General features: G+C 43.6%; 45 protein-coding genes and 3 tRNA genes (1 of these 48 running past the window's edge). 21 read left to right on the top strand and 27 right to left on the bottom strand.

Going from position 1 to position 57,671, the window contains the following annotated elements; genetic code table 11:
• The 7 genes from WKT20_RS05055 to WKT20_RS05025 form a co-directional block, all read right to left on the bottom strand.
• A protein-coding gene (locus WKT20_RS05055) for a rhamnulokinase (protein ID WP_340416968.1) crosses the window boundary here: on the bottom strand, nt 1–1,173 show its 5' portion. The gene continues 171 nt to the left of window position 1, outside the view; only the first 1,173 of its 1,344 coding nucleotides appear in the window; its start codon is at nt 1,171–1,173; the stop codon falls past the left edge of the window.
• Nucleotides 1,170–1,808 carry a class II aldolase/adducin family protein gene (locus tag WKT20_RS05050; protein ID WP_278454476.1) on the bottom strand — a complete coding sequence of 213 codons (639 nt, stop codon included), beginning with the start codon at nt 1,806–1,808 and terminating at the stop codon, nt 1,170–1,172. Before WKT20_RS05050 ends, WKT20_RS05055 begins: the two co-directional genes overlap by 4 nt.
• Nucleotides 1,809–1,880: 72 nt before the next feature.
• Nucleotides 1,881–3,653 (bottom strand): L-fucose isomerase, encoded by a 1,773-nt coding sequence (fucI, locus tag WKT20_RS05045; protein WP_270653800.1) that lies wholly within the window; start codon nt 3,651–3,653, stop codon nt 1,881–1,883.
• Between the two features lie 104 nt (nt 3,654–3,757).
• Nucleotides 3,758–4,744, bottom strand: coding sequence for a GntR family transcriptional regulator (locus tag WKT20_RS05040; RefSeq protein ID WP_340416967.1), 987 nt, complete (start codon nt 4,742–4,744; stop codon nt 3,758–3,760).
• Nucleotides 4,745–4,886: 142 nt separating this feature from the next.
• Nucleotides 4,887–4,959: transfer RNA gene (locus WKT20_RS05035), tRNA-Lys, on the bottom strand.
• 15 nt (nt 4,960–4,974) lie between these two features.
• Nucleotides 4,975–5,046: transfer RNA gene (locus WKT20_RS05030), tRNA-Cys, on the bottom strand.
• 25 nt (nt 5,047–5,071) lie between these two features.
• A tRNA-Cys gene (locus WKT20_RS05025) sits at nt 5,072–5,143 on the bottom strand.
• A 194-nt stretch (nt 5,144–5,337) separates the two neighbouring features.
• Here WKT20_RS05025 and rfbA point away from each other — a divergent pair.
• Both rfbA and rfbC read left to right on the top strand, forming a co-directional pair.
• Nucleotides 5,338–6,231, top strand: a complete 894-nt coding sequence (gene rfbA, locus WKT20_RS05020; RefSeq protein ID WP_040313217.1) for a glucose-1-phosphate thymidylyltransferase RfbA — start codon at nt 5,338–5,340, stop codon at nt 6,229–6,231.
• Between the two features lie 20 nt (nt 6,232–6,251).
• Nucleotides 6,252–6,827, top strand: a complete 576-nt coding sequence (gene rfbC / locus WKT20_RS05015) for a dTDP-4-dehydrorhamnose 3,5-epimerase (RefSeq protein ID WP_117673900.1) — start codon at nt 6,252–6,254, stop codon at nt 6,825–6,827.
• A gap of 65 nt (nt 6,828–6,892) precedes the next feature.
• On the opposite strand, the gene WKT20_RS05010 is transcribed toward rfbC, so the two are convergent.
• A complete protein-coding gene (locus WKT20_RS05010; protein WP_007562864.1) occupies nt 6,893–8,446 on the bottom strand; it encodes a carbon-nitrogen hydrolase family protein in 1,554 nt (517 codons plus the stop codon).
• A gap of 109 nt (nt 8,447–8,555) precedes the next feature.
• Between WKT20_RS05010 and WKT20_RS05005 the strand changes: the two genes are divergently transcribed.
• Together WKT20_RS05005 and WKT20_RS05000 are read left to right on the top strand one after the other, a co-directional pair.
• A complete protein-coding gene (locus WKT20_RS05005; protein WP_340416966.1) occupies nt 8,556–9,731 on the top strand; it encodes a dicarboxylate/amino acid:cation symporter in 1,176 nt (391 codons plus the stop codon).
• Between the two features lie 33 nt (nt 9,732–9,764).
• Nucleotides 9,765–10,199, top strand: a complete 435-nt coding sequence (locus WKT20_RS05000; protein ID WP_340416965.1) for a DUF6078 family protein — start codon at nt 9,765–9,767, stop codon at nt 10,197–10,199.
• 178 nt (nt 10,200–10,377) lie between these two features.
• On the opposite strand, the gene WKT20_RS04995 is transcribed toward WKT20_RS05000, so the two are convergent.
• The 3 genes from WKT20_RS04995 to uvrA are packed head-to-tail and all read right to left on the bottom strand — an operon-like array spanning nt 10,378 to nt 14,509.
• Entirely contained in the window at nt 10,378–11,163 is a 786-nt protein-coding gene (locus WKT20_RS04995; RefSeq protein ID WP_022054680.1) for a DnaJ domain-containing protein, read from the bottom strand.
• 26 nt (nt 11,164–11,189) lie between these two features.
• Nucleotides 11,190–11,672 carry a Cys-tRNA(Pro) deacylase gene (gene ybaK, locus WKT20_RS04990; protein WP_007562878.1) on the bottom strand — a complete coding sequence of 161 codons (483 nt, stop codon included), beginning with the start codon at nt 11,670–11,672 and terminating at the stop codon, nt 11,190–11,192.
• Nucleotides 11,672–14,509, bottom strand: coding sequence for an excinuclease ABC subunit UvrA (gene uvrA, locus WKT20_RS04985; RefSeq protein ID WP_340416964.1), 2,838 nt, complete (start codon nt 14,507–14,509; stop codon nt 11,672–11,674). Before uvrA ends, ybaK begins: the two co-directional genes overlap by 1 nt.
• A gap of 199 nt (nt 14,510–14,708) precedes the next feature.
• Here uvrA and WKT20_RS04980 point away from each other — a divergent pair, with 199 nt between their 5' ends.
• The 5 genes from WKT20_RS04980 to WKT20_RS04960 are packed head-to-tail and all read left to right on the top strand — an operon-like array spanning nt 14,709 to nt 18,921.
• Nucleotides 14,709–16,508, top strand: coding sequence for an amino acid ABC transporter substrate-binding protein (locus WKT20_RS04980; RefSeq protein ID WP_117673887.1), 1,800 nt, complete (start codon nt 14,709–14,711; stop codon nt 16,506–16,508).
• A 1-nt stretch (nt 16,509) separates the two neighbouring features.
• Nucleotides 16,510–17,217 carry a porin family protein gene (locus WKT20_RS04975; RefSeq protein ID WP_178269842.1) on the top strand — a complete coding sequence of 236 codons (708 nt, stop codon included), beginning with the start codon at nt 16,510–16,512 and terminating at the stop codon, nt 17,215–17,217.
• A gap of 5 nt (nt 17,218–17,222) precedes the next feature.
• A complete protein-coding gene (locus WKT20_RS04970) occupies nt 17,223–17,981 on the top strand; it encodes an exodeoxyribonuclease III (RefSeq protein WP_117673889.1) in 759 nt (252 codons plus the stop codon).
• 8 nt (nt 17,982–17,989) lie between these two features.
• Complete coding sequence (locus WKT20_RS04965) at nt 17,990–18,367, top strand: diacylglycerol kinase family protein (protein WP_117701336.1); 378 nt, start codon at nt 17,990–17,992, stop codon at nt 18,365–18,367.
• Nucleotides 18,364–18,921 (top strand): phosphatase PAP2 family protein, encoded by a 558-nt coding sequence (locus WKT20_RS04960; RefSeq protein WP_340416963.1) that lies wholly within the window; start codon nt 18,364–18,366, stop codon nt 18,919–18,921. The genes WKT20_RS04965 and WKT20_RS04960 overlap by 4 nt, the downstream gene beginning before the upstream one ends.
• A 73-nt stretch (nt 18,922–18,994) precedes the next feature.
• On the opposite strand, the gene WKT20_RS04955 is transcribed toward WKT20_RS04960, so the two are convergent.
• Nucleotides 18,995–19,459, bottom strand: a complete 465-nt coding sequence (locus tag WKT20_RS04955) for a MaoC family dehydratase (RefSeq protein WP_007562891.1) — start codon at nt 19,457–19,459, stop codon at nt 18,995–18,997.
• Nucleotides 19,460–19,614: 155 nt separating this feature from the next.
• Nucleotides 19,615–19,821, bottom strand: a complete 207-nt coding sequence (locus WKT20_RS04950) for a hypothetical protein (RefSeq protein ID WP_007562893.1) — start codon at nt 19,819–19,821, stop codon at nt 19,615–19,617.
• A 177-nt stretch (nt 19,822–19,998) separates the two neighbouring features.
• On the opposite strand from WKT20_RS04950, the gene WKT20_RS04945 reads away from it, so the two are divergent.
• A complete protein-coding gene (locus tag WKT20_RS04945; protein ID WP_117701332.1) occupies nt 19,999–20,913 on the top strand; it encodes a cation diffusion facilitator family transporter in 915 nt (304 codons plus the stop codon).
• A 72-nt stretch (nt 20,914–20,985) separates the two neighbouring features.
• Here WKT20_RS04945 and WKT20_RS04940 read toward each other — a convergent pair whose 3' ends face one another.
• From WKT20_RS04940 to WKT20_RS04925, 4 genes are all read right to left on the bottom strand, one after another.
• Nucleotides 20,986–21,189 (bottom strand): winged helix-turn-helix domain-containing protein, encoded by a 204-nt coding sequence (locus WKT20_RS04940; RefSeq protein WP_022053671.1) that lies wholly within the window; start codon nt 21,187–21,189, stop codon nt 20,986–20,988.
• Between the two features lie 132 nt (nt 21,190–21,321).
• Nucleotides 21,322–21,789, bottom strand: coding sequence for a C-GCAxxG-C-C family protein (locus tag WKT20_RS04935; RefSeq protein ID WP_118243070.1), 468 nt, complete (start codon nt 21,787–21,789; stop codon nt 21,322–21,324).
• 14 nt (nt 21,790–21,803) lie between these two features.
• Nucleotides 21,804–22,763 (bottom strand): D-2-hydroxyacid dehydrogenase, encoded by a 960-nt coding sequence (locus WKT20_RS04930; protein ID WP_270653806.1) that lies wholly within the window; start codon nt 22,761–22,763, stop codon nt 21,804–21,806.
• Nucleotides 22,764–22,789: 26 nt separating this feature from the next.
• Nucleotides 22,790–24,064: a replication-associated recombination protein A gene (locus WKT20_RS04925; RefSeq protein ID WP_022053674.1), complete on the bottom strand. Its 1,275-nt coding sequence runs from the start codon at nt 24,062–24,064 to the stop codon at nt 22,790–22,792.
• Nucleotides 24,065–24,521: 457 nt separating this feature from the next.
• On the opposite strand from WKT20_RS04925, the gene WKT20_RS04920 reads away from it, so the two are divergent.
• Nucleotides 24,522–26,261, top strand: coding sequence for a glutamine--tRNA ligase/YqeY domain fusion protein (locus WKT20_RS04920; protein ID WP_340416962.1), 1,740 nt, complete (start codon nt 24,522–24,524; stop codon nt 26,259–26,261).
• Nucleotides 26,262–26,524: 263 nt separating this feature from the next.
• Here WKT20_RS04920 and WKT20_RS04915 read toward each other — a convergent pair whose 3' ends face one another.
• Nucleotides 26,525–27,439, bottom strand: a complete 915-nt coding sequence (locus tag WKT20_RS04915) for a DUF368 domain-containing protein (RefSeq protein WP_117701324.1) — start codon at nt 27,437–27,439, stop codon at nt 26,525–26,527.
• Nucleotides 27,440–27,567: 128 nt separating this feature from the next.
• Between WKT20_RS04915 and tpx the strand changes: the two genes are divergently transcribed.
• Nucleotides 27,568–28,071 carry a thiol peroxidase gene (tpx, locus tag WKT20_RS04910; RefSeq protein WP_118242782.1) on the top strand — a complete coding sequence of 168 codons (504 nt, stop codon included), beginning with the start codon at nt 27,568–27,570 and terminating at the stop codon, nt 28,069–28,071.
• An 88-nt stretch (nt 28,072–28,159) separates the two neighbouring features.
• Here tpx and WKT20_RS04905 read toward each other — a convergent pair whose 3' ends face one another.
• On the bottom strand, nt 28,160–29,224 hold the full coding sequence (locus WKT20_RS04905) for a mannose-1-phosphate guanylyltransferase (RefSeq protein WP_117701322.1): 1,065 nt from the start codon (nt 29,222–29,224) through the stop codon (nt 28,160–28,162).
• 82 nt (nt 29,225–29,306) lie between these two features.
• Here WKT20_RS04905 and thiD point away from each other — a divergent pair, with 82 nt between their 5' ends.
• The 5 genes from thiD to WKT20_RS04880 all read left to right on the top strand — a co-directional run bounded on the left by thiD (nt 29,307) and on the right by WKT20_RS04880 (nt 35,946).
• Complete coding sequence (thiD, locus tag WKT20_RS04900; protein ID WP_340416961.1) at nt 29,307–30,140, top strand: bifunctional hydroxymethylpyrimidine kinase/phosphomethylpyrimidine kinase; 834 nt, start codon at nt 29,307–29,309, stop codon at nt 30,138–30,140.
• 60 nt (nt 30,141–30,200) lie between these two features.
• Nucleotides 30,201–31,088: an ACP S-malonyltransferase gene (fabD, locus tag WKT20_RS04895; RefSeq protein WP_118162880.1), complete on the top strand. Its 888-nt coding sequence runs from the start codon at nt 30,201–30,203 to the stop codon at nt 31,086–31,088.
• Nucleotides 31,089–31,201: 113 nt separating this feature from the next.
• Nucleotides 31,202–32,902 carry an alpha-amylase family glycosyl hydrolase gene (locus WKT20_RS04890; protein WP_340416960.1) on the top strand — a complete coding sequence of 567 codons (1,701 nt, stop codon included), beginning with the start codon at nt 31,202–31,204 and terminating at the stop codon, nt 32,900–32,902.
• Nucleotides 32,903–33,028: 126 nt separating this feature from the next.
• A complete protein-coding gene (locus tag WKT20_RS04885) occupies nt 33,029–34,687 on the top strand; it encodes an AMP-binding protein (protein WP_117701313.1) in 1,659 nt (552 codons plus the stop codon).
• An 11-nt stretch (nt 34,688–34,698) separates the two neighbouring features.
• Nucleotides 34,699–35,946 carry a hypothetical protein gene (locus WKT20_RS04880; RefSeq protein ID WP_117701311.1) on the top strand — a complete coding sequence of 416 codons (1,248 nt, stop codon included), beginning with the start codon at nt 34,699–34,701 and terminating at the stop codon, nt 35,944–35,946.
• A gap of 35 nt (nt 35,947–35,981) precedes the next feature.
• Here WKT20_RS04880 and WKT20_RS04875 read toward each other — a convergent pair whose 3' ends face one another.
• Both WKT20_RS04875 and WKT20_RS04870 read right to left on the bottom strand, forming a co-directional pair.
• Nucleotides 35,982–36,572 carry a Crp/Fnr family transcriptional regulator gene (locus WKT20_RS04875; protein ID WP_117701309.1) on the bottom strand — a complete coding sequence of 197 codons (591 nt, stop codon included), beginning with the start codon at nt 36,570–36,572 and terminating at the stop codon, nt 35,982–35,984.
• A 21-nt stretch (nt 36,573–36,593) separates the two neighbouring features.
• A complete protein-coding gene (locus tag WKT20_RS04870) occupies nt 36,594–37,481 on the bottom strand; it encodes a YitT family protein (RefSeq protein WP_040313286.1) in 888 nt (295 codons plus the stop codon).
• Between the two features lie 157 nt (nt 37,482–37,638).
• Between WKT20_RS04870 and WKT20_RS04865 the strand changes: the two genes are divergently transcribed.
• The 4 genes from WKT20_RS04865 to WKT20_RS04850 all read left to right on the top strand — a co-directional run bounded on the left by WKT20_RS04865 (nt 37,639) and on the right by WKT20_RS04850 (nt 44,957).
• Nucleotides 37,639–38,868 carry an LL-diaminopimelate aminotransferase gene (locus WKT20_RS04865; RefSeq protein WP_117673070.1) on the top strand — a complete coding sequence of 410 codons (1,230 nt, stop codon included), beginning with the start codon at nt 37,639–37,641 and terminating at the stop codon, nt 38,866–38,868.
• Nucleotides 38,869–38,923: 55 nt separating this feature from the next.
• Nucleotides 38,924–41,113: a glutamine synthetase III family protein gene (locus WKT20_RS04860; RefSeq protein WP_340416959.1), complete on the top strand. Its 2,190-nt coding sequence runs from the start codon at nt 38,924–38,926 to the stop codon at nt 41,111–41,113.
• Between the two features lie 161 nt (nt 41,114–41,274).
• Nucleotides 41,275–42,936 carry a putative transporter gene (locus WKT20_RS04855; RefSeq protein ID WP_117701306.1) on the top strand — a complete coding sequence of 554 codons (1,662 nt, stop codon included), beginning with the start codon at nt 41,275–41,277 and terminating at the stop codon, nt 42,934–42,936.
• A gap of 23 nt (nt 42,937–42,959) precedes the next feature.
• The gene (locus WKT20_RS04850; RefSeq protein ID WP_340416958.1) at nt 42,960–44,957 is read left to right on the top strand and encodes a fructose-1,6-bisphosphatase; all 1,998 of its coding nucleotides are present in this window, start codon (nt 42,960–42,962) and stop codon (nt 44,955–44,957) included.
• A gap of 152 nt (nt 44,958–45,109) precedes the next feature.
• Here the strand turns inward: WKT20_RS04850 and WKT20_RS04845 are convergent, their stop codons facing one another.
• The 6 genes from WKT20_RS04845 to WKT20_RS04820 are packed head-to-tail and all read right to left on the bottom strand — an operon-like array spanning nt 45,110 to nt 57,630.
• Complete coding sequence (locus WKT20_RS04845) at nt 45,110–47,188, bottom strand: rhamnogalacturonan lyase family protein (RefSeq protein WP_340416957.1); 2,079 nt, start codon at nt 47,186–47,188, stop codon at nt 45,110–45,112.
• 53 nt (nt 47,189–47,241) lie between these two features.
• The gene (locus WKT20_RS04840; protein ID WP_117701302.1) at nt 47,242–49,005 is read right to left on the bottom strand and encodes a RagB/SusD family nutrient uptake outer membrane protein; all 1,764 of its coding nucleotides are present in this window, start codon (nt 49,003–49,005) and stop codon (nt 47,242–47,244) included.
• Between the two features lie 18 nt (nt 49,006–49,023).
• The gene (locus WKT20_RS04835) at nt 49,024–52,044 is read right to left on the bottom strand and encodes a SusC/RagA family TonB-linked outer membrane protein (RefSeq protein ID WP_278562200.1); all 3,021 of its coding nucleotides are present in this window, start codon (nt 52,042–52,044) and stop codon (nt 49,024–49,026) included.
• Between the two features lie 40 nt (nt 52,045–52,084).
• Entirely contained in the window at nt 52,085–54,073 is a 1,989-nt protein-coding gene (locus tag WKT20_RS04830) for a RagB/SusD family nutrient uptake outer membrane protein (RefSeq protein WP_340416956.1), read from the bottom strand.
• An 18-nt stretch (nt 54,074–54,091) separates the two neighbouring features.
• Nucleotides 54,092–57,250, bottom strand: a complete 3,159-nt coding sequence (locus tag WKT20_RS04825; RefSeq protein WP_340416955.1) for a SusC/RagA family TonB-linked outer membrane protein — start codon at nt 57,248–57,250, stop codon at nt 54,092–54,094.
• A 23-nt stretch (nt 57,251–57,273) separates the two neighbouring features.
• Nucleotides 57,274–57,630 (bottom strand): hypothetical protein, encoded by a 357-nt coding sequence (locus tag WKT20_RS04820; protein ID WP_340416954.1) that lies wholly within the window; start codon nt 57,628–57,630, stop codon nt 57,274–57,276.
• Nucleotides 57,631–57,671 lie beyond the last annotated feature (41 nt).

The raw sequence follows: 57,671 nt of genomic DNA, 5'->3' as shown, positions 1-57,671 counted from the left end.
CATACCCGTTTTATAGCGCAACGCCAATGACCGAAGGACACATTTCACAAATTCTCCCTGCGTGGAAGGTGGTGTTTGCTGATGTGCAATACAATAATTCGTAATCGCCTCAGCCATACTTACCGGACACTGGAAAGCTGTATCGTCCACGTCAATCAAAGCATCGGTTTCTGCCACTTCCGCAGCCGGCAGTAAGGTGGAATAAGCTACATCCTTTCCCTCTTCCTTCCATTCCTGCATCAGTTTCTGAAGTATCCAAAGTCCGGTAATATTCTGTAAAAAACAAATTTTTCCATCCGAGCCTCCTTCATTGGTAAATCCTGCCAGACGGGCTTCTTCCGTCAGAATCGGTTCATCGCTCATTACCCCCAGCAAGGACCAAGTGCCCGAACTCAGGAAAGCCACCTTTTCTCCTTTGGCAGAAAGAGGCACTACACTGGCCGCGCTGGCCGTATCGTGCGAAGCCACAGCAATCACTTCTACCTCGTAATCTACTCCTATCTGTTCCTTGATTACCGGTTTCAAAAAGCCGCGGGAAGTTCCCGGCATAACCACTTCACCGAAAAGATGCTCCGGAAGCCCCAGTTCCCGAATCAACTTGAAATTCCAGGTACGTGCTTTGGCATCCAGCAGTTCCGACGTAGAAGCTATGCTATACTCATTATTAGCCACTCCCGTAAGATAATAGCTGAACAGATCGGGCATGAAAAGCAACTTGTCGGCTACCTTCAACTGCGCATTATCTTCCTTCTTCATGGCATACAACTGAAACAAGGTATTGATGGCCATTACCTGCGTACCAGATTCTGCATAGTGCACCTTTACGTCCACTTTCGAGAAAAACTCTTCAGGCATCCCTTCCGTACGGCTGTCGCGATAACACACCGGATTACCCAACAAATTTCCCTGTTTGTCTATCAGTCCGAAATCCACACCCCACGTATCAATTCCGATACTCTTCAACGTATAGCCTTTTTCTACTGCCATACGGATGCCGGTCTTCATATCCTCAAACAGGGAAAGGAAATCCCAGTATACATGTCCTCCCATCCGTACCTGACGGTTAGGAAATCGGTATATCGTATCCAGCACAAGTTCACCCTCGGAAAGGTAGCCGGCAATCACCCTGCCACTACCTCCTCCAAAGTCAATTGCCAAATATGCTTCTTTCATTTTGTCTTCTTACCTAAAATGTACATTTCAAGGTCGTCAATCTCTTCTTTTGTCAAGGTCTTGTATTTTCCCCCGGAAAGCACAATTATGCGACAAGCCATCTCAAAAAACATGGCTCGCTCAAAAGCCTGATTGAAGTCTTTTCCGCAAACCACCTGTCCGTGCTTCTGAAGCAATACGGAGTTATGGTCTTTCATGGCCGCAATCACGGCTTCGGCCAACTCTTTAGAACCCGGACGGAAATAAGGAATAACCGGAATCTCAGCCCCAACATGGCAAGGAACTTCGGCTGTCACATTAAAATCCTTTGGTGTTTCTTCCATACATGCCACTGCGGTAGCGTATGGAGACTGAAAGTGAAGTACTACATTAACGTCGGGACGCTCTCTCAAAACACCTAAATGGAACACACTTTCCATAGAAGGTTTTACCCCATTGAGTATTTCACCCGTTTCCAAACGGCAAACAGCCACTTTATCTTTTGTCAAAGAAGGCACCCATGAACCTGTACTGGAAACCAGCACTTCATCGCCTACACGCCATGAAAGGTTACCACTACTGCATACCGTCAATCCGGCATCACCTACCCGATGAGCCTGTTTTACAAACTCTTCAATATGTTCGTTATGAATCATGATTTTTTTATTAGTAGAAAATAAAAGCCGGAACAGACGGAGAGTCCGCCAGTTCCGGCAGCGTAAAATTAATTATTTATAGATCGGTCCGTAATTTTGACATGCTCTGTAATCAGCACCTTCTTTATCCATACCGAAAGCATTCCATGCAGCAGGGCGGAAAATCTTATCATCTTCCACATTGTGCATACATACCGGTATACGAAGAATAGAAGCAAGCGTAATCAAATCCTGACCTATATGTCCGTAACTGATGGCACCGTGATTGGCTCCCCAGTTATTCATTACAGAATATACATCCTTGAAGGCTGGTTTATCGCACAAACGAGGTACAAACCAGGTAGTAGGCCATGTACGGTCAGTACGTTCATCAAGCAGCTTGTGGATTTCCGGATCAATTTCTACCGTCCATCCTTCTGCAATCTGGAGCACCGGACCCAGTCCCTTAATCAGATTCAAGCGGCTCATGGTCACAGGCATACCGCCTTTTGACAGGAAGTTAGAAGAGAAACCACCACCACGGAAATAATCCCGGTTAGCAGGATACCATGTAGTAGCTTCCAAACATTTTTCAACCTCAGTTTCTGTAATCTCCCACGACGGTTTCATGGTCGGATTACCTTCTGCATCTGTCTGCTGTCCAGTACCATCCAAAGTAGTAGCTCCAGAGTTAATCAAATGGATAATACCATTCTTTGCCAGTCCGGTCAGCTCCTTACCAGTCACACGTTTCACAGCTTCCGGGCTCCAATAAGTACGTACGTCAGAGAAAATCTGTGCACGATTAGTCAGCAAATGGCCGAAGAGCATAGCTACTCCGTTGCAGGCATCATTTTCAGTAGCCAGTACGTAAGCTTCACGAATACCGTTCCAGTCGAAAGAAGTATTCAGCAAGGCTTCAGAGAAGTCACCGTTCGGGTAGAAGTCCGTCCACTGACGCTGTCCCTGGAAACCAGCCGCAATAGCATTGTGACCAAGTGCTTCTTCCTTGAATCCCATTTCCTTCAACTTCGGATTACCTTTCATCAAATCGCGCATGATAATGGTCATCTTCACAATGAAATCCCAATCAGCTTCTTTTTCCACACGTGTCTTAGTCTTGGCTTCTACATTGAAATCCTTTCCTTCGTTTTTCTTGCAATATTTTTCAGTCCAAGCCATCGCTTTGGCGTATTCTTCCTTATCGTAAATTCCTTCAGTCATACGACGAATGATTTCTGTCAAATCTACAGACTCACAACGCATGCCCAAATATTCCTGGAAGAAATCCGGATTCACAATTGAACCGGCAATACCCATAGACACACTACCCATAGAAAGATAAGACTTGCCTCTCATGGTAGCTACCGCCTGAGCCGCACGGGCAAAACGCAAAATCTTTTCTGCCACATCTGCCGGAATGGTATTATCTTCAATATCCTGTACATCACGTCCGTAAATACCAAATGCCGGCAAACCTTTTTGTGCATGCCCAGCCAGAACAGCAGCCAGGTATACGGCACCCGGTCTTTCCGTACCGTTAAATCCCCATACCGCTTTCGGGTAATACGGATTCATATCCATTGTTTCTGCTCCATAGCACCAGCAAGAAGTGACTGTAATGGTAGCTCCTACGCCTTCACGCTCAAATTTTTCGGCACAAGCTGCGCTTTCAGCTACACGACCGATAGTAGAATCCGCAATGACACATTCTACCGGACTACCATCACCGTTTCTCAAATTAGAAGAAATAAGTTCTGCTACGGCTTTGGCAAGATTCATAGTCTTTTCTTCAAGGCTTTCACGTACGCCACCCTGACGTCCGTCGATAGTGGGACGAATCCCGATTTTCGGATAATTTTTCATGTTTCGATTATTTATAAAGTTAATGCAATTTCTTTTCTTTCTAATTAAATCCATCCATACTGAACTGTGCTGACACTACAATATAATAATATTGAATTTTATACTTACACTGAATTCCGCAGATGTACTTCGGTGGGTAAAAACTCCTGCACCACATCACCCGTAAGAATAAAATGTGCAGCTTTTCGGCCCATTTCCTCCCAATTAATACTGAGAGCGGTAATCCCTTCGTCTATCACCTCGTATGCCGGCGTATCGTTATATGCTATCAGTCCAAAATCGACTCCACATTTCAAACCGTTCAGCCTGCTTCGCTTAATCACATTCACCACATCCGTCTGACGGATGACTACATACACCACCCCTTTTTCTACCTCTTGTATATCTTCCTCGTTCACTACTTCACCTACAAAATGATTATCTGAACAATAAGCTTCAAAACTTTGAACAGAGGTTTGTGGATGTTTAGACTCCTGGGGCAGCTGGAATACAATTTTCCGGTAACGCTCCAGACGAGCAGTCAGCTGAGTCAAGGCTTTATAAAAAGCATCATCAAAATTCTGACAGATATAGGAGTGATTTCCTTTTTCAAACTTACCGAAATCAAGCAGCAAAAGGCGGGAAGAAGGAATCTTATCAAATAAAGGAGAAAACTTCTCATTATCAAAGTTCATCACCACATAATAATTATACCTTCCTATGGCCTCGCATAAAATGGTATTAAAAATATGTTCATTATATTGATGAAACCAGAGATCTACCTTGTATGACACAGAAAGTTTCTTGACAAAACTATTATATAAGATATTCTTGAAAGGAGAATATTCGTCCAGCAATAAAAAAATCTTTTCTTTCCGGTTAGTTACATAATACCCTTTACCGGGAGTAGAATCTATCAGTTTTCGCTCACGCAAATCCGCAAAAGCTTTAAATACGGTATCCCGTGACACATGATAAGTCTTACTCAACGCATTGATGGAAGGCAGACTCGTATCCGTACGGTACTTTCCTACCAAAATATCCTGTTCGATGAGATCCGACAGCTGCTTCACTTTGGTAGACTGTTGCCCGAATTTTATATTCTTTTCCATATCAATACTTTATCTGTGCTGAACTATCCTGACGCAAAGGAAAAGATTTTATACAAGACCGCAAAAGTATTAGCTATGTTTAAGAGCAGATTTTAGGAAAAGACATAAAAAAAGAGACTACCATTGTGGTAATCTCTTTTCGTACACCCTCAGGGATTCGAACCCTGGACCCACTGATTAAGAGTCAGTTGCTCTACCAACTGAGCTAAGAGTGCATTCAAACTTTCTAGAGGTTCCTGGCGGATTCGAACCGCCGTACACGGTTTTGCAGACCGCTGACTAAGCCACTCATCCAAGGAACCAAAAGTTCTCTCTTTCTAATTTGCGAGGTTCCTGGCGGATTCGAACCGCCGTACACGGTTTTGCAGACCGCTGACTAAGCCACTCATCCAAGGAACCAGATGCTCGCTGCACTTGTTTTTCTCAAATGCGTTGCAAAGGTACAACTATTTTTTAAACCTGCAATACCTGAAGACAGGAATTTGTATTTTTCTTTACAAAAACAACTTTTTATCCCCTTTTACCTCCTCTTATCTTTGAGTTCTCACAAAAAACGTCTTTCTTTGCAAGAAACCAATTTAAATACAATAGAAATGAAAGGTATTGTTCTTGCCGGAGGTTCAGGTACCCGCCTTTACCCCATTACAAAAGGAGTTTCCAAACAACTTCTTCCTGTTTTCGACAAACCCATGATTTATTATCCCATATCTGTCCTGATGTTGGCAGGAATACGTGACATCCTGATTATTTCTACTCCCTATGATTTGCCGGGATTCCGCAGACTGTTAGGTGATGGAAGTGATTTCGGAGTACACTTTGAATATGCAGAACAACCTTCACCCGACGGATTGGCACAGGCATTTCTTATTGGAGAAAAATTTATCGGCAATGATGCAGCCTGTCTGGTACTAGGAGATAATATCTTCCATGGCAACAGCTTCACCGTCATGCTGAAAGAAGCAGTACGCATGGCCGAAGAAGAAGGAAAAGCTACCGTATTCGGTTACTGGGTAAGTGACCCGGAACGTTACGGAGTGGCAGAATTCGACAAAGAAGGAAACTGTCTCTCCATTGAAGAGAAGCCACAGCATCCTAAATCAAACTATGCCGTAACGGGACTTTACTTCTATCCTAATAAGGTAGTAGAAGTAGCCAAACAAATCAAACCCTCCGCACGCGGAGAGCTGGAAATCACCACCGTCAACCAGCGTTTCCTGGCCGACGGTGAACTGAAAGTGCAAACTTTAGGCAGAGGATTTGCCTGGCTGGATACCGGTACACACGATTCATTGGCTGAAGCATCCACTTATATCGAAGTTATCGAAAAACGCCAAGGCCTGAAAGTAGCCTGCCTGGAAGGTATTGCCCTGCGACAAGGATGGATTACTCCTGAAAAGATGCGTGAACTGGCTCAGCCGATGCTGAAAAACCAGTACGGCCAATATCTATTGAAGGTAATTGACGAATTGGAAAGAAACAACCAATAAATGATTTTCATCATATAAAAATGGAAGTAATAAAGACAGAGATTGAAGGAGTGGTCATCATTGAACCTCGCCTGTTTAAAGATGAAAGAGGTTACTTTTTTGAATCTTTTTCCCAAAGAGATTTTGATAAACAGGTACGCACCATTCATTTTGTACAAGACAATGAAAGTAAATCCAGCTACGGAGTATTGCGTGGACTGCATTTCCAGAAACCACCCTTTGCACAAAGCAAGCTGGTAAGGGTCATAAAAGGAGCCGTACTGGATGTGGCGGTAGATATACGGAAAGGCTCTCCGACATTCGGACAGCACGTAGCCGTGGAGCTGACAGAAGACAACCACCGCCAGTTTTTCATTCCACGCGGATTTGCTCACGGATTCAGCGTATTGAGCGACGAAGTTATTTTCCAGTACAAATGTGATAACTTCTATGCACCTCAAAGCGAGGGAGCCATTGCCTGGAACGATCCGGCACTGAAAATTGACTGGAGAATTCCGACGGAGAAGGTCATCCTTTCAGAAAAAGACAAACACCATCCTCTATTGGCCGACGCGGAATGGCTGTTTGATTATCATGAAGATTTATACAAAGAGTAAGCATAAAAAAAATCCCCGGGTCGTTCAATGCAACCTGGGGATTTTTATGCCTCTTATTTTACTCTTCAATTATTTTCCAGCGCATTCTTCTTCATACGAAGTTCATACAAGTCGTTACGACGGTCACGCAGATTACGTACGCTTCCGTAAGTATGAAGTGCATTCAGCAAATCCAGGTCAATATCTGAAACCAGAATCATTTCCGTATTCGGAGTAGCTTCCGCACGTTTTCCGTCGGTCGGGAAGGCAAAGTCACAAGGAGTAAAGACTCCCGACTGCGCATATTGGATGTCCATATTATGCACACGAGGAAGGTTACCTACACTTCCGGCAATAACCACAAAACATTCATTTTCGATGGCACGTGCCTGCGCACATACACGTACACGTGAATATCCGTTCTGCGTATCGGTCAGGAACGGAACAAACAGAATTTGCATGCCCTGATCTGCCATCAGACGAGACAGTTCCGGGAATTCCACGTCATAACATATCAACACACCGATTTTAGCACAGTCGGTTTCAAAGGTCTGTACTCTTTTTCCACCACTCAATCCCCAGCTCTTTACTTCATCGGGAGTGACATGAATCTTTTCGTACATCTCGTATGTTCCGTCACGACGGCAAAGGAAACCTACATTATAAAGTCCACCATCTTCCTTCACATAAGGCATACTACCGGTAATGATGTTGATGTTATGCTTAATGGCCAGATTAATGAAACGATCTCTGATTTCTTCCGTGTACTGTGCCAATGCACGGATTGACTGAGCTTCACCCATGTGATTGAATTTTGCCATCAGCGGTGCATTAAAATATTCAGGGAACAGCACGAAATCGCTCTTGTATCCCGATACGGCATCGATAAAAAACTCTACCTGCTCAAACACATCATCCAGCGTCTGATATGAACGCATCTGCCATTGTACCAGTCCGACTCTCACCGTCGTCTTTTTATCCACAAACGAGTCCGTAGGCGGCTGATAATAAATATTATCCCATTGAAGCAAGGTTGCACAGTGCTTTGACTCCTCGTCGTTTGGAAGGTAATTACGCATCACTCTGCGAACATGAAAGTCATTAGAGAGCTGGAAAGTCAGTACCGGGTCATAGATTTCACGCGAACGGACTTTCTCTATATACTCCTTCGGACGCATCTGGTCTGCATATTTGTAATAGTTGGGAATTCGGCCACCAAACATGATAGCTTTCAGGTTCAATTTTTCACACAACTCCTTGCGATACTCATACATACGACGTGCCAAACGTAATCCACGATATTCCGGATGAATAAACACCTCAATACCATACAAAATATTACCTTTCGGATTATGCGTATTGAAAGTTTCATTTCCAGTCACCTTGGCATAGGTATGATCACCTTTCACCATATCATAATCTACAATAATGGAAAGTGCACACCCCACTATCTTATCATCTACAACCGTTACAATCTGTCCTTCGGGAAAAATACTGATTAGTTTCTCAATTTGTTCGTGTGTCCAGAACACATCTTTATCTGCATATACGCGGGTAAACGACTGGGCAAGCTGTGCGTAGTCTTCAATCTGCAAGTTTCGAAGCTCTACTTTGTTAATCTTCTTTTGAGTCGATTCCATAATTTCGTTAAATTATTTTTTCACGGACACAAAAGTAATCATTTCTCCAGGCAGGGTGTATCATTTATTCAGGATTATTATACTATCTTTGCTCCAAAAGGTCAACGATATGAAAAAGATTAAACTAGGCCTCCTGCCACAAATTCTGATTGCCATCGCATTGGGTATTGCCGCCGGAACGGTTTCACCGGAACTTCCCGTACGCGTGTTCGTGACATTCAACGCATTGTTCAGCCAGTTCCTGAATTTTATCATTCCGCTTATCATCGTCGGACTGGTTACCCCCGCCATTGCCGATATTGGGAAAGGTGCCGGGAAAATGCTAGTAGCCACTGTACTTCTGGCTTACGGAGCCACACTGTTCTCCGGTTTTCTTTCATTCGGTGTAGGAGAAATCTTCTTTCCTGACCTTATTACCCGAAATATTCCTTTATCCGAAATCAGTGAGGCCAAAGGTGTTACCCCTTTCTTCACGGTAGCCATTCCGGAACCTCTCAACGTGATGACTGCCCTCGTTATGGCATTTACTGTCGGACTGGGACTGGCACATCTGGATACGAATTACTTGAAAAATGCGTGCAACGACTTCAAGGAAATTATTGTCAAGACCATACAGGCTGTCATACTTCCCCTACTTCCGATTTACATCTTCGGAATCTTCTTCAACATGACTCACTCCGGACAAGTATTCCACGTGCTGGCTGTCTTTGTCAAGATTATCGGAATCATCTTCCTTCTGCATATTTTCCTGCTGATATTCCAATACTGCATTGCCGGAATGTTCGTGGGCAAGAATCCGTTCCGCCTGTTAGCAAGAATGATGCCGGCCTACTTTACGGCATTAGGTACACAGTCATCGGCCGCTACGATTCCCGTTACCCTGAAACAGACTATACAAAACGGAGTGAATGAGGGTATCGCCGGATTTGTCATCCCTCTGTGTGCCACCATCCATCTGTCCGGAAGTACCATGAAGATTGTGGCCTGCGCCCTGGCCTTGATGATGATGCAGGACATTCCCTACGATTTCCAGATGTTCGCCGGATTCATCTTTATGTTAGGAGTGACAATGGTAGCTGCGCCGGGAGTTCCGGGAGGTGCCATCATGGCTTCGCTCGGTATCCTGTCGTCCATGCTGGGATTCGATGAGAATGCACAGGCACTGATGATTGCTCTTTACATTGCCATGGACAGTTTCGGTACTGCTTGCAATGTAACTGGGGATGGCGCATTGGCTCTGCTCATTGACAAATGGTTCGGGAAGTCGAAGACACTCAAAAAATGACATTTAATCAATCAAACATAAAAAAACACGTTTATGAAAAAGAATCTTTACAAAGAGGCTCCGGCCAATTTTTCCGTATGCGCACATACAGATTGTACTTGCGGTTCCACCTGTCTTCGTCAACTGGCTTATCCGGTATTACTGGAACGAGAAGCTTTTCTACATTTAGTCAATCCTACCCGATGCACTAAAGACCATTCATGTCCGTACTATCGTGATGCCGCTCCCGTAACCTACATGCGTGGCTTCACACAAATGAAAAAGCGAATGTATCCCGAACAATACCAGAAGTTCATGAATTTTCTGATTGCACGTTTCGGACGAAATCCTTACTTTGAAAGAAGAAGAGGAGACAGAAAGCTGAACCTCCAAGAACAAGAAATCATTCGCAAGGCCCTGAAACAGGCAGGAGTCACAGAAAATCTAGACTTCGATTTAAAGGAAGAGGGATTCAACTGGTTCGATTAGCCAGTACTTTCTAAGAAGTACTCGAGTACTTTGCTGAAAGTACTGCAGTACTGCCAAGAAAGTACTACAGTACTCCTTAAGTAGTACTCACGGAATATATAGTACTGTATATCAAAACAATAAAAGGAAACACAATAAAGGCCTGCAACATAAAAAACGAAGCAGGCCTTTATGCTATTTATTTCATTCCTCTTGCCTTGAAAATACGCTCCTTGGCATCATTGATGCGTTGTAGCTTTTCTTCGGCAGCTTTCCGGATGTCTTCTCCCAACGTAGCCACACGGTCTGGATGATGTTTCAGTACCAGGTTACGATACGCCTTACGGACTTCCTCATCTGAAGCTGTAGGTTCGATTTCCAGCACCTTGTAGGCATCTTCCAGCGAATCGCCTCTCAGGTTCAACATGGAATCGACTTCCTGCATGGACAACTGCATGGACTGAGCTACTTCCTTTAAGGCATCCACTTCTGCCGCACAAACATTTCCGTCGCTCTGTGCAATCTTCACCAGAAAATCGAGCAACTGCAAACGCTGTTCATACGTCAGATTGGCAGCAATCTGCGCTCCGCACTCCCGAATGGTACGACGAAAGGCAGAAGGGTCATTCTGCTCCATGCGCTTGCGCTGTTCAAACAGATTCAGCAAAATACGCTCTCCTTCACTGACAGAAGCCTCTCCGAAATTCACGCGCAAGAACTGACGCACAAACTCCATTTCACTGTGCATGATGCGTCCGTCGGCACGAATGATATACGAAGCCATGACTAGCATAGAAAACAAAAAACTGTTACGCTGGCCTGTGTACACATCTTCTTGTGCCGTACTTCCATAGCCACCGTCCATTTCCTCTTGTGCTGTCACGCTTTTATCGAACAAAGAACCGATGGCAAATCCTGCCAAGGCTCCAAGAGGTCCCATGGTCATGAAACCCATGATTCCCCCAATCCATTTTCCGTATCCCATAAATTATAAATTCTTTTTCTATCAAGTTAAAATAAAGTACAAACTTCAGCCTGACTCACCTTGATTAAATCAGCCGGAGCCAGTTTCACCTGCAAGCCTCTCACTCCTGCACTTACGTATATATAAGGGAAATCATTGCATGTGTGATGAATATATGTAGGGAAATGCTTCTTCATCCCTATCGGAGAGCATCCTCCACGAATGTATCCCGTCAGCGGAAGCAGTTCTTTCATCGGTATCAGGTCGCATTTCTTGTTGCCTGAAATCTTGGCTGCCAGCTTCAGGTCGATTTCGTGCTCACCGGGAATCACACAGACAAAGTAACCCGACTTATCTCCTTGAAGCACCAACGTCTTGAATACCTGTTCAATGTTCTCTCCTAAAGTAGCGGCTACGTGTACGCAACTTAAATCATTTTCATCTACCTCGTAAGGAACCAGTTCATATTTCACCTTATCCCGGTCCAGCAAACGGGCCGCATTGGTTTTTGCAATCTTGTCTTTTGCCATTATTTTGTTACTCCTTTCAGTTCTTCTTTTAAAAATCCGGATGTATATCCTTTACCCGACTGGGCCACTTCTTCCGGTGTACCGCACACCAGCAACTGTCCTCCGGCCTTTCCGCCTTCCGGTCCCATATCGATAATATAGTCTGCCATCTTAATGACATCCAGGTTGTGCTCTATGACAATGACGGTATTTCCTTTTTCTACCAGACGGTTCAACACGTTCATCAGTACCCGAATGTCTTCAAAATGCAGTCCGGTGGTCGGTTCATCCAAAATATAGATAGTCTTTCCGGTATCCCTTTTAGCCAGTTCAGTAGCCAGTTTCACACGCTGACTCTCTCCTCCCGACAAAGTAGTAGAGGGCTGCCCCAACTTGATGTATCCTAATCCCACCTCCTGCAGCACCTTGATTTTGTTCAGTATCTGCGGCACGTTTTCAAAGAATTCCACTGCCCGGTTGATGGTCATGTCCAGCACATCGGCAATGGATTTACCTTTATAGCGCACTTCCAACGTTTCACGGTTATAACGCTTTCCGTGACAGACCTCACACGGCACCAGCACATCGGGAAGGAAGTTCATTTCAATGGTCTTGTAACCGTTTCCTCCACATGCCTCACAGCGTCCACCCGATACGTTGAAAGAGAAACGACCTGCCTTATAGCCGCGAATCTTGGCTTCCGGAAGACCGACAAACAAGTTACGTATGTCGGAAAAGACTCCGGTATAGGTAGCCGGATTCGAACGCGGGGTTCTTCCTAAGGGCGACTGGTCTACGTTCACCACCTTGTCAATGTATTCCAGCCCTTCAATGCTGTCATACGGCAAAGGATCTTGCTGTGAACGGTAGAAGTGCTGGGAAAGAATCGGTTGCAGGGTATCATTTATCAAAGTAGACTTTCCGCTGCCGGATACTCCGGTCACACAGATAAGTTTTCCCAATGGAAACTCCACATCATCGCCTTTCAGGTTATTTCCACGTGCCCCTTTCAACACGAGAGAATGCCCGTTGCCCTTTCTTCGTTCTGCCGGAACCTCGATACTCATTTTTCCATTCAGATACTGCGATGTCAGGGTGTTGGTCTTTATCATTTCTTCCGGTGTACCGGAGAAAACGACCTCACCACCCAAGCGACCGGCTTTCGGTCCCATATCCACCACGTAATCCGCAGCCAGCATCATGTCCTTGTCATGTTCCACTACGATAACGGTATTTCCCAAATCGCGCAGTTCTTTCAAGGAGTTAATCAACCGGATATTGTCACGCTGATGCAGTCCGATACTGGGTTCATCCAGAATATACAACACATTCACCAGCTGAGAACCAATCTGCGTGGCCAGACGAATACGCTGGCTTTCTCCTCCCGAAAGTGTGACTGATGAACGGTTCAACGACAGATAGTCCAGTCCCACATCCAGCAGGAATTTCAGTCGGGTACGTATTTCTTTCAGGATTTCCGTTGCTATCAGACGTTGCTTGTCTTCCAGAAAGTCTTCCACATGGCACACCCAGTCATACAACTCACTGATGTCCATCGTGGCCAGTTCATAAATATTCTTGTCGTGGATGCGGAAATGCAAGGCTTCCTTGTTCAGACGTGCTCCTTTACAATCGGGACACACATCCGTCTTAGCAAACTGTTCCGCCCATTTCTGTGCGGTGGCAGAAGCTTCCTTTTCCTGCATCATCTGAATGTATTTCACGATGCCCTCGTATAAAATAAAGTAATCGGAAGTGGCATGAATTAGTGTACTCTTGATTTTCAAGCGCTCATCGCATCCATACAGAATCTCATTGATGGCATCTTCCGGCAACTCACTCACCGGTGTCTTCAACGTAGCTTCATAGCGTTCAAGCAACGCTTCCAACTGCCAGAATATCATTACGTTCTTGTATTTCCCTAACGGAGCCACAGCTCCTTCATACACCGAAAGCGAACGCTCCGGAATCACCTTGTCCACATCAATCAAGTTGACATATCCCAGTCCCTTGCAACGCGGGCAGGCCCCCTGCGGAGAGTTGAACGAGAAGTTATGCGGTGCCGGCTCCTTGTAAGAAAGTCCCGTCACCGGACACATCAGGCGTTTGCTGTAGTGACGCACACTTTCCGTCTGTGCATCCAGTATCATCAACAATCCGTCACCCTGCTGCATGGCTGTAGCTACGCTCTGCTTTAAGCGGCTTTCTTCCTTTTCCGTGACCACTATCTTGTCAATCACCACCTCTATGTCATGATTCTTGTAACGGTCCAGCTTCATGCCGTGTACGATTTCCTTCACTTCTCCATCTACACGTACATAGAGATAGCCCTTCTTACGTACCTGCTCGAACAATTCCTTGTAATGTCCTTTACGCGTACGCACCAGAGGTGCCAGGATATAAATGCGTTTTCCTTTATAATCACGGTGTATCAAATCCAGAATCTGTTCTTCGGTATATTTCACCATCTTCTCACCCGAAAGATAGGAATAAGCCGTACCCGCACGGGCAAACAGCAGTCGCAGATAATCATAAATCTCGGTGGTTGTTCCCACGGTAGAACGTGGATTCTTGTTCGTCGTCTTCTGTTCGATGGAAATCACCGGACTCAATCCTGTAATCTTATCCACATCCGGCCGTTCCATCCCTCCCAAAAAGTTACGGGCATAGGCAGAGAAAGTTTCAATATAACGGCGCTGCCCTTCTACAAACAGCGTATCAAATGCCAGAGAAGACTTTCCGCTTCCGCTCAATCCGGTAATCACCGTCAAGCTGTCACGAGGGATTTCCACATCTATATTTTTCAGGTTGTGTACCCGAGCTCCTTGTACACAAATCGTTTCTGTTCCTTCAGTCATACATTATCCATCAATGATATCTTTGCAAAGATAGTGAAAGGCGAGAACAGAGACAAACGGAAAACAAAGTTTTCAGATTTGGCTATGCCGAGCCGCATCCTATCTTCGAGAATCAAAGATAGAGATATTTACTTTTCCATTTTCATTCGACAATGCAATTTTTTTTGTACTTTTGCCACTCAACAAATCCATAATAACCATGAGATTCTTTCAGATAGTTTGCCTTTCGCTGGCTTTGACTTTAGGAAACGCCGGAATAACTACCTTCGCACAGAACGGAAACAATTATTTTCTACATACAGTAAGCAGAGGACAGAGTCTTTACTCCATTGCAAACATGTACCATGTGTCCATTGACGACATTGTACGTTTGAATCCGGGAAGCGACAAGCAAATCCGGGTAGGAGAAGCATTGAAAATTCCCCAGGCAAACTCCTCTTCTTCCAGCAAGAACGGAAGATTCCATACTATACAGGCTGGAGAAACGCTTTACCAGCTGACGGTGAAATACAATATCAGCGCACAGGCTATCTGCGATGCCAACCCTGGTCTGAGTGCCAGCAATTTCCGCGTGGGACAGGTAATCTCAATCCCTACGGAAAGTGTGACGGATCCGGTCACTCCCCTCGCTCCAGCTCAATCTTCCACTCCTTCTACTACCCAGAAAGGATGGAAAGAAATGCATAAAGTGGAACGAAAGGAAACTATCTTCAGCATCTGTCAGGAATATGGCATCACACAAGAAGATTTGCTGGCGCTAAATCCGGAATTGAAAAACGGGAAGCTGAAAAAAGGTATGTTCATCTTTATTCCTTACCCTAAGAGCAGCCAGCCTGCAGCAACACCTACTCCCACAATGGATCAAACACCATCCAATGAAGAACTGTTCAAGCAAAGCAAAACGGCTTCTAAATCTCTGCGAACCATTCAGGCAGCCGTGATGCTTCCGTTTACCGCTTCCGGAAGTATCAAACCTGAAGAGCAGACCCGCATGGTGGAATATTACGAAGGCTTCCTGATTGCCGTAGACAGTTTGAAACGTCAGGGTGTTTCGGTTGATTTATATACCTACGACACGAAAGGCAGCACCAATGTTATTTCAAGCATTCTCAACAAACCGGAAATGAAGAATATGGACATCATCTTCGGACCTGTCCATACTTCAAACATCGAACCGCTGGCAAATTTTGCAGAGCGTAACAAAATACGACTGGTCGTTCCTTTTGCTCCGAAAGTGGACCAGGTGTTCAATAATCCGATGGTCTATCAGATTAACACACCGCAATCTTATTTTTACTCAGAAGCGTATGACCATTTTCTCCGTAAATTCAGTAAGGCCCGCATCATATTTGTCGATCCGGCTAATGGAGACAAGGAAAAAAATGAATTCATCAATGGCCTGAAAAGCGAGTTAAAAGACAACCGTGTAGACTTCAAGCAGATTCAGCTAAGCAGCGAAATCGCTCCGGAAAGAATCATTGCAGCCATGGATACACTGAGGGAAAATATTTTTATTCCGACTTCCGGACGTAGTTCGGCACTGACCCGGATACTTCCTCAGCTGACTAATGTATTACGTTCACATCCGCATTTCGACATGCACCTGTTCGGTTATCCGGAATGGCAAACTTACACACAGGAACATCTGGCCAGCTTCTATGAACTGGATACGTATTTCTATTCATCGTTCTATACCAACAACCTGTTCCCGGAAGCTGTCCGGTTCACCCAAAGCTACCGCCGCTGGTATAGCAAAGACATGGCGAACACTTTCCCCAAATACGGTATGCTGGGATTTGATACGGGATATTTCTTCCTGAAGGGCTTGTCACAACAAGGCAATAAATTCGAAGAAAATCTGGATAAAGTATCTGTTACTCCCATTCAAACCGGATTCAAATTTGAGAGAGTCAACAACTGGGGTGGCTTTATCAACCGGAAAGTATTTTTTGTTCATCTGACCAAGAATTATGAATTGATCAAACTTGATTTTGAATAAAATGAAAAGATACCGACAACTGATTTTTATATGCTGTCTGCTTTGCATGCTGCCCTTGTCGTTGTTTGCCCAATTGCAAGACGAACGGCATAATCTATCCGTGGGAATCAATGGAGGAGTAAACTTAAACTCTGTCAGTTTCACCCCCAGCATCAAGCAGACGAACTTCATTGCACCGGAATTTGGTCTTACAGTCCGTTATATCTCTGAGAAATACTTCAAAATGATTTGTGGTATACAGGGAGAAATCAACTTTTCCCAGCGAGGATGGAAGGAAGTCATTGAAGACGGAAGTAACAATACCTACCACCGTGCCATGAACTACATAGAAGTCCCTCTGCTGGCCCATCTGGCTTTCGGGAAAGACAAAGGAAATGGAGCCCGATTTATCATCAACCTGGGTCCGCAAGTAGGCTTCCTTTTAGGCGAAAAAGAATTTTACAGCGACCCGTCGACCTGGGATACCACCAACCGTCCGCAAGGGACTGATGAACAATACGGAAAATTTGCCGACCGAAAATTTGACTACGGAATCGTAGGAGGAGGAGGTTTGGAAATACGTACAGGTATCGGTCATTTCCTTCTGGAAGCCCGTTATTATTTCGGTCTGAGCGATTTCTACAACAACAGTAAAAAAGATTATTTCTCACGTTCTGCCCATTCTTACATTGGCGGACGTCTGACTTATTTATTTGATTTGAAAAAATAATTTGTATGATTAAACTTATATCCTGGAACGTAAACGGGCTGCGTGCCTGCTGCGACAAAGGTTTCCGAGACATATTTACCCAACTTGATGCTGATTTTTTCTGCCTGCAAGAGACGAAGATGCAGGAAGGACAGCTTGACCTCTCTTTTGAAGGCTATACTTCCTACTGGAATTATGCCGAGAAGAAAGGATATTCCGGTACTGCCATCTTTACCAAGCACCAGCCCCTGCAAGTAACTTACGGTCTGGGAATTGATGAGCACGACCATGAAGGACGTGTCATTACACTGGAGATGGAAAAATTCTTTCTGGTAACAGTCTACACACCGAATTCGCAGGATGGCCTGAAACGTCTGGACTACCGCATGACATGGGATGATGATTTCCGCGCTTACTTGCAGAAGTTAGACCAGAGCAAACCCGTATTGATATGCGGTGACCTGAATGTAGCCCACAAAGAAATTGACCTGAAGAATCCGAAAACCAACCGGATGAATGCGGGCTTTACCGACCAGGAACGCGAAAAATTTCAATTGCTGTTAGATGCCGGATTCATCGATACCTTCCGCTACTTCTATCCCGAGCAAACCAATATCTATTCCTGGTGGTCTTACCGTTTCAAGGCACGTGAGAAGAATGCAGGGTGGCGTATTGACTACTTTTTGGCCTCAGCCAGTCTTGCCGACAAGCTGAAAGAAGCGAAGATTCACACGGAAATATTCGGCTCGGACCATTGCCCCGTGGAAGTGACCGTTGAAATTTAATTTGCCGCATGAAGAACGAAGGATTTACCTTACGAAAGCGTTTACGGAGTTTTAAATTTGCTGGAAACGGTATCCGTCTGCTGATTACACGCGAACACAACGCCTGGATTCATTGTTTCGCCGCAGTATGTGTAACCCTGGCAGGATGGCTAATTGGACTTTCTTCCACTGAATGGATAGCCATTGTATTTGCCATTGGTTCCGTACTGGCTGCAGAAGCAGTCAATTCTTCCATTGAAGCACTGGCCGATTTAGTTTCGCCAGAATACAACGAAGCCATCAAGCGTACAAAGGATCTGGCAGCTGGTGCCGTATTAATTCTGGCTATCAGCGCAGCCACTGTCGGATTAATAATATTCATCCCTAAAATTCTTACCTTGTCATGAAACCTATCATGATTTTGTTGTCAGCACTCTGCCTCAGCGTGTCTTTACAGGCACAACAGCTTGAAATCAGCCAGCCCCGGAAAGCCGTGCGTACTTCCGGTGATGTGGGTGCCGTACTGCTTCCCGTAGCCGGACTAACAGCCATACTTATTGAAAAAGACTGGCAAGGACTGAAACAGGGCGCATTGGCTGGAATTACCACATTAGGAGTTACATACGCATTGAAATATGCGGTTAAAAAAGAACGTCCCGACCACAGCGACAGTCATTCATTTCCGTCCATGCATACCTCTGTATCTTTTACAGCTGCCTCTTTCATCCAGCGACGTTACGGATGGAAATGGGGACTTCCTGCCTATGTGGTCTCCACTTATGTAGGCTGGAGCCGTGTATACGGAAAAAAACATGACTGGTGGGATGTAGCGGCCGGTGCGGCTATCGGAGTCGGAAGCTCCTATCTTTTTACTCGTCCGTTTGCCAAGAAACATGATTTAGCCATCAGTCCCGTAGCCGGTGACGGTTATTGCGGACTCTATACCTCTTTAAAGTTCTGAATAATCCCGGAAGCATGTACGCAGCAAACCATTTCCTGCTGCGTCCACTTCCGAACAGATTCTTTGCTGCGTATTAGTTGAAATAATACAAGAAAGTAGCAATACCTTCCAAAGCTTTCTTCTTCTGGTCTTTAATTTCAATGGAGAATTTGATTTCTGCCTTTGCCACTCCGCGCAGATTTACCAATGAGTGCAAATCTGCAACCAGGCGCACACTCTGACCTGACAATACTGCCTGGCCGAACTTCATCTTGTCCATTCCATAATTCACCATCATCTTCAAGTTGTTCACCTCGATAATCTGATTCCACAGATAAGGCAACAAAGACAAGGTAAGATACCCGTGTACAATTGTACTCTTGTAAGGACTTTCCACTTTTGCACGCTCTGCATCCACATGAATCCACTGGTGATCCAATGTAGCATCTGCGAACTGGTTGATACGTTCCTGTGGGATTTCAAGCCATTCTGATACTCCAATCTGCTGGCCTACCAATTTTTCGAACTCTTCGTACGAGTTAATAATAACTTTCTCCATAATTATCCTTATTCTTTAAAAAGCATAAAATATAGACAAAGATAAGTATATTTTCTTATTTCGGTTCTTTTTCTTATCAAAATAAAGTAGCCTAATCCTCATGATAAATAGCCAAATCCTCAGATTTCGGCTATTTTACTTCTACAACAACGACATTAATACTTTACTAATCGTTTAGGATTTCCATGCCAGGAACAACCCAGACAAAAGACCTCGTTTAAATCAAATCCTTCAAGCGACTCTTCTTCTTTTTTCGGTACGACTTCTCCTTCAGAAGTCACATACACCAACCGACGCTCTCCTGCTTCATTTTTTACATACATCGCTGCAATTTTGCATTGCGGGCATAACATTTTTTTCATGTCCTAGTCCTATACTTTATTAATCTGCACAAAGATACATATTTCCATGAAATACCAACTCTATGCCGTCATTATCCCTATTGATTTATGCAACCAGGTTGTTATTGTTACATAACTGATACAAGAAATTAAAAAAGGAGGTAAATTCGCTACATAATAACAAAAACACTTGCAACTATGTCACATTCTCATTCACACGTGCACAGCCATCATGCCATTGAATCGGTCAGTACTACTCTCATCGTGTGCATCATCCTGAACCTGTTGTTCGTGATTGCCGAAGCGGTCATCGGTTTTTCCTACCATTCCTTAGGGCTGCTCTCCGATGCCGGACATAACCTGAGCGATATTTTCAGTTTATTGCTTTCGCTCTTCGCCATTCGGATGGCTACACGAAAAGGCAATCGCCATTTCACCTATGGCTATAAAAAAAGCACCATACTTGTTTCACTGGCCAATGCCATCATACTTCTCATTGCCGTAGGAGGAATTCTTATTGAAAGCATCTATAAATTATATACCCCCGGCACCGTTTCCGGTGAAGCCATCTCATGGACTGCCGGAGCGGGTATATTAGTGAATGGAACTACTGCCCTGCTACTGATGAGCCGACGGAAAAACGACTTAAATATCAAAGGAGCTTTTCTGCACATGGCCATGGATACACTGGTATCTGTCGGTGTAGTCATCTCGGGTATACTTATCAGCCTGACCCATTATTACGCACTCGATGCGTTCATCGGAATGGGCATAGCCCTCATTATCCTGATTTCTACCTGGAAACTCTTGAAAGAGAGTCTTTATCTTACACTGGATGCCGTGCCTGAACACATCCACCTCGATAAACTGGAGCAGGAAATCAGCCAGACACCGGGAGTGGAAAGCTGGCATCACCTGCACGTATGGGCTGTCAGTACGACTGAAAATGCCGCTACCCTTCACGTGGTAATTACTAGTCTGAACGAAATAGAATGTATCAAACATGCACTTAAACAACTGTTGTCCCAACACGGAATTACCCATTCTACCATTGAATTTGAAACCCTAGGTTCGCAATGTGAAGATGCGGCCAAAGGATGCTATCACTCCTGAACACCACAAAAAGAAAGTGCGCTGACCAGAAAAAATTTCCAACCAGCGCACTTTTCTATTTTTCTATAAGAATTATTTCAACTTCACGAATAACTCTCCATCCACTTCACTTGTCTCAATTTTATCTTCTCTCAACAACCAACCTAAACCCAGGAACAAATCCTTGTCTGCTTTCAATTTAGCTTCTTTCTTAAGCTGTTTCTGAGTTTTGCCTTCTGTTTCATTCAGTGCCTCCCAGATTTGTCCGGCAATGACACCTGCTTTTTCTTTTAACATAGTCTTTTTGCTTTTATAATTATACACCTAAACTTGACGTGCATTAAACTGCGGCAAAATTAACAAAAAACAAGAAAAGACGTGAAGAAAAAAGAGAAAACTTTCATTTTACAACCCAAAAACAGCTTCTTATTACAATTTCCCTTCATTTTCCAAGAAATCGCCCCAAATTCTTGCTGCCGCTTCCACCATTCGTACACACGGACGTTTGGCATAATATTGTGCGGTCCGGGCATCGGGTGTAGCCACAATAGGTTCTTTCTTTGACAAGCCCAACAGTTCACTGCAATGAATAGTACCACATTCTTCCTTAAACTTTTCAGCCAGTTCCTGCACCAATTTATAATTGGCAGCCTTTCCTTCCCTGTCTGCCCCTTCCACTGCACAGCGTTCCAAACCTGCCAGCAAAAACATACCGCAAGCTGCACCGCATATCTCCCGCATGCGACCGATACCTCCCCCAAACGAGGCAGCCATATGCAATGCCTGCTCAAAGGTAAAACCATACATATCGGCATAGGCCCCTACTACCGACTGCGAACAATTATAGCCCTCCTTAAACAGCGCAACAGCTTTCTGTATACGTTCTTCTTTCGTCATGATTTCCTTTCCTTTTAGTTGTTGACTACATTTACAGGTTTACCTTCCAAAAAAGCCTTCAGGTTATTTACGGCCAACTGCATCAGTCGAACACGCGCTTCTTTCGTAGCCCACGCCTGATGTGGTGTGATAAAACAGTTGCGTGCTTTCAATAACGGATTATCTGCACGAGGCGGTTCAGAAGAAAGCACATCCAGTCCCGCAGCAGCAATTTTGCCACTGTTCAGTGCATCCGCCAAATCCTGCTCGTTTACCAAGCCTCCCCGACCGGTATTAATCAAAATAGCAGACGGCTTCATCAATTCCAGCTTACGGGCATCCACCAATTCACGGGTCGTTTCCGTCAACGGGCAATGCAAACTCACGATGTCACACTTGCGGAACAATTCATCCATTGAAGGACACTTATGTACATCAGCAGGAAGTTCCATGGCCGACTTACTGGTATAGACATATACATCCAAGCCAAAACCGACTGCGATACGTGCCGTAGCCCGTCCCGTATTTCCAAAACCGATAATACCTATCTTTTTGCCATCAAGTTCATGCAACGGCGCATCCCAGAAAGAAAAATCAGCCTGACGACTCCATTTTCCGTTACTTACTTCCTGGGCATAGTATCCCACACGCTGCACAATATTCAGAATGTGTGCAAACGCCATCTGAGCCACCGAGCTGGTGCTATAAGCCGGAATATTCGTCACCACAATCCCCTTTCGGGCCGCAGCCGCCACATCCACGACATTATATCCTGTAGCCAGTACGCCTATATATTTCAGTGAAGAAAGCTTTTCAAGCACAGCCTCATCCAGCACTACTTTATTCGTAAACACCACTTCAGCTCCTTCTGCTCTCTTACAGACATCTTTCGGAGCCGTACGTTCATACACGGTCACTTCACCCAACTCTTTCAAAGGTTCCCATGACAAGTCTCCCGGATTCAATGTATATCCGTCTAATATTACAATCTTCATATCTATCTTCTTAAGCTATATTCATATTATTCTTTAAAACGATCACCCCACAGACTCACCATCCGCTCCTTCAGTTTTTGTTCGGAAGGATTATCCTGTGCATGCCAGATACGCTGTGTACGAATCTCTTCCGGAAGGAAATCCTGCTTGACAAAATTTCCCTTGTACGCATGCGCATATTTATAGTCTTTTCCATATCCCAATTGCTTCATGAGTTTGGTAGGTGCATTGCGCAAATGTAGCGGAACCGGAAGGTTTCCCGTCTGCCGTACCAGCTCCAATGCCGAATTGATTCCTTCATAAGCCGAATTGCTTTTCGGACTGGTGGCCAGATACACCGTAGCTTCAGCCAATGGAATACGCCCTTCCGGCCACCCTATTTTCATCACTGCCTCAAAGGCCGCATTGGCCAACAACAGTGCATTCGGATTGGCCAGACCAATATCTTCTGAAGCAGAAATTACCAGACGACGGGCTATAAATGCCGGATCTTCTCCTCCTTCTACCATACGGGCCAGCCAGTACAAGGCTCCATCGGGATCACTGCCACGAATGGATTTGATGAAAGCAGAAACAATATCATAATGCATCTCGCCTTCCTTGTCATAGGCCAAAGGATTCTGCTGCAAGCTTGACACCACTTTTTCATCGGTAATAACCACCGGATTAGCTGTATCTGCTTCTATCACAAGCTCCAGAATGTTCAGTAACTTACGCGCATCTCCTCCGGAGTAACGCAACATGGCATCCGTTTCCTTCAACTCCACCTGCCGTTCCTTCAATATCGGGTCTTTAGTCAAGGCTAAATGAAGCAGTTCAAGCAAATCTTCCTTTTCCAGTGACTTGAGTACATACAACTGACACCGGGAAAGCAATGGCCGGATTACTTCGAACGACGGATTCTCGGTAGTGGCACCTATCAACGTCACCACTCCCGTTTCGACCGCTCCCAACAACGAGTCCTGCTGTGACTTACTGAAACGGTGAATTTCATCAATAAACAATATCGGACTTTGCTGAGAAAAGAAACGGTTGGCTTTTGCCTTTTCTATCACCTCACGCACTTCCTTCACTCCCGAAGTAACCGCACTCAGTGTATAAAAAGGAACTTCCAGCCGGTTCGCTACAATCTGTGCCAAAGTGGTCTTCCCCACTCCCGGCGGTCCCCACAAAATAAACGAAGAAATCCGCCCCGCTTCAATCATCCTGCGCAACACGGCCCCTTCTCCCACCAGATGTTTCTGGCCAATATATTCATCCAGCGTCTTCGGACGCATTCTTTCAGCCAATGGTTGTGCCATAGTTCTACCTAAATTAATATCCCCCAAAGATACGGAAAGTTTCTGAATACACGCAAAGAAAACCCGCGACGGCACACAAAAATCACACGATGAAACACAACTGAAATGCAAATGTAAGGGCAAAAAAAAAGGCGCTTTTCACAAAGGGCCTTTTTAAGTTTTCAATAGGTATTAGTTTTTTTTCTTAAGGTAAAAAGATTGTTTTCAGGATAACGGCACAAAGATGCGTCCTTTTTTTCAGGTAGCCAAATAAAAAAACATGTCATAAAACACATTCTGCGTTTTTTTCATTTTCTTTCCTTTAGCATTATTAACAACATGCATCTTCGCGCTCTACAAAGATAAGCAAATTTAAGTAAAAGGATATGGCACCGAAGAAATATTCTTCCCATTTATCTATAAGGAGATTATTTTTACTATTTTTGCAGAGTTAAAAGAAAAAACAAAAAGTTTCCGTATGACAGAAATAAATACAACCGAAAATTCAGAAAAGAAAAGCCTGAATTTCATTGAGCAAATTGTAGAGAAAGACTTGCAGGAAGGTAAAAACGGTGGAAGAATTCAAACCCGTTTCCCGCCAGAGCCTAACGGATACTTGCACATCGGACATGCAAAAGCCATTTGTCTGGACTTCGGAATCGCACAGCGATACGGAGGAACCTGTAACCTGCGTTTCGATGATACAAACCCGACGAAAGAAGACGTAGAATATGTAGAAGCCATTAAGGAAGACATCCAGTGGCTGGGCTTCCAGTGGGGAGATGAATATTATGCTTCCGACTATTTCCAGCAACTCTGGGATTTCGCTATCCGTCTTATCAAAGAAGGAAAGGCGTATGTAGACGAACAGACCTCGGAAGAAATTGCAGCCCAGAAAGGTACACCGACCCAGCCGGGAACGGAAAGTCCTTATCGCAACCGCCCGATTGAGGAAAGCCTGGAACTGTTCCAGAAAATGAATGCCGGAGAAATCGAAGAAGGCAAGATGGTGCTGCGTGCCAAGATTGATATGGCCAACCCGAACATGCACTTCCGCGACCCAATTATCTACCGTGTGGTAAAAACTCCTCACCACCGTACCGGTGACAAATGGAAGGCTTACCCGATGTATGACTTCGCACACGGACAGAGCGACTTCTTTGAAGGAGTAACACATTCACTGTGTACACTGGAATTCGTGGTACACCGTCCGCTTTACGATTTGTTTGTAGACTGGGTAAAAGACGGAAAAGACTTGGACGACAACCGCCCGCATCAGTATGAGTTCAACAAACTGAACCTGAGCTATACACTGATGAGCAAGCGTAACCTGCTGACACTGGTAAAAGAAGGACTGGTAGACGGATGGGACGACCCACGTATGCCGACTATCTGCGGTTTCCGCCGTCGTGGATACTCTCCTGAGTCTATCCGCAAATTCATTGACAAAATCGGATATACTACATACGATGCACTGAACGACTTTGCTTTGCTGGAAAGTGCCGTTCGTGAAGACCTGAACGCACGTTCTACGCGTGTATCTGCCGTTCTGAATCCGGTGAAACTGATTCTGACCAACTATCCGGAAGGACAAGTGGAAGAAATGGAAGCCATCAACAATCCGGAAGATTTGAGTGCCGGTACACATACCATTGAATTCAGCCGTGAATTGTGGATGGAACGCGATGACTTCATGGAAGATGCACCGAAGAAATATTTCCGTATGACTCCGGGACAGGAAGTTCGTCTGAAAAATGCCTACATCGTAAAATGTACAGGTTGCAAGAAAGACGAAAACGGAAATGTGGTGGAAGTGTATGCAGAATACGACCCGAACACCAAGAGCGGTATGCCGGAAGCTAACCGTAAGGTGAAAGGTACACTCCACTGGGTAAGCTGCAACCACTGCCTGAAAGCAGAAGTACGTTTGTACGACCGCTTGTGGAAGGTAGAAAATCCGCGCGATGAAATGGCAGCTATCCGTGAAGCCAAAGGATGCTCTCCGCTGGAAGCCATGCAGGAAATGATTAATCCAGACTCATTGAAAGTGCTGAATGAATGCTACGTAGAAAAATTCCTGGCCGATGCCAAACCGCTCGACTATCTGCAGTTCCAGCGTATCGGTTACTTCAATGTGGACAAAGATTCTACTCCTGACCACCTGGTATTCAACCGCACCGTATCATTGAAAGATACATGGAGTAAAATCAACAAATAAAAGTAAGGAGATAAAAACACTCCTTTATTACACTAATTTTAAGGAGTTGAAAAACTTATAAAAATGCCCTTGTGTTTGATTCAGAACGCAAGGGCATTTCTTTTCAAACGCTTCGACGTTTGAGTTCAAATGTACTTGCGTTTCATATCAAACGCACTTACGTTTTTCACCTCTTCCCTTATTCTTATGAAAAGCATAAAAAATACCGCTGAAAAGACGCTCAAAATCTCTCCAGCGGCATCGTATACCTATAAAGAAACACCTTAACGAACCGGTGTCTTAGCCGAAAGTTTCTCCAGAAAATACACTAAGAAAAAACCTACTACCATCAGCACTACTGCTTCCGGCACATGCGCATTGGGCAATATATTGGTTTCTATCAAAGGCTTTACTTCTCCGTGGCTGTCGACAAATGTCTCTACCACCTCTTTCCAAGGCCAAACCTTATTCAGGGAGCCCAACATAAAGCCTGTCAGTACCGCCAGCGTAATATTACGGAAATGCGCCAACGCATACGACAAGATACGCGAGAAAGAGGTAATTCCGATGCAGGCACCTGCTCCAAATACAGCAATCACCACTACATCAAGCGTTTTCACTGCATCCATAATGAAAAAATACTTGCCTAACAGCACCAGAATGAAACTACCGGAAATGCCCGGAAGAATCATGGCACAAATAGCAATGGCTCCGCACAGGAAGATGAAAAGCAGATTAGAAGGTGTTTCGGCCGGAGTTGCTACGGTAATATAAAAGGCAACCACTGCCCCAATAACAAAAGCCACCCACGTTTTCCAGCTCTTCCATTCCTTAATGTCTTTCGATACAAACCAGGTAGACGCCAGCACCAGTCCGAAGAAGAACGACCACACCAATATCGGCTGGTTTACCAACAGCCATGTAATCAGCTTGGCCAATGAAAATACGCTGATACCGATACCTGCCAGCAGGAAAAACAAGAAATTACCATTGATTTTCTTCCAGAAAGCCGCCCATTTCCCAGAAAAGAAAAGTTTCAGGCTTTCCAGGTTAATACTTTTAATCGAATTAATCAATTCGTCATAAATACCTACAATAAAAGCAATGGTTCCTCCTGATACTCCGGGAACTACATCGGCAGCTCCCATCCCCATTCCTTTTAACATCAGAACCGCATAGTCTTTCAGTTTTCGTTCCATCAATTTTTATCCATAAATGATTAGCGAATGCAAAGTAAGTGAAAAAAACGCTCGGAGTCACTATCTCCAAAAACATTTTATGGTTTTTGTTGTTATATTTATGACGAATATTCAAAAATAGAATCATTATGGCAACAACTTTATTTCAAGGAACTCCCGTAACACTAGCCGGAGAGTTTATACAAAAAGGAGCGCTGGCTCCCGATTTTTCACTGGTAAAAGGTGATTTAAGCACTTTTTCTCTGGCTGATGCCAAAGGAAAATTTGTAGTATTGAACATTTTCCCCAGCATGGACACTGGAGTATGCGCTGCTTCCGTACGTAAATTCAACAAACTGGCAGCCGGAATGGAAAATACACTGGTACTTGCTATTTCAAAAGACCTTCCGTTCGCACAAGGCCGTTTCTGTACGGCTGAAGGAATTGAACATGTCATACCTTTGTCTGACTTCCGCTATACTTCTACCTTCGGAAAGGATTACGGAGTGCTAATGACCGACGGTCCGCTGTGTGGACTATTGGCTCGCGCCGTGGTTATCCTCAATCCGGAAGGAAAGGTTATCTACACCCAGCTGGTTCCGGAAATCGTAGAGGAACCGGATTATGATGCCGCACTTGCTGCACTCAAATAAATTTAAAGGTATATAAATAAGAAAAGGGACAGTCCGTACTTTCACGCCTGTCCCTTTTCCTTTTTATCTATCTTCTATCAGTCCCTTCTTATTCTGCAGAAAATTCCTTGATTCGCTGTTCTTCCGTCAAGCGGCATACCAGCAACGTATTATCTTTTTCAGCCACGATGTACCCGTCAAGCCCCTGTACCACTACTTTCTTTTCCTGAGTGGTATGTACGATGCAATTTCGCGACTCATACATTTTTATATTCGAACCGATGCAGACATTGTTATGCGCATCACGTTTGGAGTTTTCATGAAGAGATCCCCACGTACCCAAATCACTCCACCCAAAAGAAGCAGGAAATACATAAATTTCATCTGCTTTTTCCATTACTGCATAGTCTACCGAAATATTTTCACATGTCGGGAAGAGTTCATCCACCATCTCCTGTTCCTTGTCTGTGTAATAATAAGGGAGCAAGCGTTCGAACACCCTTGCCATGGCAGGTTGATATACCCGGATGGCATTGACAATGGTATTGACATTCCATACAAAGATTCCTGCATTCCAGAAATAGTTGCTGCGCTGCAAATAGCGTTCTGCCGTAGCCAAATCAGGTTTTTCACGGAACGCATCTACCCGATAAATTTCCTTATTGGAAGGACACGCCATCGACAAGTCTGCTTCAATATAGCCGTAACCTGTTTCCGGACGATTGGCTTTCATACCCAATGTGACAATAGCATCCGAGTCGGCCGTAAACTTCATAGCCGATGTGACAACACGACCAAACTCACGTACGTTCATTACCACATGGTCACTCGGTGTCACCACGATATTGGCTTTCGGATTACGTGCCTTGATTTTCCAGCTCACATACGCAATACAAGGCGCCGTGTTACGGCGGCAAGGCTCCAACAAAATATGATCAACAGGAACCTCAGGGAGCTGCTCTTTTACAATCTCCGCATATTTGGCCGAGGTTACCACCCATACATTTTCCGGCAGACACACATCTTTAAAACGATCGACGGTCAATTGAATGAGCGTACGTCCACAACCCAGCACATCAATAAACTGCTTGGGCATTTCTGGACTACTCATCGGCCAAAAGCGACTGCCTATGCCTCCGGCCATAATGACCACATGATTATTCATTGGATTCATAACAAACTTTTCTTGGTAACTTCGCAAAGTTAACTCATTAATTTGAATATTTCCTATCTTTGCAAAAAATTATCAACTGAAAATGAGAACATATCCATGCGTCCTGACCATCGCCGGATCTGACTGTAGCGGTGGCGCAGGCATACAAGCCGATATCAAAGCTATATCCGCCCTGGGAGCATACGCAGCCAGTGCCATTACTGCCATTACCGTGCAGAACACGCTCGGAGTAACAGGCATTCACCCCGTCCCCCCTGCTTACGTGAAAGGACAAATAGAGGCCGTTATGGACGACATACGTCCTAAAGCTGTAAAAATCGGAATGATCAATGATGCAGAAATCGTAAAGGTAATAGCAGAATCTATTCTCAAATATCATCCTGAATATGTGGTGTTCGACCCGGTTATGGTGTCGACCAGCGGATGCAAGCTGATGGAAGACGAAGCCATCGAAGCCATCACTACCCGGCTTATACCTCTGGCCAGCCTCATCACCCCCAATCTGAGTGAAGCGGAAATCCTGGCCGGACAAAAAATCAGTACTGTGGAAGACATGAAGCGTCAGGCAAAAGAAATGTTGAAACTAGAATGTAAAGGAGTGCTCATCAAAGGAGGACACCTGGACGGAGGACTGATGTGCGATGTGCTGCAAACGGCTACGGAAGAAGCCCCGCACTTGTTTACAGCCCCGAAAGTAGACAGCCGGAATACACACGGCACGGGATGTACCTTGTCTTCTGCCATCGCCACGTTTCTGGCATTGGGAGAACCCATGTCAGTAGCTGTAGAGAAAGCCAAACAATATGTATACAAAGGTATTGAATCTGGAAAAGACGTTTGCATCGGAGGCGGACACGGCCCGTTGAACCACTTCCACTCTCCCGTCGCCATGCACATTTTCGACAAAAACGAGTAATATCTCAAAAGAATCATTACCTTTGCAGACAATAACTTATAAACAAGAAAGATAATCATTATGAAAGCATTTGTATTTCCTGGACAAGGAGCACAATTCGTAGGTATGGGAAAAGACCTGTACGAAAACTTTCCGCTCGCTAAAGAATTATTCGAGAAAGCCAATGATATTTTAGGTTACCGCATTACAGACATCATGTTCGAAGGTACTGACGAAGACTTGCGTCAGACTAAGGTGACACAGCCTGCCGTATTCCTGCACTCTGTAATCTCTGCCTTGTGCATGGGCGACGCTTTCCAGCCGGAAATGACTGCCGGACACTCTTTGGGCGAATTTTCTGCCTTGGTAGCTGCTGGTGCTTTGTCATTCGAAGACGGATTGAAACTGGTGTATGCACGTGCCATGGCTATGCAGAAAGCATGCGAAGCTCAGCCGTCAACCATGGCTGCCATCATCGCATTGCCTGATGAGAAAGTAGAAGAAATCTGTGCTTCAGTTGCCGCTGAAGGAGAAGTTTGTGTGGCAGCCAACTACAACTGCCCGGGACAGATTGTTATTTCTGGTAGCATCGAAGGTATCAACAAGGCTTGCGAACTGATGAAAGCTGCAGGTGCCAAACGTGCCCTCCCGCTGAAAGTGGGTGGTGCGTTCCACTCTCCACTAATGGACCCAGCTAAAGTGGAACTGGAAGCTGCTATCAACGCTACTGAATTCCACACCCCGAAATGCCCGATTTATCAGAACGTGGATGCACTTCCACACACTGATCCGGCTGAAATCAAGAAGAATCTGGTAGCACAGCTTACCGCTTCTGTACGCTGGACACAGACTGTACAGCAGATGATTGCTGACGGAGCTGATGACTTCACAGAATGTGGTCCGGGTGCAGTATTGCAAGGATTGATCAAGAAAATCAACAAAGACGCCAATGCGCATGGAATAGCATAATCAGACCATGAGTCTGACAAGGGCACGAATTATACAAAGCAGACGGATTCTCTTTTTTATCCGTGCGAAAGTATAATTCGTGCTTTTTTCGTTTTTAAAATTATTCAAGCATTATGGAAACAACAGAAAAAATTATCATATACCAAGTTTTTACCCGCTTGTTTGGTAACCAGAACAAGACCTGCCGTCCAAATGGCAGCCTTGAAGAAAACGGATGTGGAAAAATGAATGATTTTACCAAACAGGCCTTGCACGAAATAAAAAAATTAGGTGCTACGCACATCTGGTACACCGGACTGATAGCACATGCTTCGCAAACAGATTATACCGCATACGGCATTTCTAAAAACCATCCTTCCATTGTGAAAGGGAAAGCAGGCTCTCCGTATGCCATCCGCGATTATTATGACATCGACCCGGACTTGGCCGAGCATGTAGACAAGCGTATGGAGGAATTCGAACATTTGGTTACACGCAGCCATGAATGCGGACTGAAGGTCATCATGGATTTTGTTCCTAACCATGTGGCACGGCAGTATCACTCTCTGGCCAAACCGGCTGGTGTAAAGGATTTGGGTGAGGAGGATGACTGCTCTCAGGATTTCAATCCACAAAACAATTTCTACTATATACCGGGACAAAAGTTAGCAGGCGAAATTGACCTTTATGACCCGGAACAGGGGAATTACGAAGAAATGCCGGCCAAGGCTACCGGAAACGACCGCTTTGATGCATGGCCCAACCGGAACGACTGGTATGAAACCATCAAGCTGAATTATGGAGTAGATTACCTGCATCACACCGGAGGACATTTCGACCCGATTCCGGACACCTGGAAAAAAATGGAGGACATACTGAGCTACTGGGCCGGGAAAGGTATCGACGGTTTCCGTTGTGACATGGCCGAAATGGTGCCTTGCGAATTCTGGGGATGGGTCATTCCGCGCATCAAGGCTGCATTCCCGCAGATTATCTTTATTGCCGAAGTATACAACCCGAATGAATACCGTAACTATATTTACAACGGACATTTCGATTACCTATATGATAAGGTAGGACTTTATGACACACTGAGAAACATTACTTGCGGATATGGTTCAGCCACCGGAATTACCCATTGCTGGCAAAGCGTGGACGATATTCAGGACCACATGCTGAATTTCCTGGAAAACCACGATGAGCAGCGCATTGCATCCGACTTCTTTGCCGGCAATCCTTTCAAGGCTGTTCCTGCCTTCATCGTATCTTCCTGCCTGCGAAGCAATCCAGTCATGATTTATTTCGGACAGGAATTGGGCGAAAAGGGAATGGACTGCGAGGGTTTCAGCGGACAGGACGGACGAACCACCATCTTCGACTATTGGAACGTAGACAGCATTTACCGCTGGAGTAACCGCGGGCGCTGGAATACGCATCTGCTCAGTGAAAAGGAGAAGGAGCTGCGTAAAACTTACGAAACCATCCTGCATATCTGCCAGAAAGAACAGGCTATCAGCAAAGGTGAATTCTTCGACCTGATGTATGTGAACCTGAACGGCTGGCAGATGAACGAACACAAACAGTACGCTTTCATGCGCAAATACGGTCAGGAAGCACTCTTTATTATCGTAAACTTCAGTGATACGGCAAGTCAGGTAGCAGTTAATGTGCCGGCTCATGCATTTGAATACTTTAAAATGACTCCATCTGCCCAATGCAATGCCAAGGACCTGCTTACCGGAAAAACAGAGAAAATCTGCTTCACGCCCGAAAATCCCACTTGCACGGAATTGCCAGCATACGGTGGAAAGATTTTTAAACTAAAAGTAAAATAAGCAGCCGAAACAGGACCGATAGCTTTCAAACGTAAATAGTTTTAATTTATTTTGTTTGGAAACTTGAAACAAAAAGGTATCTTTGCACAAATAGCATAACTTTGTGCAAACTATAAATACAATTATATGGAAAAAAGTTTTTTGGCCTTCATTGAGGACAGCATCAAAAAGAACTGGGACCTGGATGCCCTGACAGACTATAAAGGTGCCACTCTGCAATATAAGGATGTAGCACGTAAAATAGAAAAACTGCATATTCTGCTGGAAGAAAGCGGTATCAAGCCGGGCGATAAGGTGGCCTTGTGCGGACGCAACAGTTCGCACTGGGGAGTAGCCTTTTTAGCTATCCTGACATACGGTGCGGTAGCAGTTCCTATTCTTCATGAATTTAAGGCAGACAATGTACATAATATCGTCAATCATTCTGACGCTCGTCTTCTCTTTGTAGGAGATGTGGTATGGGAAGCATTGAACGAGGCTGAAATGCCAAATCTGGAAGGTATCATTCTGATGACCGACTTTACCTTGTTAGTATGCCGCAGCAAGCAGCTGGAATATGCCCGCGAACACTTGAATGAAATGTTTGGAAAGAAATTTCCACGCAATTTCCGGAAAGAGCATGTCAGCTACCGAAGAGATACTCCGGAAGAGCTGGCACTTATCAACTATACCTCCGGAACGACCAGCTTCTCCAAGGGGGTAATGCTTCCTTACCGCAGTCTGTGGTCGAATACACAGTTTGCATTTGAGGTATTGACCCTGCAACCTGGCAATAAGGTAATCTCCATCTTACCCATGGCACACATGTACGGACTGGCATTTGAATTTATCTATGAATTCTGTGCAGGCTGCCATGTGTACTTCCTGACCCGCATGCCAAGTCCCAAGATTATTTTCCAGGCCTTTTCGGAAGTAAAACCCAACATTGTCATTTCAGTTCCACTTATCATTGAGAAGATTATCAAAAAGAATGTGTTGCCTAAGCTGGAAACACTGAAAATGAAACTTCTGCTGAAAGTTCCTTTGATTAACGATAAGATTAAGGAAGCCGTACGTGAACACATGGTGCAGGCTTTCGGTGGAAATTTCTACGAAGTCATTATTGGAGGAGCAGCCTTCAATCAGGACGTAGAAAGACTACTCAGAAGCCTGGATTTCCCGTATACGGTAGGATATGGAATGACTGAATGCGGACCGATTATCTGCTACGAAGACTGGTTGCGCTACAAACCGGGATCTTGCGGAAAAGCAGCCCCACGCATGGAAATAAAGATCGACAGTCCGGACCCTCAAAATATTGTAGGAGAAATCCTTACAAGAGGAGAAAACGTGATGCTGGGATATTACAAGAATCCGGAGGCAACTGCACAAGCCATCGATGCAGAAGGTTGGTTGCATACAGGTGACTTGGGAGTAATTGATAAGAACGGAAATGTTACCATCAAGGGACGAAGCAAGAATATGCTGTTAGGACCATCCGGACAAAATATCTATCCGGAAGAAATCGAAGAAAAGATTAGTAACCTGCCGTATGTATGTGAAAACATTGTGATTCAGCAAAGTGATCATAAACTGGCTGCACTTATCTATCCAGACTTTGAAGAGGCATACAAACAAGGGTTAACCGACGCCGATATTGAAAGAATCATGGAAGAAAACCGCATGGCAGCAAATGCGGAACTTCCTGCTTATTCTCAGATTACGCGCATCAAGATTTATCCGGAAGAATTTGAAAAGACACCTAAGAAGAGCATCAAGCGCTTCTTATACCAAGAAGTCAAGTAGCAAGTAGCATCATGAAACGAACATTTATATCCGCGTTCCTGTTAGGAAGTATCCTGACAGGAACGCACTTATCTGCACAGGAAACGAAACCGGTATCAACCTTGAAAAAAGGTCCGAACGTTTCACTGAACATCACCAATAAAAAGAAATTCCCGCCAAGGACATACGTAAACCTCGGCTTGTTTAGCAATTATTCTTGTTTGAACGGACTTGGTATCAACGCGATTTCCAGCCTTCAGCATTATAATTCATATGGTATGCAGATTTCCGGATTTACCAATGTATCTGGACTAAAGTCTACAGGGGTACAAATCTCCGGTATTGCCAATGTGACGGGTAAAAGAGCTTGCGGATTTATCCTTTCCGGTCTGACAAACGTCACAGGTACTTCTGCATACGGTTTATCTATTGCCGGTTTAGGAAATATTTCCGGAGGAGACATTAAAGGCGTAGGTATTGCCGGTTTGGTGAATGTCAGTGAAGATACCAGAGGACTCGCCATCTCAGGCTTGGCCAACGTAAACAAGGACATTCAGGCAGGACTCATTATTGGAGGACTGATGAACGTTTCTGGAAACTCCTCCAGAGGTGTACAACTGACCTCGCTATTGAACGTAAGTGGAAAGTCTAACCAAGGATGGCAATTAGCCGGACTTGGGAATGTGAGTGTAGAAAACAAAGGGGTACAAACCGCATTGCTCAACTACAGCGTCAATAACAGAGGAGTACAGTTAGGAGTAGGAAATGTCAATACTAAAAACAGTTCCAAAGGTTATCAGATTGGAATTGTCAATGTAAGTACAGACAGTACGGCCCATCAGATTGGCTGTATCAACCTGAAGCCACAAACCCGCGTACAAATGATTATATCCGGAGGTAATGCCAATAAAGCCAGCCTGTCTATCCGGTTCAAGAACAAATATACTTATACGCAAATCGGTACAGGTGCATACTATCTGGGCGTAGACAATAAGCTTTCCGTCACAGGGTTCTATCGTGCCGGCGTGTATCACAGCCTGACTGACAAATTAGACCTCAGTGCCGACCTTGGATATTATCACATCGAATCATTGGAAAACAAGCACAACGGCTATCCGGCCCGCTTATACGCTCTCGAGCCACGAATAAGTTTGGAATATAGCTTGACAAAGAAATTCGGTCTGTTCCTTTCCGGTGGATACGGATGGACCCGCACATATAAAGGCAACCAGGCTTATGACAAGAAAATGGTGATTGAAGCAGGAATGGTTTTGTTCTAAACAAAGCCATTCCTTTTTTATTGCAATAAAAGATTTTACTTATCCATCAAACTTGCAGAACGCACACGGCTCAGGGTTTCCGGTGTCATTTGCAACAAAGAAGCGATATAGACCAAAGGAGCACGCTTCAGAATTTCGGGATGCAGCTGAAGCAGTTTATTATAACGTTCATGCGCCGATTCAAAACGCAACGTATCAGCCTTTACCTGAGATTCAATCAAAGAGGCTTCAAATAGCTTGCGATACCACACTCCTATCTCAGCATCTTTTAAAGCCAATTGTTCTATTTTATCTTTAGGAATACCCCATGCAATGGTAGGCTCCAATGCTTCAATCATCAGGCGGGTAGGTTCTTCCTTCAAATAGCTTTCCAAACAAATCACGACGCCTCCTTCATACGCTATATGTTCGGTCAAGTCCTTATCGTATTTAAAATAAAACTGACGTGTCAATCCCTTTTCCAGATAGAGCATGGAACGACAAACATCGCCTTCATCCAGTATACGTTCACCCTTCTTAAATTTCCGGCAAATCAATATATCGGCCAGTTCATGAATCTGCTCCCGGCTTAAAAGACATTTCATCCCGGAAACCATAATCTTGGCTACTTCTATATTTGTCATCATATCATTCTGTTTATAAAATACTTATTTGACCTTGATGCGATCGAAACCTTCTCCAAACACACCAATAACGGCACTCTGCGAAACAAAAGCCTTGGGGTCAATGTCTTTAATCAGACGGAAAATAGTGTTGGATTCTCTTTTCTTAGCCAGCACAAACATCATTTTCACTCCGTTATGAGTATAGCAACCTACCCCGTCAATAAACGTAACTCCACGATGCAAGTCTTTATTGATACGGGCACCTATTTCCTCATATTTGCTGGATATAATAAAGAACTGCACAGACTGACGGGCACTGTTTACTACCTGGTCCAATACAAAACTGGATATAAAGAGCACCACATATCCGTAAACCACTTTTTCCCAATTATGCAGTACCAAATAACTTGAAGAAATAATAATTACGTCACAAATCAAGATAACCCTTCCCAACGTAATGTCACGATACTTATTGATAATAGCTGCAATAATATCGGTACCTCCCGTACTTCCGTTGGCAGAGAATGCGACTCCAATACCGGCTCCACAGAAAGAAGCTCCCAGCACACACGACATAAAAGGCTGGTCATGAATCAGTTCCCCTGTAACAAACTTCTGAATTACACTCAATATAAACGTCAATGTAAAGACGGCAAATATGGTCTTCAGACAGAATTTCAACCCTAGAATCTTCAAAGCCAGAAGAAGCAAAAGAAAATTTATAATCAGATAAGTATATTGTACAGGAAAACCTGTGCCCCAATAAACGATAGATGCAATACCCGGCACCGCTCCCGAAGGAATATCACTTGGCAACAGAAACACGGTCCATCCAATACCATACATAATCATACCCAAAGCAATCATTAAATAATCTTTGGTCTCTCTCAAAATTTTCTGCTTTCTAGTAGCAGGCAAAGCTGGATTCATTTTCGTATAGATTATCTTTAAAATTTCCAGGTGCAAAAGTAAGAAAAATTCCATACAATTGACTTATATCAATTTCAAAAAATAAGAAAAATAAAGCAGGGACAATCTTTTAAAAATGACATGATTTTCGTACTTTTGCCGCCAAATAGAAGAATAAATGGCATTAGTCAACGAACACCTGCTCAAATTACCGGAAAACTACTTGTTTACCGATATTGTGAAAAGAGTTAATTCTTTTAAAGTGACACATCCCCAGGCCCGCATTATTCATTTGGGAATCGGCGACGTGACCCTCCCCATCCCCAAAGCATGTGTAGAGGCTATGCAAAAAGCGGCCGGTGAATTAGGAAATCCCAACACATTCAGAGGGTACGGACCTGAGCAAGGATATGACTTTTTAATCGAAGCTATCTTAAAGCATGACTACGCCGCCCACGGCATTTATTTTGATGCCAATGAAATTTTCATCAGCGACGGTTCCAAATCGGATACGGGCAATATCGGCGATATACTGCGCCACGATAACAGTATCGGAGTGACAGACCCTATCTACCCGGCTTACATTGACTCTAACGTTTCATGTGGAAGAGCCGGTACATTGGAAAAAGACGGCAAATGGAGTAATGTGGTGTACATGCCCTGCCGTATAGAGAATAATTTTATCCCAGAAATTCCCAAGCAACGCATTGACATTATTTACCTCTGCTACCCCAACAATCCTACTGGAGCCGTATTGAGTAAAAGTGAACTCAAAAAATGGGTCAACTATGCCATAGAGAACGATGCACTGATTATCTTTGATGCCGCATACGAACGATACATACAAGACCCGGATATTCCTCATTCCATTTATGAAATAAAAGGAGCCAAAAAAGTGGCCATTGAATTCCGCAGTTTTTCAAAAACTGCAGGCTTCACCGGTGTGCGATGCGGTTATATGGTAATCCCTAAAGAAGTGACAGCCGCCACTTTGGAAGGCAAACGGATTCCGCTGAACAAATTATGGCTCAGAAGACAGTCCACCAAGTTCAACGGTGTATCTTACATCACCCAGCGAGGAGCAGAAGCTATTTATACTCCCGAAGGAAAAGAGCAAGTGAAAGCCATGGTACAATATTACATGGACAATGCACGAATCATGAAAAAGATGCTCTCGAAGACAGGCATACAATTTTTTGGAGGAGAAAATGCTCCGTATCTATGGATAAAAGCACCGGATAACCAGACTTCCTGGAAGTTCTTCGACAAACTTCTGTACGAAGCTCAGGTGGTAAGCACGCCTGGAGTTGGTTTCGGCCCAAGCGGCGAAGGCTATGTACGTCTGACCTCTTTCGGCGAACGCCACCAATGCGAAGAAGGCATCCAGCGAATTTGTCAGTGCCTGTAAACAAAACGACTTGTAAATATAGAAATCAAATAACTCAAATAAGAAATAAGGTATTATGTCAAAATTAAGATTCAGAGTAGTAGAAAAGGCATTTCACAAAAAACCGGTAGAAGTGGCCTCGCCAGCAGCACGCCCAAGTGAATACTTTGCAAAATATGTATTCAACCGCGAAAAAATGTTCAAGTATCTGCCGAACAACGTATATGCCAAACTCATTGATGTGATTGACAACGGTGCCACCCTCGACCGCAGCATCGCCAATGCAGTAGCCGACGGAATGAAAAAATGGGCGATCGAATTAGGGGTGACCCACTATACACACTGGTTCCAGCCGCTGACGGAAGGTACAGCCGAAAAGCATGATGCGTTTGTGGAACACGATGGAAAAGGTGGCATGCTGGAGGAGTTTTCAGGTAAATTGCTTGTTCAGCAGGAATCAGATGGTTCTTCATTCCCCAATGGAGGTATCCGCAATACATTCGAAGCCCGCGGATATAGTGCATGGGATCCGTCTTCACCTGTCTTCGTGGTAGACGACACCTTGTGTATCCCGACCGTATTCATTGCTTACACAGGAGAATCACTCGACTATAAGGCTCCATTGCTGAAAGCATTGAGTGCCGTAAACAAGGCTGCTCTGGATGTAATGCATTACTTCGACCCCTCTGTAAAGAAAATCATTTCGTACCTTGGATGGGAGCAGGAATACTTCCTGGTAGACGAAGGGTTGTATGCTGCTCGCCCGGACTTGCTGCTGACTGGCCGCACTTTGATGGGACACGAAGCTTCCAAAAACCAACAGTTGGAAGACCATTATTTTGGAGCTATTCCAAGCCGTGTGGCTGCCTTTATGAAAGATTTGGAAATCCAGTCACTGGAACTGGGTATTCCTGTCAAGACGCGCCACAACGAGGTAGCTCCGAACCAGTTCGAACTTGCTCCGATTTACGAAGAATGTAACTTGGCAGTAGACCACAATATGCTGGTTATGTCACTTATGAGAAAAATAGCACGCAACCATGGTTTCCGTGTGCTGCTTCACGAAAAGCCATTCAAAGGTGTAAACGGTTCCGGTAAGCACAACAACTGGTCACTTGGAACCAACACCGGTACTTTATTGATGGCTCCGGGAAAAACTTCTGAAGAAAACCTGCGTTTCATCACCTTTGTAGTAAATACCCTGATGGCTGTTTACCGTCACAACGGACTGCTGAAAGCTTCCATCATGAGTGCTACTAATACTCACCGTTTGGGTGGTCACGAAGCCCCTCCTGCCATCATTTCTTCTTTCTTGGGAACACAGCTCAGCAAAGTGCTCGATCACTTGGAAGAAAGTACCAACGACGACTTAGTGTCTTTGGGAGGCAAACAAGGCATGAAACTGGATATTCCTCAGATTCCAGAACTGCTGATTGACAATACAGACCGCAACCGTACTTCTCCTTTTGCATTTACAGGAAACCGCTTTGAATTCCGTGCTCCGGGTTCAGAAGCTAACTGTGCCAGCGCCATGATTGCGCTGAATACAGCGGTAGCCGAACAGCTCATTGAGTTCAAGAAAGAAGTAGATGAACTGATAGAAAAAGGAGAACCTAAGATTTCTGCTATCATCCAGGTAGTTCGCAAATGCATCAAGGAATGCAAGCCTATCCGTTTCGACGGTAACGGCTACAGCGATGAGTGGAAGATAGAAGCAGCACGACGCGGTTTGGACTGCGAAACCAGCTGCCCGGTAATTTTCGATAACTACCTGAAACCGGAAAGTATCCGCATGTTCGAATCAACTGGTGTCATGACCCGCAAAGAGCTGGAAGCCCGTAACGAGGTGAAATGGGATATGTATACCAAGAAAATCCAGATTGAAGCGCGTGTATTGGGTGACCTGGTAATGAATCACGTGGTTCCGGTAGCCATTGAATACCAGACAAAACTGATAGACAATGCATACAAGATGAAATCGCTGTTCTCAGAAGAAGAAGCTCAGACTTTATCTGCTGAAAACTTGGCTATCATCAAGGAAATTTCAGAACATACTTCCTTCATCAAGAAGCATGTAGATGAAATGGTAGAAGCCCGCAAAGTGGCTAACCGTATTACCAGCGAACGCGAAAAAGCCATTGCTTATCACGATACAGTAGCTCCGATGCTGGAACAAATCCGTTACCACATCGACAAACTGGAACTGATTGTCGACGATCAGATGTGGACACTTCCGAAATATCGCGAACTGTTGTTCGTTCGATAATTCCGGCATACAAGTCCTACCATTATTTTATTATCCCCGAAAGACTTTGATTGGCCAAATTGCTCCTGAAAGCCTTTCGGGGATTTCTTTTCTGCATACTTTTTCTAACATTTTGTCTGACACGAAAGAATTATTTTCCACAAAGTATATATCTTTGCAGCATGGAATGGCTAATTAATTTATTTGTGGAACAATCCGCTCTTCAGGCGGTCATCATACTGTCGTTGATTACGGCAACCGGATTAGGATTAGGGAAAATTCATGTCTGCGGTATCTCCCTTGGAGTCACATTTGTTTTCTTCACCGGAATTCTGGCCGGGCATTTAGGGCTCGCCATTGATTCGCAAATGCTCAGCTATGCAGAAAGCTTCGGATTGGTTCTCTTTGTCTATTCATTAGGGCTACAGGTCGGTCCAGGATTTTTCAGTTCATTTCAGCGAGGCGGGTACCGTCTGAACCTGTTAGGATTAGGAGTCATCTTCCTCGGTACAATAATGGCCGTAGTGCTGAGTATGACCACTCCCATCAGCCTGCCCGACATGGTAGGTATTCTTTGCGGAGCCACCACCAATACTCCTGCATTAGGTGCCGCACAGCAGACACTGAAGCAATTAGGAGAACCCACCAGCGGAGCTGCCCTCAGTTGTGCCGTAACCTATCCGCTCGGAGTTGTGGGAGTTATTTTTGCCATCGTTGTTATCAGAAAGTTCTTTGTACGCCCATCTGACATGCAGGAACATGAACATGACGATTCCAACCACACGTACATCGCTACTTTTCAAATACATAATCCCGCCATCTTCAACAAAAGCATACAGGATATTGCTCAGGTAGGCTATCCCAAATTCGTCATCTCACGACTCTGGCGTGAAGGTACCGTGAGCATTCCGACTTCCGAAAAGATACTGAAAGAGAACGACCGTATTCTGGTAATCACGACCGAAAAAGATGCGCCTACACTGACCATTCTGTTCGGTGAACAGGAAAAACGGGACTGGAACAAAGAAGATATTGACTGGAACGCCATTGACAGCAAACTGATATCCAAGCACATTATCGTCACCCGACCGGAAATCAACGGAAAGAAACTGGGTTCACTTCGTCTGCGCAACACATATGGCATCAATATCAGCCGCGTGCTACGAAGTGGTGTACAATTGCTGGCCACTCCAGGACTGGTACTGCAATTAGGTGACCGTCTGACGGTAGTAGGTGAAGCGGCAGCCATTCAGAATGTAGAGAAAGTACTAGGGAATACCGTAAAAACACTTAAAGACCCTAATTTAGCTTCTATTTTTATCGGTATCATACTAGGACTCATCGTAGGTTCCATCCCTATTGCTATTCCAGGTATCAGTTCACCTGTCAAATTGGGATTGGCAGGCGGACCGATTGTAATCGGTATCCTGATTGGATCCTACGGGCCTCGTCTGCATCTGGTGACTTATACCACACGTAGTGCTAACCTGATGCTCCGAGGTATTGGATTGTCTCTCTATCTGGCTTGCCTTGGACTGGATGCCGGAGCACACTTCTTTGAAACGGTTATGCGTCCGGAAGGAGCCTTGTGGGTAGGCATCGGATTCCTGATAACCTTTATTCCTGTCGTTATCATGGCGTTAGTGTCCCTTCGCCTGTGCAAAATGGACTTTGGAAATACATGCGGTATGCTCTGCGGAAGTATGGCCAACCCAATGGCACTGAACTATGCCAATGACATTATTTCAGGAGATGAACCTTCGGTAAGCTACGCGACAGTCTACCCTCTCGGAATGTTTACCCGCGTCATTATTGCACAATTAGTGCTTATGTTATTTTTATAGAAACTTTTAAATCACTCGATATCATGAAAACCTACAAACAAATTACCCCGGAAATGATACAGAAGGACATCCGCTACCTGGAACTCCTTTCACACGATTTCCCCAACCTGGCTGCAGCCAGCACGGAAATCATCAACCTGGAGGCCATTCTAAACCTTCCGAAAGGAACGGAACATTTTCTGGCCGACTTGCACGGGGAATACGAAGCTTTCCAGCATGTGCTCCGCAATGCTTCCGGAGCTATCAAACGGAAGGTAAACGAGATTTTCGGCAACAACCTCCGCGAAATGGAGAAAAAGGAACTCTGCACGCTGATATATTATCCGGAGCAGAAGTTACAACTGGTAAAGGAAGTGGAAAAAGACCTCGTGGACTGGTATGTCATCACTCTGAACCAGCTGGTAAAAGTCTGCCAGAATGTATCATCCAAATATACACGTTCAAAGGTACGCAAGGCACTGCCTGAAGAATTCTCCTACATCATTCAGGAGTTACTTCACGAAAGTCCCATGGACCCCAATAAGCAGGCCTACATCAATGTCATTATCCGTACCATCATTGACACACGCCGCGCCGATGACTTCATCATTGCACTGTGTAACCTGATACAGCGACTGACCATCGACTCACTGCATATCTTAGGAGACATTTTCGACCGTGGTCCTGGTCCTCACATCATCATGGACACGCTTTGCGACTATCATAACTTCGACATCCAATGGGGTAATCACGACATCCTCTGGATGGGAGCCGCATCAGGAAATAATTGTTGTATTGCCAACGTACTGCGTCTGGCTATGCGCTACGGCAATCTGCCGGCACTAGAAGACGGATACGGTATCAACCTGCTTCCGCTGGCTACCTTTGCCATGGAAGCATACGCCAACGACCCATGCGAATACTTTGCTCCTAAGATTGCCCCCGAAAGCAGTTCATACAATGACAAGACCTTGCGGCTCATCTCACAGATGCACAAGGCCATCACCATTATCCAGTTTAAGCTGGAAGCTGCTGCCATCCGACGTCATCCGGAATTTGACATGGACAGCCGTCTGCTGTTGCACCACATTGACTTCAAGCGGAAAGTATTCCAGCTAGACGGAAAAGATTACGAAATGCGCGACTGCCTGTTCCCGACCATCGACCCGGAAAACCCATACCAGTTGACGGAGGAAGAAGAGGAAATCGTACAGAAATTGCACAAATCTTTCACGGGAAGCGAAAAATTGCGCAAGCACATGAAATGCATTTTCCGTTACGGATGCATGTACAATGTATGCAACTCCAACCTGCTCTTCCATGCTTCTATGCCGATGAATGCCGACGGAACACTCAAGGATGTTGAAATTCTTGAAAAGAAATACAAAGGAGAAGCCTTACTCAAGCGTGTTGGCCAGCTTATCCGTACGGCTTATTTTGCAGAAGAAGACAATTCTGAAAAAGCATTTGCCAGAGACTTCATCTGGTACCTGTGGTGCGGAAAGAATTCTCCCGCCTTCGACAAGAGTAAAATGGCTACCTTCGAACGTTATTTCCTGACCGACAAAGAAACCCACAAAGAAGTGAAAGGCTATTATTACACCTTACGCGACCGTGAAGATATCTGTGACATGATTCTGGATGAATTCGGCGTGGAAGGAGAACATCGCCACATCATCAACGGACATGTACCGGTAAAAGCGGTCAAAGGCGAGAAACCGATTAAGGCCAATGGTAAACTGATGGTTATTGATGGAGGATTCTCCAAGGCTTACCAACCGGAAACGGGCATTGCAGGCTACACGTTGGTATACCACTCACGCGGTTTCCAGCTTGTACAGCACGAACCCTTCACTTCTACCCAAAAAGCCATTGAAGAAGGACAAGACATTAAGTCGACCACCCAAATCGTAGAATTGAGCAGTCAGCGCATGATGGTGAAAGATACCGACAAAGGACGCGAACTGATGGTACAAATTGAAGATTTAAAGAAACTGCTGGTAGCTTACCAGAACGGTATCATCAAAGAAAGAGGTATTTAAGCTTCTACCATATTATTCAATCAAAGAAAAAGAGACTATTTCGTTTTACCGGGAAATAGTCTCTTTTTTATTACACAAAATAAAAATGGTTGGCGTCCACACAATCACTTGCTCACACGCCAACCGAAATCTAACTAACTTTTGTTTAACTATTATTTATTGCCAATATAATAGCCTAAATGAGTAGGTTGATTATAACCTATATTCTGCATCGCCTGACTCATGTCATAAGTATGATCTGTCATAAGATGCGGGAAACGATGCTCTGTCGGATAATTCGTAGAGAAAATATAAATCGCTGACTGATCTGGAGAACCCATGATAACTTCCTCACGCCAGTCACCCAAGAAATCACCATAATAACAAGGATTATATTTTGTACTATGATTACCCTGATTGCTTCCATATCCAGTTGCAAAATTCACAAGACGGTTCTTGTCCGTTCTCGGATTAGCTTTATAGCTTACAATCAAGGCACGGTCAAACAACTCACGTGTCAGCTCTCCACTCCACCAAATTGCCGCATTATATAGTGTACCACCACCAATACCAGTAGGCATATCAGGACTTACAGGTGCATCTGTAGGACCACCACAATTGTACATTCCAGAATTCATTGAAGACCAATATTCCATATTCGGACTATCAGGATCTACATCTGCTACAATACAACGTCCCACATCACCACGTTTTCCAGCTCCATGAGCAGAAATCAAAGAACCATCACGTGCATCAATAACCTGACATCCATATCCTAATCCTTGTACAGAATATGTATTTTCTTCCTCAAATGAAGCAACAATCTGCAAGCCGTCACGATCTTTGATAAACTTACCTACATGCAAACAGTCTCCATGTCCGTTTCCTGTACACCAAAGCTCATTTCCATTGTCATCAATTGCAGCTTGTCCATACAATACTTCATCTTTTCCATCATTATCCAAATCTGCTACACGGAAAGCGTGAGAACACATTGCCAGCCATTTTTCGTCATGATCTTTTGTATCAAATTTCCAACGGTTTTCCAGCTCTGATCCCTTCAAATCAAAGGCCCAAACTTGCCAGTTCTTATACACACCACGAGTTACAATCAAACTCGGATTAGAAGTTCTAGCGCCTGTTGTTGGATCTGGAATTCCATCCAAATAAGCAGCTCCAATAAAGAAACGATCCATACGATTTCCGTAATCGTCACCCCAGTAATCTCCCCAATATTCAGCACGTGCTACTTTAGAACCTTCTCCTCCGCGAGGAATATTATCCGTACGTGCAATTTCACGACCGTCATATCCACGACATATTGAGATATACTCAGGACCTTCAAAAATCAGACCACAAGTAGTAGGAAGTTTTGCACCTGAAGCCCATCCGGCACCATTTAAATCACGGATACGATAATCATGTACTTTTCCATCTTCACCTGTAATCATTTTTCCATCTGCAAACTGAGTACCTTCGGCAGAGCGGAAAGCGATTTCACACAGTCCATCACCATCAAAATCATACAATATATAAGAAGTATAATGAGAACCCGAACGAATATTAACTCCCAAGTCAATACGCCATAGGAAAGTTCCATCCAGTTTATAGGCCTCCAACAAAGTGGTACCACTATGCCATCCTCCTTGATTTGCTCCATCATAAGGTTCACGTTTAATCACAATTTCCATTTCACCATCACCATCCAGTTCACCTACCTGAATATCATCTGCTACATAAGAACCGCTTTCCGGCAATTCAATTGTAGAAGGATTTGCATTCAATGTAATTTTACGGTAATAAGTTTGAGCCATCTCTGGCGTAAAATCACACTCACAAACAGTTTCAGTGCTTCCAGATAATGTGACACGATAATGATTTGCTTTTGTAGCATCTATATTTTCATCCAAGAAGCAAGTTGAATTAAGCAGTGCCTCGCCATTCAATTTTACTTCCTGCCCTCCATCTACCGATTTATAAATATCAAATGCCACGTCAGACGGATCGCTTTGTAATAGTCGCCAGCTAACTAAAGCACCATGTATAAAAGTAGTAGAATTAGCAACCGCATCAGGAGTAGGATCATAACTTACCCACATAGCCCGACCGTCTTTTATCACTTCTGAGGGAAGTGCAGGCAGTTCTTCTGTATCACTACCTCCTGGCTGTGGAACCGGAGTCTCTTCATCAGAACATGCTGATAATGCAAAAAGACAGACAGCACCTAAGAAACTTGTAAATAGTCTTTTCATGATATATTTTATTTTTTAATATTTATACTTGATTTCCAATCTGGAATCCAGGCTTACCAGCCCGGATTCTGACCTAAATTAGGATTCTTCATTCTTTCAGATTGAGGTATAGGGAAGAAATACATCTTATCGTCCCACTGACGAGTATTCTTCACAATTGCATAAGAGTAGATACCTGTTCCATCCGCATTGTCACCAGTCTTAGTTATTTGCAAACCGTCTACACTTGAAAAATATTTATCAGCTTCTTTCCAACGGCGAACATCCCAAAAACGATGTCCTTCAAAAGCAAGTTCCACCATACGTTCTTTCTTATATGCTTCCCAAAAATCTTCATTTGACATACGTAACGGGAAAGCAGGCATATTCACTCCTTTACGCTCACGCGTCATACTGGCAGCCTGTCGAGCCGACATAGTAAACTCGGCATCCGTTGCATCTGCATTTCCTAAATAACGGAATACAGCTTCCGCATAATTCAAATAGAATTCTCCCAAACGATAAGTAATCCACGTATGATAAGCTGACTTATAAGTACTATTAGAACGAAGGTCAATGTCTCCCTGACAATATTTCTTCAAATAATATCCCGTTGGAGTACCTCCATTCAAAGGCTGTCCATTTGCACCTCCCTGATAAGTATAAATTGGAGTTTCATTCCAAGTAGGCCATTCTACCTCTTCATTTACACAAATTGTCATTTTCAAACGTGAATCACGGTTCTCATAAGGTTTTGCAGGATTAAACACGGTACTTCCTTCCGCTTTCCATACGCCATCAACCAAACGAACCGGATAACCGTCGGTAGTTTCATATGCATCCACCAGATTTTGTGTAGGGCAGTTTCCTCCTTTTCCACCTTCAATACCGGCAGGATAATTATAAGATTCCATAGAACTTGACTCCTTGTTGGCACGACGACCAAAAATCAACTCATCAGTTGCATTTTTATAGTTATTCTTATCCCACAAAGAAGCATAATCATCTACCAGCTTCATTCCACGATTGTTCACACAATAATCCAGTAACTCTTTATTTGCCGTAGCTGCACGATGCCACAATTCTGGATTATTTTCTGTGTTGAACAACGGACTTGCCGCATAAAGAGCTGCACGAGCTTTCAAAGCTAATACGGTAGCCTTATTTACACGTCCTGTTTCTGGAGATTCACTAGGCAGTACCACATCTGCTGGAAGATTAGCATAATCTTCTATTATCAAGTCTTTTATCTCATCACATTCAGAAATAATATAATCAAATATATCCTTAGCAGGAGTACGACCTAAAGAATTACTTTCATCGGCAGACATAAAATGATCTGTAAATGGAACATCACCATATTGTCGCACTAAATTAAAGTAGAAATAAGCCCTCAAGAAACGTACCTCATACTGGTAGTTATTATAACGGAACATCTGAGGCTTATAGTCTGCATTCTGCTCTAACTCTGGAAATGTCAGGCCAAGATACTTATCCAAGAATAAATTACAATTAGAGATACCAGAATAACAAGTATTCCATGTCCCACTTTGAGCATTTATCGGACTCCAAGCCCCGTTATAAAATGTCTCAATAGAGTTTCCTGTATATGCATACTGTGATTCATCTGTAGCCGATCCTATTACTGCACCTGAATAATTTCCAAAATCGGTATCTAGATCCAAGTAAATAGTAGTAACCAGACCTCCTACATTTCCAAAATTCAGCTTCACAAAATCTTCATCATAATTATTATATTCATGGTAGTTCATTTGGTCTGAGCACGAAGCCAATGCTCCCATACACAACATACCATAGACAATTTTTCTAAGTTTCATTCTTCGTTTCTTTTAAGATTAAAAACCTACTTTCAAACCAACAATCAGACTCTTGTTCAATGGGTTTGTCGCTCCATAAGATTCAGGGTCTAACACATCAATCTTATCAAAGCACAGCAAATCAACTCCTCGTACATACAATCTTGCATCTCCGATGAATTTGGTTTTCTGCAACCATGATTTAGGGAAGTTATAATAAACTTCAATATTGCGGAGTTTCAAGAACGAACGGTCAGCCAACCACACCGTATTTGTCTGGTAGTTATTCGTATTGCTCTGAGTACTCAATCGAGGATATTTTGCATCTTGATTATCAGGAGTCCAACGATTTTCATAATAATGAGTAGAAAGCGTAGTTGTGCTCAGCAAAGGCCAGAACATACTCTTCGTATTCAGGATGGCAGAATAACGGCCTGTTCCCTGGAACTGAGCGTCAAAGCCAAGTCCCTTCCATTCTGCTCCCAAATGGAACGTATAGTAGATTTCTGGAGCAACAGTGCTATAACCTATAGCCGTTACGTCATTACTATTGATTACTTTATCTCCATTCACATCACGGTACTTAATATCTCCTGGATATACTGTTCCGAAACTTTGAGGCAAGCTATTAGCAATATCATCTGCATCTTTGAAGAAACCTACAGCTTCCAAACCATAAATCTGATTCAATGAATGACCTGTTTGCACAAGATTATCATACATTCTAGGTTCTTCCAACTGCTCTTTAATTTCGTTTCGATTCCAGTTAAAGCTACCTCCTGCATTCAATACTACATCTCCGATACGCTTCGTATAATCAAGGCTAAACTCACCTCCCCAACTATCTACCACACCTGCGTTTTCATACGGAGGAGTCTGTCCTAAGACAGCTGTATATTTACCTTCAGAAGAAACCCAGATATTATTTCTACGCTGGTAATACGCATCGACTGAAAGATTCAAGCCTTTAAATAAAGTCGCATCTATACCGACATTATATTTATATCCTCTTTCATGCGTATAATTTGTACTAGCCAAACGCCCGAGTTCTGTAGTACCAAATGTAGAATCATACGCACTATTGAACATATAGCGTGTACCTGTTGTTGTATAAATCTGATCCCAATAATCATATACATCACTAGCTGGCAAATAATCTGCATTGATAATACCAAATGAAGCACGAAGTTTCAAAAAGTCAATCCATGCTGCATTATTCATAAAATCTTCTTCAGAAAGTACCCATGCTGCAGACACTGTAGGAGAGAACGCCCATTTATGTCCTGGAGCAAGCAGACTAGAACCAGAACCTACCAAAGCCAGATCCAGGAAATAACGCTTATCATATCCATAATGAGTAAACCATGACACATTCTGACGATAAATAGTCGTATTCAACCCGTATGAATCACGATATTCATATTCCCATTTCAACTGAGAATATACATCATGTTTATCACCGAAAGTACGATTATAATCAAAACCTCCCGAGAAATTGAACTGACGTGCCCAATTATTAATACTTGCACTCTTTCCCATTTCAGTAGGTTCACCAGCTGTTGTATGAGTATACAAAGGTCCGGTCAACTCATCATAAGACACCACATATCCTCCATACTGGTAAGCCTGACTGTGATCTTCCCAAATTGAAGAATAATTATCGTATGCCAAGCGGAAATTGAACCCAAGTCCCTCTGTAACAGCAGACAAATCCTGATTTAATGTAATATCGGCAAACAAGCTACGTGTATGCCCCTTAGAATAAGCTGCTCCTTGTGATTGAGCTACCGGATTCTGAGTACCTAACCAAGTAGTATTGTTTCCTCCCCACAATCCATCTTCATCTTTAATAGGAAAAGCCGCTGCAGGTACAGTGTAAATCATGTCCCAAAGATTTGCAGAAGCACCCGGACGAAGAGATTCGGACAAAGTTCCCAAAATATTCACTTTCAGTTTTGTGGTTCTGCTCACGTCAATATCCATGTTAGTACGTAAATTTGCACGCGAATATTTATTCTGAGTAGAATACCCATCATTCATATCACCTTCTTTAACAAAACCTCTGTCTGTTACTAAATCAAGCATAGAATAGTAGCGGAATTTAGATCCACCTCCACGGAATTCAATTGTATATTTATTGGAAATACCTGAATCCTTAAACGTCTCATCCAACCAGTTCACATTCGGATACAAATAAGGGAAATCTCCATTACGGAAATATTCCACTTCCTTATCTGCATAACGAGGAGATAAACCTTCATAACCACGTGCCTCATTATAAGCTTGAGCATAGGTAGATGCATCTACAAATTCCGGTTTACGATCCATATAATTATTTACGTGATCATACGTAAACCTGATTTCCTTAGAATTGTATTTACCGCGCTTAGTTGTAATCAAAATTGCTCCGTTAATGCCTTTATAACCATACAAAGCAACAGCTGCGGCATCTTTCAGAACAGATACAGATTCTACTTCTTCAGGACTCAGCAAACTCATATCTCTTTCCAGTCCATCAACCAATATTAATGGAGAGCTGCTAGACAGACTCTGAAGTCCTCTCACATAGAAAGTAGGTTCCACATCTGCATAGTTTCCTGAGTTTTGCAGGACCATCATACCCATACCCTGTCCTATCAGAGAATTAGATACATTTTTAGCACTGCGCTTATCAAAATCCTCATTATAAATAGTAGACACTGCAGCAGTAGATTCAGAACGAGTAAAAGTACGGCCCGCTCCTACATCGATAGACTGTCCTGCATAATTCAGCACAACTTTTACCAATGATTTTCCTTCAGCCTTTACTGTAGTCATACCTTTATCCACAGACACAATATTCAATTGTTGCCCCGCAGAAGCCTCTATTGAAAATTTTCCATCTTTATCAGTCTCTACTCTAGTTTCCGGCATACCCTTCACCATGACAGAAGCACCATAAACCGGATGCCCCCATTTATCGACAACCATACCTCTGATATTGTTGTCTGCATCTTGAGCACCAGCAGGAATAGCCAGACTGGCAAGGCATGCCCACATCAGATTTTTATATTTTTTCATAAAGCTATTATCAAAAATCAATTACATATACATTTATAAATCACCATCCTGGATTCTGAATTAATCCATAACCTTTATTAATTTCAGTTTGAGGGAACGGTGACAAATACCATTTCGGCTCAAAGCCATAATCCCACCAATAACGACGCACATTATAAAGAGTAAATTTCTCATAATCAAAATGAACAGGCTGAGCGGCTCCTTTATTTTGATCTCCTTCAAACCATTTCTCTTCTACACGTTCTCCTTTATCATTCAAACGATAAATCAGCAACCCATGTAATTCCTTTTCAAAACGGTCTGCGCGTTTATAACGAATCAAATCAAAGAAACGTGCATCTTCCATGCCAAGCTCACACACACGTTCGCGCAACAATTCTTCCAACAGATTGTCTTTATTAGATGTCAGATTTTTTTCTGGATTACAGTCTTCCAGTTTGCCTAACCCAACACGTTCACGCACTTTATTAATCCAAAGCAAAGCACCTTGATTATCTCCTTTAGTCTGTAACAATGCTTCCGCATAAGTAAGGTAGATATCTGATAAACGTAAAGTTACCCACTGACAATACTTACGCTGATATTCTGTTCCGATATAATACTTCATGTTATCGTATCCTGTAGCAAAACGCATGGTTTCAAACTTAGAGTTATTTCCGGCATCATAGCCGCCTACCCAAAGTTCATAAGGTTGTCCTGACATCAAACCAGCCGTATTCGACCAGTCCAACATTTTAGGCAAACCATTGACAATCACGGTTTCATACAAACGAGGGTCACGGGTCAATTCCAGATTCTTATCGGCCAATGTTCCTTTCATAAACATTTCATCCAGTTTTCCAGCAGCTTCTGTTTCCTCCCAGTTAAAAGGTTTTCCATCAGCCCACGGGAACATTTCCACGTATTCTTGTGTAGGAGTATAAGAATTACGCCCCAAATCACTCCAATTATGCCAAAAATAAGTACTGGAGTTAAAAGCATCTCCCATTTGCACACGTACAGAATGGAGCACCTCTTTACTACCCTGATACAAATATCCCATACGATAAGCATAGCGATAACCTGCTGGAGTTGTGTTTACAGAGTGATTCAATTCATAGAATCCACGAGCCTGCAATTCGCGCATAAAGTCCTCACATGCTTTCAAGCAATTGTCCCACAGTTCCTGACGATAACCACCATACCATACCAAGTGCTGCTGTTCAGCTTCTGAAGCGCCTCCTGCATAGCCCTGATTATCATTAAATAAAGGAGATGCCGCAAACTGCCAAATCTTACATTTCAATGCCATAGCTCCTGCCATTGTCCATCGCCCTACATAAGTAGAACTTCCATCCGCATCATCACCAACTCCATAAGCCCAAGGAAGTACTCCAGAATTAATCGCCTCATCCAGCAACTTAATCATAAAGTTCACTGTTTCTTCCACAGTTGCACGAGGACACTCATAACTAGACTCATTTCCTTCGAAAGAGGCAGTCAGCAAAGGAAGACCACCATAATGACGGAACATATCAAAATAGCGTACAGCCATCAGACATTTTGCTTCAGCAATCATACGTGCCTTCTCATTTTCATCAAGATTTGGCACACGATCAATATTTTCCAGCAACAGCCAACACCAACGTACAACCTCCCATACTTTCTCATCATTGTAACAGAATTTATCCTGACGACGACCATAGTTTGCAGTATGGATACCGCTATAATATTGAGTGTACAACTGTGCATCACGCCAATGCAACTGCCAACAGTCTGTTAAAGCCTCAATTTTTCCACAATACGGACTACTAGATACCGGCAAAGAGGTATCATCTTTATAAGGTAGACCATAATATTGACGTCCATATATTGAATTCAGGAACTGCTGTGTATAGATTACGCTCCCGAATACCGTATCTATGGTTGCACTTCCTCCCGGTGCTTTTTCCAAGAAAGAATTGCCAAATTTCATATCGTCCACACAAGATGTAGCTACTAAATTAGCTGCTACACATGCGCCGAACAGAAGTTTATATCCTAGTTTCATATTTTCAATCTTTATTTTTTAAAATCCTAGCTTCAGGCTTAATGTGTAAGTTTTAGACAAGGGATAAGAAGGAGCACTAGATGCTCTAGTTTCCGGATCTCCCCACAAATACGGAGTCAGAGTCCACAAGTTATATCCACTGAATGCCAACTGGAACGTATTTAATCCTAACTTCTTCATTACAGGAAGATTAAAATTATAAGCAACTTGCAATGTTTTCAATCGCAGATACTTAGAATCTTGTTCATACAATGTAGAAGTAGCATAGTTATTATCACGATTATCAAAAGTTGCGCGAGGATATTTAGCACTCTGTGAAGGATTTTCCTCTGTCCATGTATTATTCAAGTGATATGCCAGCAAACCTCCCTGAGAAGCATCAGCAGCTGCATAGAAAGGCTGACGGAATACATCCGAAATCATACGGCTCACATTCCAGGCACCCGTCCATTGGGTATTTACTTCCCAGTTCTTCCAGCTGAACCCTAAGGTCAAACCAGCCATATATTCCGGATCATCTGTATAACCGTAATCGTAACTCATATCATTTGTATCAATTTTACGGTCACCATTCAAGTCCACATATACCGCATCTCCATCTCTCAAAGTCTGAATCTGTTCTGGATATGGGCGATTAAATGTCTGCTCATACAACTCTGGAGTCTGTTCATCATAATAACGGAAGAATACATATTGTGAACGAGCTCCGATACGGCGTCCCTTAGTATACTGATAATCATAACTTTGAGGTGCCTGCTTGTTTTCCAAGATTTCATTCTGGTTATAAGACAAATTGAAGGTTGCCCAATAGCGGAAATTTTCTCCAATTTTATCATTCCAGTTCAATGAAAGCTCCCATCCCCAACTCTTTACCTCTCCAAGGTTAGCATAAGGTACAGTGAAACCCAACAGACCAGGAGCGGTACCGTCAATCAACAAGATATCCTTACGATGCTCTTGGAAGTAATCAACAGAAGTACGCAAGCGATCATCAAAAAAGTTCATGTCTACACCATAGTTCTGCTTCAAGGCAGTTTCCCATCCTACATTAGCATTATTTTTTGAAGATTCACGTGTACCCAAACTAGCAGTACCATTCTCTATACCAAAAGAGTAGGCATAACCTCCATTACGGTTCGGCAAACCAGAATTGTTCACTTCGTAAGGATCAGGCGTATAAAGGAAACGTAAATTTTTATTAATCGGGCGGTCATTACCTACCAATCCGACACTGGCACGAAGCTTAAGGAAAGTTACCCAAGGTTTTAAAGGCTGGAACCATTTTTCCTCACTCATAATCCAACCGATAGATCCTGCAGGGAAAGTACCAAAACGACGTTCTGGAGCAAAGTTCTCAGAACCATTATAACCAATATTAAACTCAGCCATATAGCGGTTTTTCCAGTCATAAGTCACACGGCCAACAAAGCCAACGTATCCACGAGGAATATCGCTATACATGCTTCCATAATAATATTCCTTTGACTGATTATACAAGAAAAGAGCAGTTACATTATGATCGCCAAAAGAACGAGCATAGTTCACTCCTAACTCCATATACCAGTCACGAGATTTACCAGTACCATATGAATATTTTACATCTGTATTCTCACCTGATTTACGATAAGCCAGACTTCCATCTTCTTGTAAAACAGGAGTATAAGTTGCCACAGCACCTCCAGTACCAGTCTTTGTTACTACAAATCCACTATTATATGAACCCTTCAACTTCAATGAAAGTCCTTTTGTAAGGAAATCAAGTTTCTGTTCCAGTGAAAGGTCTGCATTTAGCTTATTGTTGCTGACTTTATCAAATCCAGCTCCATAATAAGCCATACCAGTACCTCCGGTAAATGGCAATTGTTCATCATTATAATCTGTAGCTGTAGTGATAAATTTTCCATCTACAATACCCGGACTAGAGAACGGAGTAGCATAATACATATTTTTAATCATACCAGACGTTCCCTGACTCGTGTGAGGCTTACTGTTATTATCTACATTTCCAGCCACATTAAATGATAAAAGGGTTGATTTAGTGACATTAATATCAAAGTTTGCACGATAGTTAAAACGCTTGTAAGAATAACTTACATCGTATGGCAAGCTAAAACTGTTAAACAAACCACCCTGTGTATATGCACCAGCAGAAATAAAGTAACGTACTCTGTCGGTACCTCCAGAAACACTCATGTTGTGTTGACTCTGCAGTGCTGCACTTTTCATAATATAATCAGCCCAGCGAGTATCCGGGAAACGTATAGGATCAGAATGAGTGCGGAACTTCTCTACAATTGCATCTGAAAAAACGGGATCTTTGCCATCATTTTTCATCAACTGATTGTAGAAAGTGGCATACTGATAAGAATTAGCCTGTTCCACCATCTTGGTAGGCTGAAGCACCGTTGCCGAAGTTGAGAATGAAATTTTCGGCTTTCCTTCCTTACCGCGCTTTGTTGTAATCAAAATTACACCATTGGCACCACGAATACCAAACACAGCTGTAGCAGAAGCATCTTTCAATACTGTCACGCTCTCAATTTCATTCGGGTCAATATCAGTCATACTTCGTTCTACACCATCTACCTGAATAAGCGGAGATGAATCATTGAAAGTAGCCTTACCACGCACCAGGATATCGGCAGCATCCGCACCCGGTTCACCAGAATACTGTACGGTTGTCAAACCTGTCATCTGACCACCCAACACATTAGTGACCGAACTTACTGGAGTACGCAGCAATTCTTCAGAACCTACACTTGAAATAGCTCCAGTCACACTGACTTTTTTCTGTACACCGTATGCCACTACTTGTACCTCACCCAGCATGGTCGAATTGTCTGATAAGGTTACCCGCATATTTGCTTTTGCAGGAACTGTTACCGATTCATATCCGATGAAAGAGATTGTCAGTTTTGTACCTGGTTTGGCATCAATCATAAATATACCGTCAATATCTGTAATAGTACCCGTAGTAGTACCTTCAATGATGACATTCGCACCGATAACGGGCTCACCATTACTATCAACAACCGTTCCCTTGATAGTTCCCTGCTGCTGAGTGGCTTCTACCGCAGCGTATGCCTTTTCTCCAAAAAGTGGAGAAACAGCCACAGCTGAAAGAAGCATCGCCATAGGAAGAGCGGTTCTTTTTATATAATTCTTTTTCGTATTCATATTACCGTTTTACATTTTTGATTTTAAAAAGCTAACATCATGCGGAATTGCCCAGCACGTGAACCACGTTCACAAATCAAATTATATGCTCCTCCGTCCATACCATGAGTCCACTGAAACGTATCATTACGTTGAGTACTTGACCAATAATGTCCTGTCAAAGCACCATTATCAACAGATGTCATTTCTTCACCGCCAACCTTTATGATACTCTTATTAATATTAGTCAAATTATCAGCAACTTGCTGCCATTCTTTAATAGAAGGAATATACCAAGGAGTCGCAGCAAAAGGAACCGCTACAGCATTACGATAGGCCACGATAAAGCTATAAGCATTATCGCAAGTAGAAGGAGAACCTTTACCTTCTTCTGTTACCATAAGTCATCAAGACCGTATTGTTATAACCAAAGAAAGCCGGG

The organism is Phocaeicola sp. ICN-14070 (genome assembly GCF_037892625.1).
GTDB classification, from domain to species: Bacteria; Bacteroidota; Bacteroidia; order Bacteroidales; family Bacteroidaceae; genus Phocaeicola; species Phocaeicola plebeius.
Note: the sequence above shows the minus strand (reverse complement) of the source record. Positions and strands in the feature narration are given on the sequence as shown.

What these genes read in the sequence shown, in the direction of transcription:
- WKT20_RS05050 (WP_278454476.1), bottom strand. Translation starts at nt 1,808, where the DNA reads ATGATTCATAACGAACATATTGAAGAGTTTGTAAAACAGGCTCATCGG.
- fucI (WP_270653800.1), bottom strand. Translation starts at nt 3,653, where the DNA reads ATGAAAAATTATCCGAAAATCGGGATTCGTCCCACTATCGACGGACGT.
- WKT20_RS05040 (WP_340416967.1), bottom strand. Translation starts at nt 4,744, where the DNA reads ATGGAAAAGAATATAAAATTCGGGCAACAGTCTACCAAAGTGAAGCAG.
- rfbA (WP_040313217.1), top strand. Translation starts at nt 5,338, where the DNA reads ATGAAAGGTATTGTTCTTGCCGGAGGTTCAGGTACCCGCCTTTACCCC.
- rfbC (WP_117673900.1), top strand. Translation starts at nt 6,252, where the DNA reads ATGGAAGTAATAAAGACAGAGATTGAAGGAGTGGTCATCATTGAACCT.
- WKT20_RS05010 (WP_007562864.1), bottom strand. Translation starts at nt 8,446, where the DNA reads ATGGAATCGACTCAAAAGAAGATTAACAAAGTAGAGCTTCGAAACTTG.
- WKT20_RS05005 (WP_340416966.1), top strand. Translation starts at nt 8,556, where the DNA reads ATGAAAAAGATTAAACTAGGCCTCCTGCCACAAATTCTGATTGCCATC.
- WKT20_RS05000 (WP_340416965.1), top strand. Translation starts at nt 9,765, where the DNA reads ATGAAAAAGAATCTTTACAAAGAGGCTCCGGCCAATTTTTCCGTATGC.
- WKT20_RS04995 (WP_022054680.1), bottom strand. Translation starts at nt 11,163, where the DNA reads ATGGGATACGGAAAATGGATTGGGGGAATCATGGGTTTCATGACCATG.
- ybaK (WP_007562878.1), bottom strand. Translation starts at nt 11,672, where the DNA reads ATGGCAAAAGACAAGATTGCAAAAACCAATGCGGCCCGTTTGCTGGAC.
- uvrA (WP_340416964.1), bottom strand. Translation starts at nt 14,509, where the DNA reads ATGACTGAAGGAACAGAAACGATTTGTGTACAAGGAGCTCGGGTACAC.
- WKT20_RS04980 (WP_117673887.1), top strand. Translation starts at nt 14,709, where the DNA reads ATGAGATTCTTTCAGATAGTTTGCCTTTCGCTGGCTTTGACTTTAGGA.
- WKT20_RS04975 (WP_178269842.1), top strand. Translation starts at nt 16,510, where the DNA reads ATGAAAAGATACCGACAACTGATTTTTATATGCTGTCTGCTTTGCATG.
- WKT20_RS04970 (WP_117673889.1), top strand. Translation starts at nt 17,223, where the DNA reads ATGATTAAACTTATATCCTGGAACGTAAACGGGCTGCGTGCCTGCTGC.
- WKT20_RS04965 (WP_117701336.1), top strand. Translation starts at nt 17,990, where the DNA reads ATGAAGAACGAAGGATTTACCTTACGAAAGCGTTTACGGAGTTTTAAA.
- WKT20_RS04960 (WP_340416963.1), top strand. Translation starts at nt 18,364, where the DNA reads ATGAAACCTATCATGATTTTGTTGTCAGCACTCTGCCTCAGCGTGTCT.
- WKT20_RS04955 (WP_007562891.1), bottom strand. Translation starts at nt 19,459, where the DNA reads ATGGAGAAAGTTATTATTAACTCGTACGAAGAGTTCGAAAAATTGGTA.
- WKT20_RS04950 (WP_007562893.1), bottom strand. Translation starts at nt 19,821, where the DNA reads ATGAAAAAAATGTTATGCCCGCAATGCAAAATTGCAGCGATGTATGTA.
- WKT20_RS04945 (WP_117701332.1), top strand. Translation starts at nt 19,999, where the DNA reads ATGTCACATTCTCATTCACACGTGCACAGCCATCATGCCATTGAATCG.
- WKT20_RS04940 (WP_022053671.1), bottom strand. Translation starts at nt 21,189, where the DNA reads ATGTTAAAAGAAAAAGCAGGTGTCATTGCCGGACAAATCTGGGAGGCA.
- WKT20_RS04935 (WP_118243070.1), bottom strand. Translation starts at nt 21,789, where the DNA reads ATGACGAAAGAAGAACGTATACAGAAAGCTGTTGCGCTGTTTAAGGAG.
- WKT20_RS04930 (WP_270653806.1), bottom strand. Translation starts at nt 22,763, where the DNA reads ATGAAGATTGTAATATTAGACGGATATACATTGAATCCGGGAGACTTG.
- WKT20_RS04925 (WP_022053674.1), bottom strand. Translation starts at nt 24,064, where the DNA reads ATGGCACAACCATTGGCTGAAAGAATGCGTCCGAAGACGCTGGATGAA.
- WKT20_RS04920 (WP_340416962.1), top strand. Translation starts at nt 24,522, where the DNA reads ATGACAGAAATAAATACAACCGAAAATTCAGAAAAGAAAAGCCTGAAT.
- WKT20_RS04915 (WP_117701324.1), bottom strand. Translation starts at nt 27,439, where the DNA reads ATGGAACGAAAACTGAAAGACTATGCGGTTCTGATGTTAAAAGGAATG.
- tpx (WP_118242782.1), top strand. Translation starts at nt 27,568, where the DNA reads ATGGCAACAACTTTATTTCAAGGAACTCCCGTAACACTAGCCGGAGAG.
- WKT20_RS04905 (WP_117701322.1), bottom strand. Translation starts at nt 29,224, where the DNA reads ATGAATCCAATGAATAATCATGTGGTCATTATGGCCGGAGGCATAGGC.
- thiD (WP_340416961.1), top strand. Translation starts at nt 29,307, where the DNA reads ATGAGAACATATCCATGCGTCCTGACCATCGCCGGATCTGACTGTAGC.
- fabD (WP_118162880.1), top strand. Translation starts at nt 30,201, where the DNA reads ATGAAAGCATTTGTATTTCCTGGACAAGGAGCACAATTCGTAGGTATG.
- WKT20_RS04890 (WP_340416960.1), top strand. Translation starts at nt 31,202, where the DNA reads ATGGAAACAACAGAAAAAATTATCATATACCAAGTTTTTACCCGCTTG.
- WKT20_RS04885 (WP_117701313.1), top strand. Translation starts at nt 33,029, where the DNA reads ATGGAAAAAAGTTTTTTGGCCTTCATTGAGGACAGCATCAAAAAGAAC.
- WKT20_RS04880 (WP_117701311.1), top strand. Translation starts at nt 34,699, where the DNA reads ATGAAACGAACATTTATATCCGCGTTCCTGTTAGGAAGTATCCTGACA.
- WKT20_RS04875 (WP_117701309.1), bottom strand. Translation starts at nt 36,572, where the DNA reads ATGATGACAAATATAGAAGTAGCCAAGATTATGGTTTCCGGGATGAAA.
- WKT20_RS04870 (WP_040313286.1), bottom strand. Translation starts at nt 37,481, where the DNA reads ATGAATCCAGCTTTGCCTGCTACTAGAAAGCAGAAAATTTTGAGAGAG.
- WKT20_RS04865 (WP_117673070.1), top strand. Translation starts at nt 37,639, where the DNA reads ATGGCATTAGTCAACGAACACCTGCTCAAATTACCGGAAAACTACTTG.
- WKT20_RS04860 (WP_340416959.1), top strand. Translation starts at nt 38,924, where the DNA reads ATGTCAAAATTAAGATTCAGAGTAGTAGAAAAGGCATTTCACAAAAAA.
- WKT20_RS04855 (WP_117701306.1), top strand. Translation starts at nt 41,275, where the DNA reads ATGGAATGGCTAATTAATTTATTTGTGGAACAATCCGCTCTTCAGGCG.
- WKT20_RS04850 (WP_340416958.1), top strand. Translation starts at nt 42,960, where the DNA reads ATGAAAACCTACAAACAAATTACCCCGGAAATGATACAGAAGGACATC.
- WKT20_RS04845 (WP_340416957.1), bottom strand. Translation starts at nt 47,188, where the DNA reads ATGAAAAGACTATTTACAAGTTTCTTAGGTGCTGTCTGTCTTTTTGCA.
- WKT20_RS04840 (WP_117701302.1), bottom strand. Translation starts at nt 49,005, where the DNA reads ATGAAACTTAGAAAAATTGTCTATGGTATGTTGTGTATGGGAGCATTG.
- WKT20_RS04835 (WP_278562200.1), bottom strand. Translation starts at nt 52,044, where the DNA reads ATGAAAAAATATAAAAATCTGATGTGGGCATGCCTTGCCAGTCTGGCT.
- WKT20_RS04830 (WP_340416956.1), bottom strand. Translation starts at nt 54,073, where the DNA reads ATGAAACTAGGATATAAACTTCTGTTCGGCGCATGTGTAGCAGCTAAT.
- WKT20_RS04825 (WP_340416955.1), bottom strand. Translation starts at nt 57,250, where the DNA reads ATGAATACGAAAAAGAATTATATAAAAAGAACCGCTCTTCCTATGGCG.
- WKT20_RS04820 (WP_340416954.1), bottom strand. Translation starts at nt 57,630, where the DNA reads ATGGTAACAGAAGAAGGTAAAGGTTCTCCTTCTACTTGCGATAATGCT.